At 66.3% G+C, this 55,572-nt stretch carries 55 protein-coding genes and 1 pseudogene (1 of these 56 only partly in view); 28 read left to right on the forward strand and 28 right to left on the reverse strand.

All coding sequences use genetic code 11. The annotated features are described in order from the left end of the window. Positions 1–10: 10 nt before the first annotated feature. From B7G53_RS14355 to B7G53_RS14375, 5 genes are all read left to right on the forward strand, one after another. The gene (locus B7G53_RS14355; RefSeq protein WP_096668838.1) at positions 11–1,510 is read left to right on the forward strand and encodes an AMP nucleosidase; all 1,500 of its coding nucleotides are present in this window, start codon (positions 11–13) and stop codon (positions 1,508–1,510) included. Positions 1,511–1,666: 156 nt separating this feature from the next. Then, positions 1,667–3,097, forward strand: a complete 1,431-nt coding sequence (locus B7G53_RS14360) for an efflux transporter outer membrane subunit (RefSeq protein WP_096668840.1) — start codon at positions 1,667–1,669, stop codon at positions 3,095–3,097. Positions 3,098–3,132: 35 nt separating this feature from the next. After that, complete coding sequence (locus B7G53_RS14365; protein WP_096668842.1) at positions 3,133–4,467, forward strand: efflux RND transporter periplasmic adaptor subunit; 1,335 nt, start codon at positions 3,133–3,135, stop codon at positions 4,465–4,467. Continuing rightward, entirely contained in the window at positions 4,464–5,222 is a 759-nt protein-coding gene (locus tag B7G53_RS14370; RefSeq protein WP_096668844.1) for an ABC transporter ATP-binding protein, read from the forward strand. The genes B7G53_RS14365 and B7G53_RS14370 overlap by 4 nt, the downstream gene beginning before the upstream one ends. A gap of 1 nt (position 5,223) precedes the next feature. Continuing rightward, positions 5,224–6,432 (forward strand): ABC transporter permease, encoded by a 1,209-nt coding sequence (locus tag B7G53_RS14375; protein WP_096668846.1) that lies wholly within the window; start codon positions 5,224–5,226, stop codon positions 6,430–6,432. A gap of 107 nt (positions 6,433–6,539) precedes the next feature. On the opposite strand, the gene B7G53_RS14380 is transcribed toward B7G53_RS14375, so the two are convergent. The 10 genes from B7G53_RS14380 to purT all read right to left on the reverse strand — a co-directional run bounded on the left by B7G53_RS14380 (position 6,540) and on the right by purT (position 17,705). Continuing rightward, a complete protein-coding gene (locus B7G53_RS14380; RefSeq protein WP_096668848.1) occupies positions 6,540–7,538 on the reverse strand; it encodes an NAD(P)-dependent oxidoreductase in 999 nt (332 codons plus the stop codon). 8 nt (positions 7,539–7,546) lie between these two features. After that, positions 7,547–8,584, reverse strand: coding sequence for a Bug family tripartite tricarboxylate transporter substrate binding protein (locus B7G53_RS14385; RefSeq protein WP_096668850.1), 1,038 nt, complete (start codon positions 8,582–8,584; stop codon positions 7,547–7,549). A 53-nt stretch (positions 8,585–8,637) separates the two neighbouring features. After that, positions 8,638–9,426 carry a class II aldolase/adducin family protein gene (locus tag B7G53_RS14390; protein WP_096668852.1) on the reverse strand — a complete coding sequence of 263 codons (789 nt, stop codon included), beginning with the start codon at positions 9,424–9,426 and terminating at the stop codon, positions 8,638–8,640. 27 nt (positions 9,427–9,453) lie between these two features. Further along, positions 9,454–10,614 (reverse strand): tricarballylate utilization 4Fe-4S protein TcuB, encoded by a 1,161-nt coding sequence (tcuB, locus tag B7G53_RS14395; RefSeq protein ID WP_096668987.1) that lies wholly within the window; start codon positions 10,612–10,614, stop codon positions 9,454–9,456. After that, complete coding sequence (gene tcuA / locus B7G53_RS14400; protein ID WP_141396346.1) at positions 10,601–12,127, reverse strand: FAD-dependent tricarballylate dehydrogenase TcuA; 1,527 nt, start codon at positions 12,125–12,127, stop codon at positions 10,601–10,603. Before tcuA ends, tcuB begins: the two co-directional genes overlap by 14 nt. 284 nt (positions 12,128–12,411) lie before the next feature. After that, positions 12,412–13,404 carry a Bug family tripartite tricarboxylate transporter substrate binding protein gene (locus B7G53_RS14405; protein ID WP_096668856.1) on the reverse strand — a complete coding sequence of 331 codons (993 nt, stop codon included), beginning with the start codon at positions 13,402–13,404 and terminating at the stop codon, positions 12,412–12,414. 49 nt (positions 13,405–13,453) lie between these two features. Then, positions 13,454–14,209 carry an SDR family NAD(P)-dependent oxidoreductase gene (locus B7G53_RS14410; RefSeq protein WP_096668858.1) on the reverse strand — a complete coding sequence of 252 codons (756 nt, stop codon included), beginning with the start codon at positions 14,207–14,209 and terminating at the stop codon, positions 13,454–13,456. A 117-nt stretch (positions 14,210–14,326) separates the two neighbouring features. Beyond that, positions 14,327–15,259 (reverse strand): LysR family transcriptional regulator, encoded by a 933-nt coding sequence (locus tag B7G53_RS14415; RefSeq protein ID WP_096668860.1) that lies wholly within the window; start codon positions 15,257–15,259, stop codon positions 14,327–14,329. Positions 15,260–15,339: 80 nt separating this feature from the next. Continuing rightward, the gene (locus B7G53_RS14420; RefSeq protein ID WP_441338986.1) at positions 15,340–16,443 is read right to left on the reverse strand and encodes a mechanosensitive ion channel family protein; all 1,104 of its coding nucleotides are present in this window, start codon (positions 16,441–16,443) and stop codon (positions 15,340–15,342) included. 35 nt (positions 16,444–16,478) lie between these two features. Continuing rightward, positions 16,479–17,705 (reverse strand): formate-dependent phosphoribosylglycinamide formyltransferase, encoded by a 1,227-nt coding sequence (purT, locus tag B7G53_RS14425; RefSeq protein WP_096668864.1) that lies wholly within the window; start codon positions 17,703–17,705, stop codon positions 16,479–16,481. A gap of 209 nt (positions 17,706–17,914) precedes the next feature. Between purT and B7G53_RS14430 the strand changes: the two genes are divergently transcribed. The 3 genes from B7G53_RS14430 (at position 17,915) to B7G53_RS14440 (ending at position 20,591) form a co-directional block, all read left to right on the forward strand. Next, positions 17,915–18,742, forward strand: coding sequence for a siderophore-interacting protein (locus B7G53_RS14430; protein ID WP_255250019.1), 828 nt, complete (start codon positions 17,915–17,917; stop codon positions 18,740–18,742). Between the two features lie 71 nt (positions 18,743–18,813). Continuing rightward, the gene (locus tag B7G53_RS14435) at positions 18,814–19,767 is read left to right on the forward strand and encodes an ATP-binding cassette domain-containing protein (RefSeq protein WP_096668866.1); all 954 of its coding nucleotides are present in this window, start codon (positions 18,814–18,816) and stop codon (positions 19,765–19,767) included. After that, positions 19,767–20,591 (forward strand): ABC transporter permease, encoded by an 825-nt coding sequence (locus B7G53_RS14440; RefSeq protein ID WP_096668868.1) that lies wholly within the window; start codon positions 19,767–19,769, stop codon positions 20,589–20,591. Before B7G53_RS14435 ends, B7G53_RS14440 begins: the two co-directional genes overlap by 1 nt. 108 nt (positions 20,592–20,699) lie before the next feature. Here B7G53_RS14440 and B7G53_RS14445 read toward each other — a convergent pair whose 3' ends face one another. Continuing rightward, positions 20,700–21,641 carry a class I SAM-dependent methyltransferase gene (locus B7G53_RS14445; RefSeq protein ID WP_096668870.1) on the reverse strand — a complete coding sequence of 314 codons (942 nt, stop codon included), beginning with the start codon at positions 21,639–21,641 and terminating at the stop codon, positions 20,700–20,702. Between the two features lie 115 nt (positions 21,642–21,756). Here B7G53_RS14445 and B7G53_RS14450 point away from each other — a divergent pair, with 115 nt between their 5' ends. The 6 genes and pseudogenes from B7G53_RS14450 (at position 21,757) to B7G53_RS14475 (ending at position 26,964) form a co-directional block, all read left to right on the forward strand. Further along, on the forward strand, positions 21,757–22,206 hold the full coding sequence (locus tag B7G53_RS14450) for a MarR family winged helix-turn-helix transcriptional regulator (protein WP_096668872.1): 450 nt from the start codon (positions 21,757–21,759) through the stop codon (positions 22,204–22,206). 65 nt (positions 22,207–22,271) lie between these two features. Further along, entirely contained in the window at positions 22,272–22,691 is a 420-nt protein-coding gene (locus tag B7G53_RS14455; protein WP_096668874.1) for an organic hydroperoxide resistance protein, read from the forward strand. A 67-nt stretch (positions 22,692–22,758) separates the two neighbouring features. Continuing rightward, positions 22,759–23,844, forward strand: a complete 1,086-nt coding sequence (locus B7G53_RS14460; protein WP_096668876.1) for a DUF2855 family protein — start codon at positions 22,759–22,761, stop codon at positions 23,842–23,844. 112 nt (positions 23,845–23,956) lie between these two features. After that, the gene (locus tag B7G53_RS14465) at positions 23,957–25,006 is read left to right on the forward strand and encodes a serine/threonine protein kinase (protein ID WP_096668878.1); all 1,050 of its coding nucleotides are present in this window, start codon (positions 23,957–23,959) and stop codon (positions 25,004–25,006) included. 33 nt (positions 25,007–25,039) lie between these two features. Beyond that, entirely contained in the window at positions 25,040–25,573 is a 534-nt protein-coding gene (locus tag B7G53_RS14470) for a GNAT family N-acetyltransferase (RefSeq protein WP_096668880.1), read from the forward strand. Between the two features lie 19 nt (positions 25,574–25,592). After that, positions 25,593–26,964 (forward strand): annotated as a pseudogene (locus B7G53_RS14475) (MATE family efflux transporter). Positions 26,965–26,981: 17 nt separating this feature from the next. On the opposite strand, the gene B7G53_RS14480 reads toward B7G53_RS14475, so the two are convergent. The 8 genes from B7G53_RS14480 to ubiU are packed head-to-tail and all read right to left on the reverse strand — an operon-like array spanning position 26,982 to position 33,979. Next, entirely contained in the window at positions 26,982–28,277 is a 1,296-nt protein-coding gene (locus tag B7G53_RS14480) for an acyl-CoA dehydrogenase family protein (RefSeq protein ID WP_096668882.1), read from the reverse strand. 56 nt (positions 28,278–28,333) lie between these two features. After that, positions 28,334–29,818: a 4-hydroxy-3-polyprenylbenzoate decarboxylase gene (gene ubiD / locus B7G53_RS14485; protein WP_096668885.1), complete on the reverse strand. Its 1,485-nt coding sequence runs from the start codon at positions 29,816–29,818 to the stop codon at positions 28,334–28,336. A gap of 3 nt (positions 29,819–29,821) precedes the next feature. Then, positions 29,822–30,430 (reverse strand): UbiX family flavin prenyltransferase, encoded by a 609-nt coding sequence (locus tag B7G53_RS14490; protein WP_096668887.1) that lies wholly within the window; start codon positions 30,428–30,430, stop codon positions 29,822–29,824. Beyond that, positions 30,417–30,851, reverse strand: a complete 435-nt coding sequence (locus B7G53_RS14495; RefSeq protein ID WP_096668889.1) for a putative zinc-binding protein — start codon at positions 30,849–30,851, stop codon at positions 30,417–30,419. Before B7G53_RS14495 ends, B7G53_RS14490 begins: the two co-directional genes overlap by 14 nt. After that, a complete protein-coding gene (gene ubiT / locus B7G53_RS14500) occupies positions 30,844–31,368 on the reverse strand; it encodes a ubiquinone anaerobic biosynthesis accessory factor UbiT (RefSeq protein ID WP_096668891.1) in 525 nt (174 codons plus the stop codon). Before ubiT ends, B7G53_RS14495 begins: the two co-directional genes overlap by 8 nt. 14 nt (positions 31,369–31,382) lie before the next feature. Further along, the gene (trhA, locus tag B7G53_RS14505) at positions 31,383–32,000 is read right to left on the reverse strand and encodes a PAQR family membrane homeostasis protein TrhA (protein ID WP_096668892.1); all 618 of its coding nucleotides are present in this window, start codon (positions 31,998–32,000) and stop codon (positions 31,383–31,385) included. Positions 32,001–32,012: 12 nt separating this feature from the next. After that, positions 32,013–32,915, reverse strand: a complete 903-nt coding sequence (locus tag B7G53_RS14510; RefSeq protein WP_096668991.1) for a U32 family peptidase — start codon at positions 32,913–32,915, stop codon at positions 32,013–32,015. A gap of 14 nt (positions 32,916–32,929) precedes the next feature. Further along, positions 32,930–33,979 (reverse strand): ubiquinone anaerobic biosynthesis protein UbiU, encoded by a 1,050-nt coding sequence (gene ubiU, locus B7G53_RS14515; protein WP_096668894.1) that lies wholly within the window; start codon positions 33,977–33,979, stop codon positions 32,930–32,932. A 293-nt stretch (positions 33,980–34,272) separates the two neighbouring features. Between ubiU and B7G53_RS14520 the strand changes: the two genes are divergently transcribed. The 9 genes from B7G53_RS14520 to B7G53_RS14560 all read left to right on the forward strand — a co-directional run bounded on the left by B7G53_RS14520 (position 34,273) and on the right by B7G53_RS14560 (position 41,997). Beyond that, positions 34,273–34,569 carry a DUF2249 domain-containing protein gene (locus tag B7G53_RS14520; RefSeq protein WP_096668896.1) on the forward strand — a complete coding sequence of 99 codons (297 nt, stop codon included), beginning with the start codon at positions 34,273–34,275 and terminating at the stop codon, positions 34,567–34,569. 31 nt (positions 34,570–34,600) lie between these two features. After that, positions 34,601–36,877: a nitric-oxide reductase large subunit gene (locus B7G53_RS14525; protein ID WP_096668898.1), complete on the forward strand. Its 2,277-nt coding sequence runs from the start codon at positions 34,601–34,603 to the stop codon at positions 36,875–36,877. A gap of 67 nt (positions 36,878–36,944) precedes the next feature. After that, entirely contained in the window at positions 36,945–37,196 is a 252-nt protein-coding gene (locus tag B7G53_RS14530) for a DUF2249 domain-containing protein (protein WP_096668900.1), read from the forward strand. A 17-nt stretch (positions 37,197–37,213) separates the two neighbouring features. Continuing rightward, on the forward strand, positions 37,214–37,684 hold the full coding sequence (locus B7G53_RS14535; protein ID WP_096668902.1) for an Rrf2 family transcriptional regulator: 471 nt from the start codon (positions 37,214–37,216) through the stop codon (positions 37,682–37,684). A gap of 20 nt (positions 37,685–37,704) precedes the next feature. After that, on the forward strand, positions 37,705–38,043 hold the full coding sequence (locus B7G53_RS14540; protein ID WP_096668904.1) for a metal-sulfur cluster assembly factor: 339 nt from the start codon (positions 37,705–37,707) through the stop codon (positions 38,041–38,043). Continuing rightward, a complete protein-coding gene (locus tag B7G53_RS14545; protein ID WP_369680285.1) occupies positions 38,040–39,206 on the forward strand; it encodes a hypothetical protein in 1,167 nt (388 codons plus the stop codon). The genes B7G53_RS14540 and B7G53_RS14545 overlap by 4 nt, the downstream gene beginning before the upstream one ends. Next, positions 39,203–40,393 (forward strand): NnrS family protein, encoded by a 1,191-nt coding sequence (locus B7G53_RS14550; RefSeq protein WP_096668906.1) that lies wholly within the window; start codon positions 39,203–39,205, stop codon positions 40,391–40,393. The genes B7G53_RS14545 and B7G53_RS14550 overlap by 4 nt, the downstream gene beginning before the upstream one ends. A gap of 37 nt (positions 40,394–40,430) precedes the next feature. Further along, positions 40,431–41,276: a PA4780 family RIO1-like protein kinase gene (locus B7G53_RS14555; protein ID WP_096668908.1), complete on the forward strand. Its 846-nt coding sequence runs from the start codon at positions 40,431–40,433 to the stop codon at positions 41,274–41,276. Positions 41,277–41,367: 91 nt separating this feature from the next. Beyond that, positions 41,368–41,997, forward strand: coding sequence for an alternative oxidase (locus B7G53_RS14560; protein WP_096668910.1), 630 nt, complete (start codon positions 41,368–41,370; stop codon positions 41,995–41,997). A 19-nt stretch (positions 41,998–42,016) separates the two neighbouring features. On the opposite strand, the gene B7G53_RS14565 is transcribed toward B7G53_RS14560, so the two are convergent. Continuing rightward, on the reverse strand, positions 42,017–42,889 hold the full coding sequence (locus B7G53_RS14565; RefSeq protein WP_096668912.1) for a fumarylacetoacetate hydrolase family protein: 873 nt from the start codon (positions 42,887–42,889) through the stop codon (positions 42,017–42,019). Positions 42,890–43,071: 182 nt separating this feature from the next. Here B7G53_RS14565 and B7G53_RS14570 point away from each other — a divergent pair, with 182 nt between their 5' ends. The 5 genes from B7G53_RS14570 (at position 43,072) to B7G53_RS14590 (ending at position 47,581) form a co-directional block, all read left to right on the forward strand. Beyond that, positions 43,072–44,040: a Bug family tripartite tricarboxylate transporter substrate binding protein gene (locus B7G53_RS14570; RefSeq protein ID WP_096668913.1), complete on the forward strand. Its 969-nt coding sequence runs from the start codon at positions 43,072–43,074 to the stop codon at positions 44,038–44,040. Positions 44,041–44,078: 38 nt separating this feature from the next. Further along, positions 44,079–45,050, forward strand: a complete 972-nt coding sequence (locus B7G53_RS14575; protein ID WP_096668914.1) for a tripartite tricarboxylate transporter substrate binding protein — start codon at positions 44,079–44,081, stop codon at positions 45,048–45,050. A 21-nt stretch (positions 45,051–45,071) separates the two neighbouring features. Next, complete coding sequence (locus tag B7G53_RS14580) at positions 45,072–45,779, forward strand: molybdate ABC transporter substrate-binding protein (RefSeq protein ID WP_096668916.1); 708 nt, start codon at positions 45,072–45,074, stop codon at positions 45,777–45,779. A 130-nt stretch (positions 45,780–45,909) separates the two neighbouring features. Continuing rightward, positions 45,910–46,941: a L,D-transpeptidase family protein gene (locus tag B7G53_RS14585; RefSeq protein WP_176491372.1), complete on the forward strand. Its 1,032-nt coding sequence runs from the start codon at positions 45,910–45,912 to the stop codon at positions 46,939–46,941. After that, a complete protein-coding gene (locus B7G53_RS14590) occupies positions 46,934–47,581 on the forward strand; it encodes a M23 family metallopeptidase (RefSeq protein ID WP_096668922.1) in 648 nt (215 codons plus the stop codon). The genes B7G53_RS14585 and B7G53_RS14590 overlap by 8 nt, the downstream gene beginning before the upstream one ends. Before the next feature lie 112 nt (positions 47,582–47,693). Here the strand turns inward: B7G53_RS14590 and htpG are convergent, their stop codons facing one another. From htpG to B7G53_RS14630, 8 genes are all read right to left on the reverse strand, one after another. Continuing rightward, entirely contained in the window at positions 47,694–49,574 is a 1,881-nt protein-coding gene (htpG, locus tag B7G53_RS14595; RefSeq protein WP_096668924.1) for a molecular chaperone HtpG, read from the reverse strand. 126 nt (positions 49,575–49,700) lie between these two features. After that, on the reverse strand, positions 49,701–50,006 hold the full coding sequence (locus B7G53_RS14600; RefSeq protein ID WP_096668926.1) for a DUF4148 domain-containing protein: 306 nt from the start codon (positions 50,004–50,006) through the stop codon (positions 49,701–49,703). Between the two features lie 145 nt (positions 50,007–50,151). Continuing rightward, positions 50,152–51,510, reverse strand: coding sequence for an ATP-binding protein (locus tag B7G53_RS14605; RefSeq protein WP_096668928.1), 1,359 nt, complete (start codon positions 51,508–51,510; stop codon positions 50,152–50,154). Next, complete coding sequence (locus B7G53_RS14610; RefSeq protein ID WP_096668995.1) at positions 51,507–52,235, reverse strand: response regulator; 729 nt, start codon at positions 52,233–52,235, stop codon at positions 51,507–51,509. Before B7G53_RS14610 ends, B7G53_RS14605 begins: the two co-directional genes overlap by 4 nt. After that, the gene (locus tag B7G53_RS22880) at positions 52,235–52,624 is read right to left on the reverse strand and encodes a hypothetical protein (RefSeq protein WP_096668930.1); all 390 of its coding nucleotides are present in this window, start codon (positions 52,622–52,624) and stop codon (positions 52,235–52,237) included. The genes B7G53_RS14610 and B7G53_RS22880 overlap by 1 nt, the downstream gene beginning before the upstream one ends. Positions 52,625–52,735: 111 nt before the next feature. Continuing rightward, positions 52,736–54,064, reverse strand: a complete 1,329-nt coding sequence (locus B7G53_RS14620; RefSeq protein WP_096668997.1) for an esterase/lipase family protein — start codon at positions 54,062–54,064, stop codon at positions 52,736–52,738. Positions 54,065–54,192: 128 nt separating this feature from the next. Further along, entirely contained in the window at positions 54,193–55,026 is an 834-nt protein-coding gene (locus B7G53_RS14625) for a pseudouridine synthase (protein ID WP_096668932.1), read from the reverse strand. A gap of 65 nt (positions 55,027–55,091) precedes the next feature. Beyond that, a protein-coding gene (locus B7G53_RS14630; protein WP_255250020.1) for a c-type cytochrome crosses the window boundary here: on the reverse strand, positions 55,092–55,572 show its 3' portion. The gene runs 44 nt beyond the window's last position; the window shows 481 of its 525 coding nt (coding positions 45–525); the start codon falls outside the window, past its right edge — the gene reads right to left on this strand; the stop codon is at positions 55,092–55,094.

A 55,572-nucleotide genomic window follows, 5' to 3' on the forward strand; every position in this document is an offset into this window, starting at 1 on the left:
CAATAAGCCCATGCCCCACCTGCCCGCTTTTATCGCCCCCACCCGCCACGCCGACCCGGCCGCCGCACTGGCCCAGGTACAGCGGATTTATGACCAGCAGATTGCCCACCTGCGCGATGCCATGCAACGCTACGTGGCGGGCGAAACCCTGCCCGGCCATGTGCGCGCCTGTTACCCCTTTGTGCGCATCCATACCGAGACGGTGGCCCGCGCCATCATGGAGACACCCGACATTTCCCAGCTCAGTTATGGGTTTGTGGCCGGGCCGGGCCGCTACGAAACCACGCTGACGCGGCCCGACCTCTATGGCAACTACTACCTGGAGCAGTTCCGCCTGCTGATGCAAAACCATTCGGTCGGGCTGGAAGTGGGCACCAGCACCCAGCCCATTCCCGTGCACTTTTCGTTTGCCGAGCACGACCACATCGAAGGCAACCTGAGCGCCGACCGGCGCATGCTGATGCGTGACGTGTTCGACCTGCCCGATCTGGCGGCCATGGACGACGGCATCGCCAACGGCACCCACGAAACCCGGCCGGGCGAGCCGCAGCCGCTGTCGCTGTTCACCGCCGCCCGGGTGGACTACTCCCTGCAGCGCCTGCGCCACTACACCGGCACCTCGCCCCAGTGGTTCCAGAACTTTGTGCTGTTTACCAACTACCAGTTCTACATCGACGAATTTGTGCGGCTGGGCCATGAAGAAATGGCCCGTCCGGACAGCGACTACATCGCCTTTGTCGAGCCCGGCAATGTGGTCACGCGCCGTACGGGCCTGCCGGCCAGCACCGGCGATGAGCTGGGCATGCCGCCGCCGCGCCTGCCGCAGATGCCGGCCTACCACCTGATGCGCGCCGACCGCACCGGCATCACCATGGTCAACATCGGCGTCGGGCCGGCCAACGCCAAAAACATCACCGACCACATTGCCGTGCTGCGGCCGCATGCCTGGATCATGCTGGGCCACTGCGCGGGGCTGCGCAACAGCCAGCAGCTCGGCGACTACGTGCTGGCGCACGGTTATGTGCGCGAAGACCACGTGCTGGATGAAGAGTTGCCGCTGTGGGTGCCGATTCCGGCGCTGGCGGAGATCCAGGTCGCGCTGGAACGCGCGGTGAAAGACGTGACCCATCTGGAGGGCCCGGACCTCAAGCGCATCATGCGCACCGGTACCGTGGCGTCCACCGACAACCGCAACTGGGAACTGCTGCCCGGCAACCAGCCCCAGCGCCGCTTCAGCCAGAGCCGCGCCGTCGCGCTGGACATGGAAAGCGCCACCATCGCCGCCAACGGCTTCAGGTTCCGCGTGCCTTACGGCACGCTGCTGTGTGTCAGCGACAAGCCGCTGCACGGCGAGATCAAGCTGCCCGGCATGGCCAACCACTTCTACCGCGAGCGCGTCGACCAGCACCTGCGCATCGGCATGCGGGCGATTGAACTGCTGCGTGCCCAGGGCAGCAGCCAGCTGCACAGCCGCAAGCTGCGCAGTTTTTCGGAAGTGGCCTTCCAGTAGCCCCACTGCACTGTTTCAGTGCCGTGGGCCGCCCCGTGCCCCCACGGTTCCCCCCAGGCCGCCAGCTTTACATGGCCCGAGTTGACAAGGGGCAAGTCCGGTCCGCGGCAAAGTGCAAATAATGCGCCTCATGCAGAAGTCTGGTGTTGTCGCCCCATGAATGCCTTCCCGCCCTGGCTTGCCCTGATGCGGCCCACCGGGGGCCCGGCGCTGGCGCTGGCCGCGCTGCTGTCCGGCTGTGCCTCGCTGGCGCCCCAGGGCGGCGCGCTGCCACAGACGCCGCTTCCTGCGGCCTGGTCTGGCAGCGCCAGCACGCCGGGCCCCGCGACCTCGCTGGCGCAGTGGTGGCAACGTTTCAACGACCCCCTGCTCGCCCGGCTGGTCAGCCAGGCCCTGCAGGCCAACACCACGGTGCGCTCGGCGCAGGCCGCACTGCTGCAGGCCAGGGCACTGCGCGATGTCAGCGCGGCCAGGCTGGCGCCCACCCTGAACGCCGCCGGGTCGGCCCAGCGCAGCAAGTCGGGTGATAACGAGGCGGGCAAGCTGTTCAAGGCCGGTTTTGATGCCAGCTGGGAACCCGATGTGTTTGGCGCCAGGCGCAGCGCGCTGAACGCCAGCGAGGCCGACGCCCAGGCCGCGCAGGCCAGCCTGGCCGAGACGCAGGTCTCGATCGCCGCCGAGGTGGCCGTCACCTACATCGACCTGCGGGGCTTGCAGGCGCGCCTGGCGATTGCCCGCAACAACCTGGCCAGCCAGACCGAGACGCAGCAGATCACCGACTGGCGGGTCCAGGCGGGCCTGGCGTCCTCGCTCGATCTGGAGCAGGCGCGCGCCGCCAGCGCGCAGACCAGCGCGCAAATCCCGGCGCTGGAAACCAGTGCCGCGCAGGCCCAGCACAGCCTGGCGGTGCTGACCGGCCAGGCGCCCGGCGCGCTGCAGGCCCAGTTGACCGCCGCCGGTCCCGTGCCGCAGGCGCCCGGCGCGCTGGCACTCAGCCTTCCCGCCGACACCCTGCGCCAGCGCCCCGACCTGCGCGCCGCCGAGCAACGCATCAGCGCTGCCCTGGCGCGTGTCTCGCAGGCGGACGCCGCGCGTTATCCGGGCTTCCAGATCAGCGGCTCGCTCGGCCTGAACGCCCTGAGTCTGGGTTCGCTCGCGTCCGGCGGCACGGTGGCGAGCGCCCTGCTGGCCAGCATCTCGGTTCCCCTGCTGGACGGTGGCGCAGCCAGGGCGCAGGTGCGGGCGCAGGAGGCGGCGCTGGAGCAGACCCGCGTGGCCTATGAAGCCACCGTGCTGACCGCGCTGCAGGAGGTGGAAGATGCCCTGATGGCCCTGCAGGGCGACCGCGAGCGGCTGACCCGGCTGCAGGTCGCCGCCGATGCGGCAGGCAACGCCGAACTGCTGGCGCGTCAACGCTACGCCAGTGGCCTGATCGACTTTCGTACCGTGCTGGAGACGCAGCGCACCCTGCTGTCCACCCAGGACAGCGTGGAAAACACGCGCGCCAGCCTGAGCGCCGACCATGTGCGCCTGTACAAGGCGCTGGGCGGCGGCTGGACGCCCGGGCCTGAAGCCCCCGCCCCCTGAACTGCAGGCCGCCCCCAAATGGAGCAGATAGGCCCATGAACCCTCCAGACACCGCCGCGGACGCCCCAGCCGCCACCCGCCCCTCGGCCGCTGACCTGCAAACCCTGCTGGGCGCCGGGCAGCAGCGCGCCTGGTGGCAGCGGCCTGCCCTGTGGGGCGTCGCCGTCCTCGTCCTCCTGCTGGCGACAGGGCTGGTTTACTGGCTGGCGCAGAAAAAAAACAGCAGCGCACCGAGCTATGTCACCGAGGTGGTGCGCCGCGGCGATCTGACCCTCCATGTCCTGGCCAATGGCACCCTGCAGCCCACGCGCTCGGTCAACATCGGCAGCGAACTGTCGGGAACGGTCAAGCGTGTGCTGGTGGACGTGAACGACCGCGTGAAAAAAGGCCAGGTGCTGGTGGAGCTGGACAACGCCAAGCTGTCCGACCAGGTGCTGCGCTCGCGTGCCGCGCTGGCAGCCGCGCAGGCCCAGCTGGCGCAGGGCACGGCCACGCTCAAGGAGTTGCGGGCCAGCCTGGCCCGCTTCGAGGAGGTGGCGCGCCTGTCGGGCGGCAAGGTGCCCTCGGCGGCCGAGCTCGACAGCGCGCGTGCCAGTGTGGACCGCGCCGTGGCCGCCGAGGCCAGCGCGCGCGCCAATGTGGCCGAAGCCCGGGCCGCGCTGTCCACCGATGAAACCAACCTGTCCAAGGCCGCGATCCGCTCCTCGATCGACGGCGTGGTGCTGACGCGCACGGTGGAGCCCGGCAACGCGGTGGCCGCCTCGCTGCAGGCGGTGACCCTGTTTTCGATTGCCGAGGACCTGCAGCAACTCCGGCTCGAAGTCAGTGTGGACGAGGCCGATGTGGGCGCCGTGCAGGTCGGCCAGAAGGCCAGCTTCACCGTCAGCGCCTACCCCGCGCGCCGCTACCCGGCGACGATCACGCGGGTGGCCTACGGCGCCACCAAGACCGACAACGTGATCACCTACACCACCTGGCTCAATGTGGACAACAGCGACCTGAGCCTGCGTCCGGGCATGACGGCAGCGGCCACCATCGTCGCGACCGAGCGCCAGAACGTGCTGCTGGTGCCCAACACCGCGCTGCGTTTCACGCCCGCGCCCAGCGCTGCCAGCCCCGCGACGGCGGCGTCCAGCAGCAGTTTCGTCTCCAAACTCATGCCGCGCATGCCGCGCACGGCCACGCGCCGGGCCACCGATGGCGTCACGGCCGGGCTGCGCCAGGTCTGGGTGCTCAGGGAGGGTCAGGCGGTGGCGGTGACGCTCAAGACCGGCATCAGCGATGGCCGCATGACCGAGGTCAGCGGCGAGGGCTTGCAGGAAGGCATGGCGGTGATCACCGACCAGCGCTCGGCCGGAGCGGTCCCATGACCGGCCCCACCGGCCCGCCCCCCCTGATCCGCCTGCGCGGCGTGACCAAGGTCTACGGCGAAGGCGCCACGGCCCTGGCCGCGCTCAGGGGCGTGGACCTCGACATCGAGGCCGGCGATTTTGTCGCCATCATGGGGCCGAGCGGCTCGGGCAAGTCCACCGCGATGAACGCCATGGGTTGCCTGGACACGCCGACCGCCGGCGCCTACCTGTTTCAGGGGGTGCATGTGGAGTCGCTGACGCGTGACCAGCGCGCCCGCCTGCGCCGGCGCTACTTCGGCTTTGTGTTCCAGGGCTTTAACCTGCTGGCACGCACCTCGGCGCAGGAAAACGTGGAGTTGCCGCTGCTGTACCGCGGCGAACCGGCGGCGGCGCGCCATGCGGCGGCGGCCAAAGCGCTGGCATCGGTCGGGCTCGCGGGCTGGGAACAGCACACGCCGGCCGAACTTTCGGGCGGGCAGCAGCAACGCGTGGCGATTGCGCGCGCCATCGTGACCGAGCCGGCCGTGCTGCTGGCCGACGAACCCACCGGCAACCTCGACACCCAGCGCAGCCGCGAGATCATGGCGCTGCTGTGGCGCCTCAATGTGGACCGGGGCATCACGGTGCTGATGGTCACGCACGAGGCCGACATGGCAGCCTATGCCAGGCGCATCGTGCGTTTTGTCGATGGCGTGGTGGCCAGCGACACGCTCAACCCGCAGCCGGCCGGCCTGCAGACGCAGGCCGTCGCCGCGGAGACGGAGACACCCTGAGATGTGGCTCAACACCCTGCTGCTCGCGCTGCGCTCGATCCGGCGCAACCTGCTGCGCTCGTTTCTGACCATCCTGGGCATCGTGATCGGCGTGAGCGCCGTGATCACCATGGTGACGCTGGGTAACGGTGCCACCCTGGCGGTGCAGAACCAGATCTCCAGCCTGGGCACCAACCTGCTGCAGGTGCGCCCCGGCCAGCGCATGGGACCGGGCAGCGGCGGCGCCACCGCGCCCGCCTTCAAGGAGATTGACGCCGAGGCGATTGCGTCGCAGATAGGCGGCATTTCGGCCGTGGCGCCCGAGGCGCGCACCAGCAGCACGGTGGTGGCGAGCGGCCGCAACTGGACCAGCAGCATCATCGGCAGCACCAATACCTGGCTGGACACCGGCAACTGGAAGCTCAGTGACGGACGCATGTTTTCCGATGACGAGCTGCGCGCCGGCGCGGCGGTGTGCCTGATCGGCGAGACCGTGCGGCGCGAGCTCTATGGCGCGCGCAGCGCCGTCGGCGAGCAGTTGCGCGTCAAGCAGATTTCCTGCGAGGTGGTGGGCGTGCTCGCCTCCAAGGGCCAGGGCGCTTTCGGCAACGACCAGGACGACCTGGTGCTGCTGCCGATCAGGACGCTGCAGCGCCGCATCACCGGCAACACCCGGGTCAACACCCTGCTGGTGTCCATGCGGGAGGGCAGCGACCCCGGCCGTGTCAAGGCCAGCCTGACCCAGTTGCTGCGCGAGCGCCGCAAGCTGGCCGGCGGCGACGAGGACAACTTCAACGTGCTCGACACCAGGCAGCTGGCCGACACGTTGTCGGGCACGACCAGGGTCATGACCATGCTGCTCGGCGCGGTGGCGGCGGTCAGCCTGCTGGTGGGCGGCATCGGCATCATGAACATCATGCTGGTCAGCGTGACCGAACGCACACGCGAGATCGGCCTGCGGCTGGCCATCGGTGCGCTGGAGCGCGAGGTGCTGCTGCAGTTTTTGATAGAGGCGGTGGTGCTGGCGGCGCTGGGCGGCCTGATCGGCATCGTGCTGGCCACAGTCGCCTCGCTGGCGCTGGCCGCCGTGATGCATGTGCCCTACCTCTTCAACCCGGCCGTGAACCTGCTGTCCTTCCTGTTCTCGGCCGGCATCGGGGTGCTGTTCGGCTATTTTCCGGCCCGCCGTGCGGCGCGCATGGATCCCATCGACGCGTTGCGGCACGAATAGGCTAGAACCGCCTTGCACCTGGGTAATTCAGGGTCTTTTGTGCTTCCAGCCCAGGTGAATCGGGCGTCTGCAGCTATCAAATAAATAGCAACCCAAAATACTGGCGTTCAGGCAATGCCGTGCTGCAGGGGTTGCCCCGCATGCCAGCGCGCCAGGTTGGCCAGGAACAGTTCGCAGACGCGGCGGTGGTTGCCGTCCGAGTGCCCCGCCGAATGCGGCGTGACGATGACATTGGCAAGCCCCCAGAGGGGGGAGTCGCGCCCCAGCGGCTCGTGCTCAAACACATCCAGGTAGGCGCCACCGAGGCGCCCGTCCTGCAGGGCTTCGATCAGATCGCTCTCGACCACCACCTCCCCGCGCGCCACGTTGACCAGACAGGCACCGGCCGGCAAGGCGGCCAGCGCCGCCCGGTTCACCAGGCCCCGGGTCTGCGCTGTCAGCGGGCAGGCCAGCAGCAGCCAGTCGGCGCGCGGCAGCACCGCGGACAGGCCCGCGAAACTCACTGTCTCGACGCCTTCTGCTTCGACCGGGGCCGGGGACTGGCGCACCACGACGAGCCGCAGGCCCAGCAGGCGCAAAAACGCACCGAGGCGCTGCCCGATCGGCCCCCAGCCCACCACAACCGCGGTCTGCCCGGCCAGGTCGCGCGGAGCCCGGGCTTCGCCCACCAGCGGCGCCCAGAGGCGTGCCTGCTGCGCCGCCATGAGTTGCGGAAAGCGCCGCGCCAGCGCCAGCAGCCCGGCCAGCGCGGTTTGGGCCACCACCTCGGCATTGGCGCCGGAGGACGTGGTGACCTGCACGCCCCGCGCGCGCAACTCGGGGTAGATCGGGCGGTCGGCGCCGGCCGAATGGATGTGCACCCACTGCGGCGCAGCGGATCGGCGCAGCACGGCATAAAAAGCCTGCAGGCCGTCGGTCAGCACATGTTTGGTCGACAGGCCGGTCACGTCGCGCGAGATGAAGGCCAGGTCCACATCGGCCTGCGCCGCCTCCGCTTCGGCCGCCGTGAGCAGTTCAAAGGCACGCGGTCCCAGCACGCCAGCGATGGCAGGCGCCAGCGCCTGCCGGACTTCCGCCGACAGCAGAATGCGAAGCGGTCGTGTCATCGGTGCGTTTATTCGGCGCGGGCGCCGGACTCCACCACGATGAGCTTCCATTTCTCGTACTCGCGCTGCACGAACTGCGCAAACTGCGCGGGGGAGCCGCCCACCGGGTCCGCCCCTTCGCGGATCATCTGCTGCTCCATCGCCGGCACCGCCACCACCTCGTTGACCGCCTTGTTCAGCGCGCTGATGACGGCCTCGGGCGTGCCCTTGGGGGCGAAAAAGCCAAACCAGGAGCCCGCCTCGAAGCCAGGGAAGCCTTTCTCGGCAATGGTCGGCACCTCGGGCATGGAACGGGACCGCTTGACGCTGCTGACCGCAATCGGACGCAGCTTGCCGGCCTGGATGTGCGGCATCACCGACGGGATCGTGGCAAACATGAACTGCAGGCGGCCGGCCAGCAGGTCGCGCACGGCGTCAGCGCCCTTGTAGGCAATATGTGTCGCCTCGAAGCCGCCACGCTTGCTCATCATGTAGCCCGACAGGTGCGAGGACGTGCCGACCCCGGTCGAGCCGTAGTTCAGCTTGCCCGGGTTGGCCTTGGCGTAGGCAATGAACTCCTCCACCGATTTGGCACTGACGGAGGGATGCACCACCAGCACGTTCGGCACGTCGGCAATCTGCACCACGGGAACCAGGTCGGTCAGCGGGTTGTAGGACAGCTTGCTGTAGAGCGTGGGATTGACCGCGATCGGGCCCACCGAATTGACGATCAGCGTGTACCCGTCGGGTGCCGACCGGACCACGGCTTCGGTGCCGATGTTGCCGCCGGCGCCGGGTTTGTTGTCGATCACGAACTGCTGCTTCAGGCGTTCGGAAAGCTGCTGCGACACCAGCCGCGTCAGGATGTCGGTGGTCCCGCCGGCGGTAAACGCCACCACCACGCGCACCGGTTTGGCCGGGTAGGTCTGGGCCAGCACGTTGCCGAGCCCCGCAACGCCCAGCAGCAAGGCGGCGGTGATGCGTGCGCCCTGGCGCTGCAGGCCTTGGCACCGGCTCCCGGATGGCGGGGGGACCAGGGGCGGTGAATGAAAAGTTGTCGTCTGCATGGTTTGTCTCCTGCTGTGGTTTGTGCGTTGCGCGGATCGCCTGGCTTGTGCCGTCAGGTCTTGTAATCGGGAGCGCTGCGGTCGAGTTTTCTGAGCAGCGCCGGCCACTCCATCAGGCCGTAAGGGCGGCGGGTGCCGGGCTGGTAGTTGCTCCAGGTCTCCTCCAGCACTGGCTGGGAAACCGGCACAAACGCGGTGTTGCAGGCCATCGCCGCGAGCTGGGAACGGCAGGCCAGTTCCAGCCGGTGCATCCAGTTGAACGCCTCGCCGATGCTGCGGCCGACGGTGAGCACGCCATGGTTGCGCAGGATCAGGGCCTCGCCGGCGCCCAGGTCCCGCACCAGCGATTCCTGTTCGTCCAGATTGAGCACCACGCCGCAGTAGTCGTGGTAACCGATCTTCAGGAAACGCATTGCCGTCTGGGTGAGGGGCAGGAGCCCGCATTCCAGCGACGACACGGCCATGGATGCCCAGCTGTGCGTGTGGATCACGCAGGCCACCTCGGGCCGGGCTTCGTGCACCGCGCTGTGAATCACATAACCGGCCTTGTTGACGCCGTAGTTGAGTGCGCCGAAATCCGGCTTGGACAGGATGTTGCCGGCATGGTCGATCTTGATCAGGCTGGACGCGGTGATCTCCTCATACATCATGCCGTAGGCATTGATGAGGAAGGCCCCGTCTTCGTCAGGCACACGCGCCGAGATGTGGTTGGCCATCATGTCGGACATGCCGTAGATGTCCACCAGCCGGTAACAGGCCGCCAGGTCCACGCGCGCCTGCCATTCGGCGGGCGAGCAGCGGCTCTTCATTGATTCGATTTTCAGGGTTGCGTCGTCTTGCATGAACTGTCTCCAGGGCTGGTTCGCATCTCAATCCCCACCAAGCTTCAGGGTGCTGGGCAGGCGCTTTTCAATGGCCCATTTGAGCAGGGCCGCGCTGCGGAAGATGCCGTGGGCGAACTTGCCATAAGGCAAGGTCAGGAACAGCGCCATCACCACGCCCAGGTGGATGGCCAGCAGCAGCGCCATGGCCGGGGTGTCGCGCCAGGCCAGCAGGGCCAGGCCGGTCAGGCTGGTGAAAAACAGCAGGGCGATGAAGCCCCGGTCCATGGGTTTCTGCGCCGCATCGCCGTGCTGGGGGTGGCGCCGCAGGTTGAGCCAGAACAGGCCGGCGGGGCCGACCAGCAGGCCGATACCGCCCACCGTTCCCAGCAGCACCGGCAGGCTGTTCAAGGCATAAGGCGCCCGCAGGCCCAGCAGGTAGTGGTAGAGCGTGGCCACGCTGGTCGCGGCAAAACACAGCATGAAGCCGTAGAAGGTGGCGTGGTGAAAACGCCGGCGCCACAGCGTGAAGGCGTCGTCCGCCTCGTTGCAGCCCTCGCCATGCCCGCCACCGAGGTATTTGAGGCGCAGGACATTGGCGCTGGCTTCGGCCACGGCAGGGCCTGTGGCTTCGCCGGGGGACACCTCGCGCCAGAACTTGCGCACACCCAGGCTCAAGGCCAGCGCAGCGAACAGAAAGACGGGCGCAAACATGGAGACCAGCAGGTTGTGCGGAAAGATGGCGTAGAAGTTGCCCGACAGCGGCGCGTGCCACAAGGTGCCCTTCATGAGCACGACCAGCACCAGGAACAGCGCCAGCCCCGCGGCCAGCGCCAGCGCCACGGTCAGGCCGTTGCGCTGGTAGAGCACGCCCAGGGCCGGCGGCCAGGCGTAGTCGGCATAGGTCTGGCCGCGCACCTGGGCCATGGCCCGCGGCACGTTGACGGCGAACTCGTGCGGTGGTGCGTACTGGCAGGCATGCAGGCAGGCCCCGCAGTTGTGGCACAGGTTGGCCAGGTAGTGGATGTCGGCCTTGCCGAACTCCAGCCGGCGCGTCATGGCGGGGAACACGGCGCAAAAACCTTCGCAATAGCGGCAGGCATTGCAGATCTGCAGTTGCCGGCCGACTTCGGTTTCGTAAGGCGTCAGCAGTATCTCGCCAAGCGCCAGCGCGCGGGCGTCGCGGGTCAGGGCTTCAAGTTGCTGCAAAATTTGCTCCATTTTTTATAGCAGATAACGCAGCCTGGGTGCCGGCAATGCGGCCAAATGCCGTACCAATCGACATGCCGACTCCGGCCGTGTAACCCTTGCCGAGCACGTTGCCGGCCATCATTTCGCCGGCGACAAACAGGTTGTCGCTGGGCTGGCCGCCAAAATGCACGGCCGCCTGGTCGTTGACCTTCAGGCCCAGGTAGGTGAAGGTGATGCCGGGCTTGAGCGCGTAGCCGTAAAACGGCGCGGTGTCCAGTGGCCGCGCCCAGTGCGTCTTGGCCGGCAGCACGCCCTCGGTGTGGCAGTCGTCCAGCGCCGTGTGGTCGAAGGTGCCGATGCGACAGGCGGCGTTGTAGTCGTTGAGGGTTTGCATGAACGTGGCTTCGTCCAGGCCGAGCTTGCGGGCGAGCTCGGGCAGGCTGTCGGCTTTGACACCCGGGAACACCGGCGGCATGAAGCGGCCTATGGCTTTGGCGTCAATGATGGAGAAGGCAGTCTGCTGCGGTTGCTGGGCCACCAGGCGGCCCCAGATGGCGTAACGCTTGGGCCAGAAATCCTCACCCTCGTCGTAAAAGCGTCTGGCGTGCCGGTTGACGACCACGCCCAGCGAGACGCAGTCGATGCGGGTGCAAATGCCGCCGTCGTACAGCGGCGCACGCGCGTCGATGGCCACCATGTGGGCCTGCGTGGGGTCGCCAATGCTGTCGGCCTGGTGCTCGTCCAGCAGGTGCTTGAGCAACACGCCCTTGTTGAACGCCGTGCCGCGAATCAGGAAGTTGTCGGCCGGCCATTCGCCATCGGCGTTCTGGCCCCAGGCCTCGCGCAGCCATTCGCGGTTGGACTCGAAGCCGCCGGCCGCCAGCACGCAGGCCTTGGCCTCAATGCGCTCATCGCCAGCGTAGGCGGCCACAAAGCGGCCATGGCGAATGTCCAGGCGGTCCACCGGCGTGTTGTAACGGATCTGCACACCCAGTTTTTCCGCGCTGCGGTAATAGGCATTGACCAGCGCCTTGCCGCCGCCCATGAAAAAGGCGTTGGTACGCGCCACATGCAATGCGCCCGACAGCGGTGGCTGGAAATGCACGCCGTGGCTGCGCATCCAGTCGCGGCAACCGGACGAGGCACGAATGGTGAGCCGGGCCAGGTGCTCGTTGGTGATGCCGCCGGTCACCTTGAGCAGGTCCTGCCAGTACTCCTCTTCCGGGTAGGCATCGATCAGCACGTCCTGCGGCGCATCGTGCATGCAGCGCAGGTTGCGGGTGTGGCTGGAATTGCCGCCGCGCCATTCGCGCGGCGCCGACTCCAGCAACAACACGGAGGCACCGGCCTCGCGCGCCATCAGCGCGGCACACAGGGCCGCATTGCCGCCGCCAATGACAAGAACATCCACCATCGCAAAACCTTCATCAGCGACACAGCCTGCGGCCGTGCCAAAACCATTTTCAAACGCGATGCCCGACTGTACGCACCGGACGCCCGCCGCATCAGTGGGTTCGCAGCATGGGGGCATCACGAATCGTGATGGACTGCCCTCTGCGGCATCTGCCTTCCGGCGCCCTCAGAACGCGACTTTTTAGCCCTGCTGAGCGGGGTGGCGCCGCTTGGCCATGTCGGACGCCAACATGCAGCGGCAAACTGCGTGTCTTCGGTCGTATGGAAACGGCTCTTCCCGGCGGCGGCGGTACGCGCCGAGCTCAAGGAAACCGTGAAACAGCTGGTCGGGTCAGGCGCCTGGGAAGGCGTCCATCTTCTGTACTGACCAGCCGGCCCGGCTGGGCCGGGCGGGCCGGGCCCTCAGTCGGCCTTGATGCCGGCGCGTTTGACGATGTCGCTCCAGATCTTCTGCTCACTCGAAATGAAGGTTGCGAATTCGGACGAAGGACCGCCGCCGCCCACGGCATTGTCGGAGGCGAAACGCTCGGTGACGGCCGAGGACTTGAGCGCCTTGAGGGATTCCTCCTGCAGGCGTTTCACGACCTCCGGCGGCGTGCCCGCCGGCGCAAGGATGCCATACCACTGGGACGTTTCAAAACCCTTGTAGCCCATTTCGGCCACTGTGGGCACATCCGGCAGGTGACTGATGCGCTGCTGGGTGCCGACGGCAATGGCACGCAGCTTGCCGCTGCGGATGTGGGCACCCAATGCGGGCATGCCGGCCGACGAGGCTTGTGTCCGTCCCGCCAGAAGATCCGTCAGCTGCGGGCCGGTGCCGCGGTAGGGGATGTGGGTAATGAACATGCCCGTGACCAGCTTGAGGTATTCCATCGCCAGGTGGCCGGCGCTGGCATTGCCAGCCGAGCCGTAGTTGAGCTGGCCGGGGTTCTTTTTGACATAGGCCACAAACTCCTGGAAGTTTTTGGCCGGCACATCGGGATGGATCACGAATACGTTGGGCACCTTGGCCAGCAGGGTGACAGGAATGAAATCCCTGTTCACGTCGTAGGGCTGGTTTTTCAGCATGTAGGGGTTGACCGCCAGCGTGCCCACATGGCCCAGGATGATGGTGTGGCCATCCGGCGCGGACTTCGCAACCTCCTGCATGGCCAGCGTGCCAGCCCCGCCCGGCTTGTTCTCGACATACACGCTTTGCCCCAGCTGCTTGCTGAGCTCGGCGGCCACGGAGCGGGCGACGATCTCGGAGGTTCCGCCGGGCGCGAACGGGACGACGAAACGAACCGCCCGGGACGGCCAGGCGGATTGCGCATGCAGCGACGGCAGGGCCACCACGGAGGCGGCAACACCTGCGGACTGCAGGACACGGCGTCGGGTCAGAAGGGTAGGAGGCATGGCTGGTGGTCTCACTGAAGCGAAGATTGTGCAGCTTAGTGTGGACGACTCAAAATTGGTATCGGCGCAAACCCCCATCCACCGGAATCACCGCACCGGTGATGTAGCTGGCCAGAGGGGACGACAGAAAACACACGAGGTTGGCCAGGTCTTCCGGCTCGCCATAGCGGCCCACCGGGATTTCGTTTTCGCACTGCCACTGACGGTACTCGGGCGTGTAGTTGCGGAAAATCTGTTCCGAGTGAATGCGGCCGGGCGGAATGCTGTTGACCGTGATGCCGTTTTTGCCGACCATGCGGCTCAAGCCCTTGGCCCAGCTGTGGATGCCAGCCTTGGCGCAGAACGCACCATTGACGTGGTCGGGTTCGCTCTTGCCGGTGATGTTGATGATGCGACCCCAGTTGCGCGCCATCATCTGGTCCAGCAGCGCCTGCGCCACCTGCCGGGGACGGTGAAAGTTCAGGGTCATGGCTTCCTGCCAGCGATCCTCGCTGACATGCAGCTCGGCGAAGGAACGCGAGCCGCCCGCATTGTTGACCAGGATGTCCACGCCACCGAGGCCCGCCATCGCGGCATCGGTCAGGGTCTTGGCGGCATCCTCGGCATACAGGTCGGACGCGATGACCACCGGCCTGTGCCCGCCGCGACTGACAATTTCGTCGGCCACCTCGTCGAGCAAGGCCACGCGGCGTGCGGAAATCGCCAGGCGCACACCTTCAGCCGCCAGCGCAAGCGCAATGCCGCGCCCGATGCCGGTGCTGGCGCCTGTCACCAGCGCTGTTTTGTCTCCAAGCTGCAAATCCATGATGTTTCCTTGCGACGAATGTTGGTGTGTGTTCTCCGCAGAACTCTAGCGTTGAAACACCTTCAGGGAAAGCCGGCCAGCGGCATACGGCCATCACAAATCGTGATGGAAGGTTGTTCAGACACCGGTCAGCCGCGCCCCGACCCAGCGTCCGGAGCGCACCGCCTCGGTTGCGCAATCGGCCAGCACCACCCGGGCCGCCAGGCCTGCAGGCGAGAGCTCGTCATCGGACAGGCTGCACAGCGAATTGACGCGCCGTGCCAGCGTGTCCGCTATTTCCGTCAGATGGAAGCGCTGCGCTGCGTCGGCAAACCGGCTCACCGCCGCCCAGGGCTGCAGCGTGTAACCGAGGCCGCTGTCCACCGCATCCATCAGCATGGCCAGCGAGTCGATTTCGGCCACCACCATCGGTTTGCATTTGGCCCGCGCAAAAGCGCTGTCCAGCGTGCTGCGCAGGCCGTGTACGCCCGTGGGCAGGATCAGCGGGAGCCCGACCAGCTGCGCCATGCGGATGCGGGCAGGGGGCTTGCCCACCAGGGTGCGGCGCGACTGGATCAAAAACAGCTTCTCCTCCAGCAGCGGCATCACGCTCCAGCGGCGTCCGGCCTGGGCGTTGAAGAGCATGGCCAGGTCCAGCTGGCGCGCATTGAGCATGCCGGTCAAATGGCCGGACAGGCTTTCCACCATGTGCAGGCGCACGTCCGGATAACGCTCGCGCATGGCGCGAATCAGCGGCAGCCCCAGCACCGCGGCGGTGGTGGGAGCCATGCCCACGCTGACACTGCCCGACAGGCGCGCATGCTGCGCCGCACGGGCCGCCTGCTCGGCGTGGCGCAGCACCAGTTGTGCCTCCCGAAAAAAGGCCAACCCGGCTTCGGTGGGCGTCACACCCTTGGGGCTGCGCTGAAGCAGCCGGGTGGAAAGCTCGCTTTCAAGCCGACTGATTTGCTGGCTCAGGGCCGATTGCACCAGGTCCAGGTCGAGCGCGGCACGGCTGATGCTGCCCAGCTCAATAACCCGAACCAGATAACGCAACTGGCGCAATTCCATCGCAGAGCTCCTTCATCAGTTTTCGTGATACCCCATCATCGCATGGGGAGGCGCACCGGACCGCGTCCGGAAGCAAGGCGTCAGGCCTGCGGATGGCTGAATGGGCCCCGACCGGCAGCACCGACGGACCCCTGGCCCAGGTCCGGCACGCGACCCAGTTCAGCGCGCATCAAGGGCAGGTGCTGCGGATACTCGCGCTGCATGAAATCGACCAGCCCCTCGCGTACCTGGCAGCGCAGGTCCCAGTTCCGGCCGGAACTGGCCGAGGTCACGAGCAGGCGTAGCTGCATGGCACCCTCGCCCGCTTCCGTGACCTGCAGCTTGCACAGGCGCCGGTCCCAGTCGGGTGACGCTTCGCAGAGACGCTGCGCCTCGGCGCGCAGGGGCGCCATCGGCATGCGGTAGTCCACCCACAGGAAAACCGTGCCGATGATGCTGGCGCTTTTGCGGGTCCAGTTCTGGAAGGGGTGCTCAATAAACCACTGCAGGGGAATGATGAGCCGGCGCTCGTCCCAGATCTTGAGCACCACGTAGGTCCCGGTGATCTCCTCCACCCGGCCCCACTCACCTTCGACGATCAGGACATCATCGAGCCGGATGGGTTGCGCCAGCGCAATCTGCAGCCCGGCCATCAGGTTGCTGAAAATCGGCCGCGCCGCAATCCCCACCACCAAACCCACCACGCCGGCCGACGCCAGCAGGCTGGTGCCGAACTGCCGCGCCCCCGGGAAGGTCATCAGCATCAGGGCCAGCCCGGTCAGCACGATGGTGAACATCGCGGTTCGGGCCAGCAGGCGGGTCTGGGTGTGAATGCGGCGCGCGTGCAGGTTGTCTTCGACATCAACCGGGTGCAGGTCGGTGACACCGTGCGCCACACCGCGAACCGCGCGCAGCCCCAGCCAGGTCAATGCCGTGAGCAGCAGCAGGGCATTGGCATGGCGCACGCCGCCTATCAGCGCAAGGTCATGGGGTGCGCCCTGCCAGACAGCCTGCAGGGCAATCAGCGGCAGCAGCAGCTGGGTCGGCACCCTGCAGTGCCGGACCACCGTCGCAGCGACCGGCATGGATCGTGTCAGCCGCAGTGCCAGGGCCAGGCCCACACGATGCACCAGCAGGGCCAGCACCACGGAAATACCGGCCACCAACAGAAGCCGCAGGGACGAATCTTCCGCCCATGCCAGCATTTCCATCAGTTCCGGGTATTTCATGGACGGTCCCGTCAGGCCACGCGGGGCTTGACCCGCGAAGCCGCCAGTTTGGCATTGGCCCGCGCAGTCTCCACATCGTCAGCAAAGGCCAGCGCGACGCCCATGCGGCGCTTGACAAAACTCTCCGGCTTGCCGAACAGCCGGATGTCGGTGTTGGGTACGCCCAATGCGTCGGCCACGCCGTCAAACACGATGCCCTGGGCATCCACGCCGCCGTAGATCACGGCGCTGGCACCCGGGGTTTTGAGCGCCGTGTTGACCGGCAAGCCAAGAATGGCGCGCGCATGCAGCTCGAATTCGTTTTGCCACTGCGTGCACATCGTCACCATGCCGGTGTCATGGGGCCGCGGGCTGACCTCGCTGAACCAGACCTCGTCGCCCTTGACGAACAGCTCCACGCCGAACAGGCCCAGGCCACCCGGCTTGCCGTCATGGCCCAGCCCCAGGTTGTCGGTCACGGCCTTGCAGATGTCACGGCTTTTCTGCAGCGCCCTGGAGGCCATGGGCTGCGGCTGCCAGCTCTCGACATAGTCCCCGCTGACCTGCACATGGCCGATGGGCTCGCAGAAATGGGTTTCGATCTGCCCATTCGCGCCCATGGCACGCACGGTGAGCTGGGTGATCTCGTAGTCAAAGTCGATGAAACCTTCGACGATGACGCGGCCGTGGCTGACGCGGCCGCCAGCCATGGCGTGGTCCCAGGCGGTCTTGACATCGGTGGGACCGGAAATCTTGCTCTGGCCCTTGCCGGATGAGCTCATGACCGGTTTCACGACGCAGGGGTAGCCGATCTTTGTGTCGATGGCGGCCTGCAGCTCGTCCAGCGAGTCGCAGAACACGTAGGGGCTGGTCGGCAGGCCCAGGGTTTCGGCGGCCAGGCGGCGAATGCCTTCGCGGTCCATGGTCAGCCGGGCGGCACGGGCCGTCGGCACCACCCGCACCACGCCCGCCGCTTCGAGTTCTTCCAGCATGGGGGTGGCGATGGCCTCGATTTCGGGGACCACCAGGTGCGGCCTTTCCTTTTCAATCAGCGCTTTCAGCTGGGCCGGGTCGCTCATGGTGATGGTGCGTGCGTGGTGCGCGACCTGCTGACCCGGGGCGTTCTCATAACGGTCGGTGGCGATGGTTTCCACGCCCAGGCGCTGCAGCGCGATCAGCACCTCCTTGCCAAGTTCGCCGGAGCCGAGCAGCATGACTTTGGTTGCGTGGGGAGACAGGGGGGTGCCGAAGGTGGTCATGGGATGTGCAGGAGGTGGGTGGGTGGGAGGACAGGTCGCCATACAAACGAGCCGGGCGCGAAGCGCCTGACCAACACTTTACTTCACCCGCAAACATGCCCGGCCCCGGCGCACGGCCCCTTGGGGCAGATGGCCCTACAGAACACGGATGGGCGGGTTCTGGATGAAAATGGTTCTCATTGACGCCTGCCTTCTTCAGAAAGCCTCTCTTGACCAACCCCATTCCGCCTCTCGCACGCCCGCCCGAAGGGTCCAGCCCGGCGCCCGCACGCAAACGCCGCCCGCCGCGCCGCGTGGAAGTCAGCCGCATCGAGGTCCTGAGCCCGGCCATGCGCCGCATCACGCTCAAGGGTGCCGAACTCGAGGGCTTCGCCCCGGCCGGACCCGCCAGCTATCTCAAACTGATCTTCCCGGAGCCGGGCCAAACCGAGCCGACCCGCCCCTTGCCGGACGGCCCACGCGCGGTGTCCATGCGCACCTACACCCCGCTGGCGGTGCGACCCGAGGCGCTGGAAGTCGATGTCGATTTTGTGCTGCATGGCGAAGGCCCGGCGTCGACCTGGGCGGCGCAGGCCACCGTCGGCCAGGTGCTGTTCCTGATGGGGCCCGGCCCCGGCTATGCCCTGGACACCGCCGCCACGCAGCACCTGCTGATCGCGGATGACAGCGCGCTGCCGGCGGTCGAGACCATTCTGGCGGCCCTGCCCGCCGGCGCCCGCGCGCAGGTGCTGCTGGAAGTCATCAGCGATGCCGAGCAGCGGCCGCTGCACAGTGCCGCGCAGCTGGACGTGGTCTGGCTGGCGCGCGGCACCGACCACCGGGCGGCCGGCCAAGCCCTGGAAAAGGCGCTGCATGCTGTTGCGCCGATAGGCCCGGAGACCCGTGTTTACCTGGCCTGCGAGGCCGCAGCGATGCGGCGCATCCGCCAGATGCTGATCACCGAATGGGGCGTGAGCCGCAGCCAGGTCGTGGCCCGGGGGTACTGGAAACTGGACGTGGTCAACCACCCCGATCACGACTACGGCGACGACGCCTGAACCCGGGTGTCCGGTTAGCCGCCGCCCCGTTCCGCGGCCATAACCCATCGCTGGTGGGCAACAATAGCCGCATGAACCCTCCCCTTCTCCAGATCCGGGGCCTGACCAAGCACTACGGCAGCGCGGTGGTCGTGGACGACCTGTCCTTCGAGATTGCCCCTGGCGAATGCCTGGGCGTGATCGGCCCGAACGGCGCCGGAAAAACCACCACCCTCCGCATGTGCCTGGGCCTGACGGCGCCGGATGCCGGCGACATCAGCTATTTTTCGGGTGGCGAGGACCGCGGTTTGCGCATGCCCGACGACGCACTGGCGATCAAGGCCAGGCTGGGCGTGGTCAGCCAGTTCGACACGCTGGACCCGGACTTCAGCTGCGCCGAGAACCTGCAGGTCTATGGCCGCTATTTCGGCATGAAGGCGGCGCAGGTGCGTGCCCGCGTGCCGGCGCTGCTGGAGTTTGCCTCGCTGTCGCACAAGGCCGGCAGCAAGCCCGGCGAACTATCGGGCGGCATGAAGCGGCGCCTGAGCCTGGCGCGCGCCCTCGTCAACGACCCGCGCCTGCTGCTGCTCGACGAACCCACGACCGGGCTGGACCCGCAGGCGCGGCATCTGATGTGGGAGCGGCTGCAACTGCTGCTGCAACAGGGCAAGTCGATTCTGCTGACCACCCACTTCATGGACGAGGCCGAGCGCCTGTGCTCGCGCCTGCTGGTGCTGGACCACGGCAAGAAGATCGCCGAAGGCAAACCGCGCGAGCTGATCGCGCAGCACCTGGAACCCGACGTGGTCGAGGTGTATGGCAACGGCGCGCTGGAACTGGCCCGGTCCGCGGACCATGCCGGGCTGCGCGCGCTGGCCGCGCGGGTGGAGGTCAGCGGCGAAACCGTGTTTTTCTACACCCAGGACGCCCGCCCGCTGCTGGACCGCCTGGCGGCCCACGGCAGTTTGCGCACCCTGCACCGGCCCGCCAACCTGGAAGACCTGTTTCTCAAGCTGACCGGTCGCCAGATCAGGGAGGATGCGTGATGAGCAGCCACAGTTCAAACAACCCGTCCATTTGGCGCGCGCCGGACCTGTCGGCGCGCTGGTGGCCCGTCTTCATGCGCAACCTGCTGGTCTGGCGCAAGCTGGCCATTCCCAGCCTGGTTGGCAACATTGCCGAGCCGCTGATGTGGCTGGTGGCTTTCGGTTACGGCATGGGCGCGCTGGTCGGCGACATCAGCGTGGGCGGCGACGGCGCGGCCAAAGTCCCCTACATCCTGTTTCTGGCCAGCGGCTCGATCTGCATGAGCGCCATGAACGCCGCCAGCTTCGAGGCGCTGTATTCCGCGTTTTCGCGCATGCATGTGCAGAAAACCTGGGACGGCATCATGAATGCCCCGATCAGCCTGGACAGCGTGCTGCTGGCCGAAATGCTCTGGGCCGCGTTCAAGGCGCTGTTCACCGTCACGGCCATCCTCGGCGTGATGCTGGCCCTGGGCATCAGCCACAGCCCCAAGCTGCTGCTGGCCTGGCCGATCCTGCTGCTGGTCGGCATGATGTTTTCATGCATTGCGCTGATCTTCAACGCGCTGGCCAAGAGCTACGATTTTTTCACCTACTACTTCACGCTGGTGCTGACGCCCATGATGTTCCTGAGCGGCATCTTCTTTCCGCGCGAGCAGTTGCCGCCGCTGGTGCGCATCATTTCCGACTTGCTGCCGCTGACCAACGCGGTGGAGATCATCCGCCCCATGTTCATGGACCAGTGGCCGGCGTCGCCCTGGCGGCACGGGCTGGTGCTGGTGGGCTACACCGTGGTTGGTTTCTGGGTGGCGCTGGCGCTGACGCGCAAGCGGTTCAAGGCCTGAGATGGCGTATTTCCCCAAAAACCTTGAACGTTTTTGGCCTTCAGCCCTTATCAATCGGGCGCAATCAGCTATTTAATTGATAGCAGATCTTTGCGCTGGCAGCGCTGTTCAGCTTGCGCTGGCTGACGCCTCGCCGCCGGCCGGCAGGGCGAAACGCGCCGTGAGTTCACCGAGGTTCAGCTCGGCCAGCACCTCCCGCAGCCGCGCCTGCGCCTGACGGGTTTTGGCAGCGTTGGGCGATGGCGGCCGGCTCGCAATGATGAGTTCGTTTTTCATCGAATGCTCCCAGCCCACCAGCTCGGTCACGGTGACATCGTAGCCATGGGCTTCGAGCTGCAGGCAGCGCAGCACATTGGTGATCTGGCTGCCGAATTCGCGCGTGTGCAATGGGTGGCGCCAAAGTTCGGCGAGCGGCGTCTTCGACAAACTGAGTGCCTTGTTTCTGCGCAGCACGCCGGCCACCTCGGCCTGGCAGCAGGGCACCAGCACCATGTGGTGCGCCTTTTTCTGCAGGCCGAAGGCAATCGCATCGTCGGTAGCGGTGTCGCAGGCATGCAGGGCGGTGACGATGTCCACCTGCGCCGGCAACTGGTCCGAGGTGGTCGCCTGCTGCACCGACAGGTTGAGAAAAGTCATGCGTTCAAAACCCAGGCGCTGCGCCAGCGCGCGCGACTTGTCAACGAGCTCGGCACGGGTTTCGATGCCGTAGATATGTCCGCCCGTTTTCTCGCCGGGATGCGCGACATTGAAAAACAGGTCGTAAAGAATGAAGCCAAGGTAGGACTTGCCGGCCCCGTGGTCGGCCAGGGTGAACGGCCGGCCCTTGGCCGAGACTTCCTCCAGCAGCGGTGCGATGAACTGGTACAGGTGGTAGACCTGCTTGAGCTTGCGCCGCGTGTCCTGGTTGAGCTTGCCCTCGCGCGTGAGGATGTGCAGCTCCTTGAGCAGCTCGATGGACTGGCCCGGCCGGAGTTCTTCAATGACCTGGACGGCTTTGGCCGGCGTATGGCGGGCGGGCTTGCCTGCGCGTGGGGTGGGGGAGTGTTGCATGGCCCTCCAGTTTAGTGGGCGGCGCCATGCGCTGCCGAAGCCGCAGCAAGGAATCAGCGGCGGCATGATCTTCAATTAACTTGCACACAATTTAATTGTGTGCAATAATTCAACCATGACAGGCAAATCCGCTCCCACCGACGCCATGCTGCTGCTGGACAACCAGCTCTGTTTTGCGCTGTATTCCACCTCGCTGGCCATGACCAAGCTGTACAAGCCCCTGCTCGACGAGCTCGGGCTGACTTACCCGCAGTACCTGGCCATGCTGGTGCTGTGGGAAAAGGACGGCCTCACGGTGAGCGAACTCGGCGAGCGCCTGTTCCTCGATTCAGGCACGCTGACGCCGCTGCTCAAGCGCCTGGAAACCTCCGGACTCGTGTCACGCCGGCGCGATGTGGAGGACGAGCGCCGCGTCCACATCACCCTGACCGCTGCGGGCCGCAAGCTCAAGAGCCGGGCCGCCGGCATCCCGGGCTGCATCCTGAGCGCCGCCCAGTGCGCCATTCCCGAACTGGTTGCGCTGACCCAGCAGGTGCAGGCCTTGCGCCAGCGGCTGGTCGCATAAACCGTCAACTCCTTCCCGTTTTTTTACCCGCTTCACGCCCGAAGCATTTTTCCAAGGAACTCACCATGAACACCCAACTCGAAAAAGTCCTCTACACCGCCCGCGCCCACACCACTGGCGGCCGTGACGGCAAGTCCCGGACCGACGACGGCCGCCTGGACGTCACGCTGAGCTCGCCCGGCACCGCCGGCACCGGCACCAACCCCGAGCAGCTGTTTGCGGCCGGTTACTCTGCCTGTTTCATCGGCGCCATGAAGGCGGTGGCCGGCATGAAAAAGATCGCGCTGCCAGACGACCTGAGCATTGACGCCAGCGTGGACCTGGGCAAGATCCCGGCCGGTTACGGCATCGCTGTCCGTCTGGACATCAGCCTTCCCGGCATGGACCGTGCCGCTGCCCAGGCGCTGGTCGACGCTGCCCACCAGGTCTGCCCCTACTCGAACGCCACCCGCGGCAACATCGACGTGACGATCACACTGGTCTGATTTCGTCCTGTCGCCAAAGCGGCCCGCCGGTGTTGAGCCGGCGGGCTTTTTCGCTTATGTTGCGTGCATGAGCACCACCACCCTTCTTGTCCGAAAGAACGATCTGGCCAGCACGCGGCTGAAAACGACTGAAGACGCCCCGCTGGCTGACGGCCAGGTTCGCGTGCGGGTCGAATCCTTTGCGCTGACGTCCAACAACATCACCTACGCCGCCTTTGGCGACGCCATGAATTACTGGCAGTTCTTCCCCACCGGCGAAGAAGGCTGGGGCACCATTCCGGTCTGGGGCTTTGGCAGTGTGGTGCAGTCGCTGCATCCAGGTGTGGCGGTGGGCGAGCGGCTGTACGGCTACTACCCCATGGCATCGGCCACCGTGCTCACGCCCGCGCGCCTGAACACCTCCGGCTTTCACGACGGCGCGCTGCATCGACGCGAACTGCATGCGGTCTACAACCAGTACCTGCGCTGCAGTGCCGACCCGTTTTACACCCCGGGCACCGAAGACATCCAGGCCCTGCTGCGGCCGCTGTTCATCACCTCCTTCCTGATCGACGACTTCCTGGCCGACAACGATTTCTTCGGCGCCAAGACCATGCTGCTGTCGAGTGCCTCGAGCAAGACCGCCTATGGCACGGCCTTCCAGCTGGCCCAGCGCCCGGGCATCGAAGTCATCGGGCTGACGTCGCCGGCGAATGTGGCTTTTTGCGAAAGCCTGGGCGGCTACAGCCGGGTGCTGACTTATGACCAGCTGGACCAGATTTCTGCCGATGCGGCGTGCATTTATGTGGACTTTGCCGGCAACGCCGGGCTGCGCCTGGCCATCCACACCCGCTTTGCGAACCTGAAGTACAGCTGCTCCATAGGCGGCACCCATGTGGCCGAACTCGGCGGCGCCCGGGATCTGCCGGGGCCGCGCGCCACGCTGTTTTTTGCCCCGGCGCAGATCAAGAAACGCAGTGCCGACTGGGGTGCGGAAGGCCTGGGCCAACGCCTGGTGCAGGCCTGGCAGGCCTTCAGCCGGCGCGCCACGCAAGCTGACTCGCCGTGGCTGCTGGTGCAGCAGCACCAAGGCCCCGAAGCCGTTGCCGCGGCCTACCAACAGGTGCTGGCCGGCAAGGGTGACCCGCGCATCGGCCATATTCTCAAGCTGTGATCTCGCACACACGCTATTGATTTAATAGCTGCTTGTGCCCACCTACAAAGGGCCAGAGGCACTTTTTATCTTCACCTTTGGGGCCTTTTCCGATTGCACCGACAATGGAGGCATGAGCGAACAACCCCTGGCGGCACCCATGCCCGATGCCGTGCATGCCTACGAAAAACTGACGCCCGACGTGGTGCTGGACGCGCTGGCCAGCGTCGGCCTGTATGGCGACGGCCGGCTCATGGCGCTCTCCAGTTATGAAAACCGCGTCTACCAGGTCCACCTGGAAGCGCCGGCGGGCGCGGGCTCTGCAGCGGGTGACATCGTGGTCGTCAAGTTCTACCGGCCCGGTCGCTGGAGCGACGCGCAGATTCTTGAAGAACATGAATTTGCCGCCGAACTGATGGCCGCGGAAATTCCGGTCGTGGGCGCCCTGGCGCTGGGTGGCAGCACCCTGCACCACTTCAACGGTTTCAGCTTCAGCGTGTCGCCGCGCCGCGGCGGGCGGCGGCCCGAGCTGGAGGACCTCAGCGTGCTCGAATGGATAGGCCGCTTTCTCGCGCGCATCCACACGGTCGGCAGCGCCAAGCCCTTCAAACACAGGCCTGCGCTGACCCTGCAGACCTTCGGTTTTGCCAGCCGCGACCTGCTGCTGGCCGGCAACCACCTGCCGCTGGACATGGCGTCGCGCTGGCTCAAGGCTTTCGAAGAAGCGATGACGGTGGCGCAGGCGGTGTTTGAAAGCGTGGGCGAGGTCCGCACACTGCGCCTGCACGGCGACTGCCACCCCGGCAACATCCTGTGGACGCCCGAGGGCCTGGAAGGCGCCGGCCCGCACTTTGTCGACCTCGACGACGCACGCAGCGGCCCGGCCGTGCAGGACCTCTGGATGCTGCTGTCCGGCGAACGCGCGCAATGCCTGCAGCAGCTCGGCGCGCTGGTGGACGGCTACGAGGAATTCCGCGAATTCGACCGCCGCGAGCTGGCGCTGATCGAACCGCTGCGCACCCTGCGCCTGGTGCACTACAGCGCCTGGCTGGCCCAGCGCTGGCATGACCCGATCTTTCCGATCAACTTCCCCTGGTTCGGCTCCAGCGACTACTGGAAAGGCCAGGTCGACATGCTGGAAGAACAGACGGAAGCCATGCAGGAAGCGCCGCTGGTGGCGTAAGCACTTGTTCTAATTCCATTTTCGGGAGAAACCATGCCCGCCGAATCCTCTGCCCACGCCATTCACCGCCTGGAAGCCGTCACCAACGACCAGTTGCAGTCGCTGGCCGGGCTGCTGATCGATTGTGTGGAAGGCGGCGCCTCCGTGAGTTTCATGCATCCCCTGCCCCTGGCCAGGGCGCTGGCCTTCTGGCGCGGTGTCGCGGACAGCGCAGCCCGGGGTGACCGGGCGCTGCTGGTGGCCGAAGATGCTGTCGGCATCGTGGGTACCGTGCAGGTGCTGCTGGACCAGCCCGAGAACCAACCGCACCGCGCCGACGTGGCGAAGATGCTGGTGCACCGCCGGGCGCGGCGCCAGGGTCTGGGTGAAGCGCTGATGCAGGCCGCCGAGCAGGTCGCGCGCGAATGCGGCAAAACCCTGCTGGTGCTGGACACCGCCAGCGACGACGCCGAGCGGCTTTATGCCCGGCTGGGCTGGCAACGCTGCGGTGTGATTCCGGGGTATGCGTTGCTGCCGCAGGGCGGGCTGTGCGACACGACCTACTTCTACCGCCTGCTCGGCGACTGAATTTCGCAGACCGCTGACCATGCCGGAAAGCCCAGCGGAATCCGCACCCGCCCGACCGCTCTGGAAGACCTTTCTGGTTTTCCTCAGCCCGCTGGTGCTGACCAACATGCTGCAGGCCCTGTCGGGCACGCTCAACAACATTTATGTGGGGCAGCTGCTGGGGGTCGGTGCACTGGCAGCCGTGGCCAGCTTTTTCCCGCTGCTGCTGTTTTTCATTTCCTTCGTGATCGGCCTGGGGGCAGGCGCGTCCGTTCTCATCGGCCAGGCCTGGGGCGCCAGGGATGTCGAAAAAGTGCGCGCCATTGCCGGCACGGTGCTTTGCGCGGGCTTCTTCATCGGCGTGGTGGTCGGGTTGTGCGGCCTGCTGCTGGCCGAGCCCATCATGCACCTGCTGGGTACGCCGGCAGATGTGCTGCCCCAGGCCATCGCCTATGCCCGGGTCATGATGGCTGTCTTGCCGCTGATGTTTGTCTCCATGCTGACAGCAGCGGCGCTGCGCGGCGTGGGCGATACCGTCACCCCTCTGTTGTCGCTGGCGGTCTCCTCGAGCATCATTCTCATGCTGACCCCAGCCCTGATCCAGGGCTGGTTCGGCCTGCCGGCGCTGGGCGTGACCGGCGGTGCCTGGGCCACGCTGGTGTCGATGGCGCTGGCCCTGCTCTGGGTGGCCTGGTACCTGAAGCGGCGCGGCCGCACGCTCTCACCCGACAGGGATTTTTGGCGGCATGTGCGTCTTCAAAAGAAATTCCTGAAACCCGTCGTCCGGCTGGGCTTTCCCACCGGCCTGTTCTTCATCACCGGCTCGGTGGCGGACCTCGCCCTGCTGCGCCTAGTCAACGGCTACGGCTCGCATGCCACGGCCGCCTGGGGGGCGGTCAGCCAGGTCATGGCCTATGTCCAGTTTCCCGCCATTTCCATTGCGATTGCGACGTCGGTGCTGGCGGCGCAGGCCATAGGCGCAGGGCGCCTGCACCAGATCGACAGCGTGACGCGCGTCGGGCTCGGCATGAACCTCGCCATCACCGGTGGGCTGGCGGTGGCGGTATTGGTGTTTGCGCGAACCATCGTCGGGCTGTTCATCACCGACCCGGCGGTCGTCACGCTGGCGGCCGGGCTGCTGCACATCACCGTGTGGGCCAGCCTGATTTTCAGGCCTGGCCAGTGTGTTCACGTCCGTCATGCGCGCCAGCGGAACGGTGCTGGTGCCCACGCTCATCTCGCTGGGCTGCCTGGGCCTGTTGCTGTTTCCACTGGGCTGGGCGTTCAGCCAGACTTTCGGGCTGCGCGGCATCTGGATGAGCTACCCGGCCACCTACGCCGTGGCTCTGCTGCTGCAGACGGCCTACTTCTTTGCGGTCTGGAAGAAAAAGCCCCTCCTCAAGATGGTGTGAGCGATCCGCCGACTGCACTACCGGATGCGCGGCGGCGCCTGCAGTTGCTCGGGCGTGGTGAAGTAGGCGGCGGTGCTGCCCGCACGCGCTTTCGCCTGCGCCAGTTCATGCCGCGCCACGGTGCGCAGGTGCACTTCGTCGGGTCCGTCCATCAGGTGCAGGGCGCGGCCCCAGGTCCAGAAATAGGCCAGCGGGGTATCGGGTGACAGGCCCATGGCACCGAAGGCCTGCATGGCACGGTCCACCACCCGCGTCTGCAGCCGCGCAGCCACCACCTTGATGGCGGCCACGCGCGCGCGCAGTTGTGCAGCATCATCTTTGCCTGCGTCAAGAGCCCAGGCTGCATGAAGAATCAGCAGACGCGCCTGGTCGATCTCGATGCGCGACTCGGCAATCCATTCCTGCACATTGGAAAAATCAGAAAGGTATTTGCCGAAGGCCTGGCGCTCCAGCGTGCGTTCCGTGGCCAGCTCCAGTGCCAACTCGCACTGGCCGATGGTGCGCATGCAGTGGTGCACCCGGCCCGGCCCGAGCCGTGCTTGCGCCATGGCAAAACCCTCGCCCCAGCCGCCCAGCAGGTGGTCCAGCGGCACGCGCACGTCACGCAGCAGGATTTCGCAATGCCCTTCGGGCGCATGGTGGTGCACCACGGCAATGTTGCGCAGCACCTGCAGCCCCGGCGTGTCCATGGGCACCAGCACCATGCTGTGCCGGTGGTGCGCCCCGGCCGGGTCACCCTCACCTGGCGCCTCGTCGTTGCGGCACATCACCACCAGCAGCCGGCAGCTTGGGTGCGCCGCTCCGGTGATGAACCACTTGCGGCCATTGAGCACCAGTTGCCCGCCCTCGCGCCGCACGGTGGTCTGCAGATTGGTCGGGTCGGACGAGGCCACGTCCGGCTCGGACATCGCAAACGCGGACCGGATGCGGCCTTCCAGCAGCGGCATCAGCCACTGCACGCGCTGCTCGGGCGTGGCAAAGCGGTGCAGCAGTTCCATGTTGCCGGTGTCGGGGGCGCTGCAGTTGAACACTTCCGCGGCCCAGGGCAGCCGGCCCATGGTTTCGGCCAGCGGCGCGTAGTCAAGGTGGCCCAGGCGGGTGCCGGGCTCGTCCTCCTGCAGGCTCGGCAGAAACAGGTTCCACAAGCCCGCCTCGCGCGCCAGCGCCTTGAGGTCTTCGAGAAAAGGCGGTGGATACACCCCGTCCTGCACCGAGCGGTGCCAGGCCGCGTTGTAGGGCAGCAGGTACTGCTGCATGAAGGCTTCGAGCTGCTGGCGCAGCGCCAGCGCCCTGGGGGAGTGATTGAAGTCCATGAGGCATTGTGCGATTCGGGCCGGGCCCTGTCAGAACGCAGGTGACACCCCGCCCTTCACAGCCCCAGGGACTGAAAGAGGCCATCCATGCGCGCCTGTACCGCCGCATCCATGGCGATGGGGCGGCCCCATTCGCGCTGGGTTTCGCCGGGCCATTTGTTCGTCGCGTCCAGTCCCATCTTGCTGCCCAGGCCGCTCACCGGCGAGGCAAAGTCCAGGTAGTCGATGGGGGTGTTTTCCATCAGCAGGGTGTCGCGCGCCGGGTCCATGCGGGTGGTCAGGGCCCAGATCACCTCGCGCCAGTCGCGCACGTCCACGTCATCGTCCACCACGACCACAAACTTGGTGTACATGAACTGGCGCAGGTGGCTCCACACGCCCATCATCACGCGCCGTGCATGCCCCGGGTAGGCCTTCTTGATGCGCACCAGCGCCATGCGGTAGCTGCAGCCTTCGGGCGGCAGGTAAAAGTCGGTGATTTCGGGAAACTGCCTTTGCAGCAGGGGAATGAACAGCTCGTTCAGGGCCATGCCGAGCACGGCAGGCTCGTCCGGCGGTTTGCCGGTGTAGGTGGAGTGGTAAATCGGGTCGCGCCGCATGGTGATGCGGTCCACCGTGAACACCGGAAACGAGGCCTGCTCGTTGTAATACCCCGTGTGGTCGCCGAACGGTCCTTCGAGCGCATGCTGGTAGCCGCTGGGGTGGCCGGCATCCGGATAGATGTGGCCCTCGAGCACGATCTCGGCGGTGGCCGGCACGCGCAAGCCGCTGCCCAGCGCGCGCACGACGTCGGTGCGCGCGCCGCGCAGCAGGCCGGCGAACTGGTACTCGGACAGGCTGTCGGGCACCGGGGTCACCGCGCCGAGGATGGTGGCCGGATCGGCGCCCAGCGCGACGGCCACGGGATAGGGTTGGCCCGGATTCGCCGCAGCATGGTCGCGAAAATCGAGCGCGCCGCCGCGGTGTGCCAGCCAGCGCATGATGAGCTGGTTGCGTGAGAGCACCTGCTGGCGGTAAATGCCCAGGTTTTGCCGTGGCTTGTGCGGCCCCTGGGTGATGACCAGGCCCCAGGTGACCAGGGGCGCGACGTCGCCGGGCCAGCAGTGCTGCACCGGCAGGCGCGCCAGGTCCACATCCTGGCCCTCCCAGACCACCTCCTGGCAGGGCGCCGAACGCAATTCACGCGGCGCCATGTGCCACAAGGTCTTGAGCAACCCGCCCAGACCGAGCATGTCTTTCAGGCCCTTGGGTGCTTCGGGTTCCTTGAGGGCGGCGAGCACCTCGCCAAAGGAACGCAGCGCGCGCAGGTCGGTGACACCCATGGCGCGCGCCACACGTGCCGGTGTGCCGAACAGGTTGGCCAGCACCGGCATGTTGTGTCCGGTGGGGTGTTCGAACAAGAGGGCCGGGCCCCCGGCACGCAGGACGCGGTCGCACAGTGCCGTCATTTCCAGATGCGGCGACACCGGCTCGGCCACGCGGCGCAGGTCGCCGGTCAGCTCGAGCTGGGCCATGAAATCGCGCAGGTCGCGGTAGCGCATGGCTCAGGACCCGGCCGTGGCGAGAGCCCGCCCGTCCCAGCGCGGGGCCAGGTCGTGCGGCAGGTCCAGCAGGTCCAGCACACGCGCCACGCTGCCGTCCACCAGCTCGGCCACCGACTGCGGGCGCTGGTAGAAGGCCGGCATGGGCGGGCAGATGATGGCGCCCATTTCGGTCGCGCTGACCATGTTGCGCAGATGGCCCAGGTGCAGCGGCGACTCGCGCACCATCAGCACCAGGCGCCGGCGCTCCTTGAGCACCACGTCGGCGGCGCGCGTGATGAGGTTGTCCGCCAGCCCGTGCGCCACGGCAGCCAGCGTGCGCATCGAACAGGGCGCCACCACCATGGCACTGCATAAAAAGGAGCCGCTCGCAATGGAGGCGCCCACATCGCGCGCGTCATGCACCTGGTCGGCCAGGGCTTCGACGGCGACGCGGCTCATGCCCTGCTCCTGGTCGAGGTTGCGCCAGCCCGCGTCGGACACCACCAGGTGGGTCTCGATCCCCGCCAGGGCATGAAGCACCTGCAACAGGCGCGTGCCATACACCGCGCCACTGGCCCCGGAGATCGCCACAATGATGCGTCGGGATAGCGCGCTGTCACCGGGGGGCATGGGCGTCCACTCCTTTGGCGGCAACCCCGCCAGCGGGAGTGGATGCACGCAGCGGCACCGCCAGCAGGTCGGCCGCCACACGCTCGAGCACCAGCGCTGCCTGCGCGGGATCGAAGTCCTCATGCGTGCGCTTTTTGACACCGTATTGCTGGAGCGGGTAATGCCGGTCGGCCGTGATGCCATGGCGCGCCAGCACGCTTTTCACGCAGGCCAGCGGGCAGCCGTCGAGCGCGATGACGGGCCGTCCGGAGCGCACGATTTTCATCAGATGGGGCACGTCGCCACCCACCCCGGCAATGCAGGACATCTCGGCGACGCCGCGCCGGTCCAGCTGCAGCGCCACCTGGTTGGCCAGCTGCGCGGCGCTGGAGCATCCCGAACAGGAATAGACCAGCGGCAAACTGCGCCTATCCTCAGTCATGGCGGTTGCCTGCAGGCTGACGCGGGCCAACACCGGCCGACCGCTGCCGTGGCCCCAGGTGCGCCAGCAACTGGAGCGGCCCCCACTGCTGCAGGTCGAGCACCGGCAGCTCCAGGGCATCGAGCGCGTTCTTGACGACCAGGCCCAGTTCGGTGTCGCCCTCCATCGCGAGGCGGCGGCTGAAAAAAAGCGTGTCCGGATCTTCCTGGCGCTGCGCCAGGCGCATGAAGTCGTGGGCGCTGGCACTGATGGCCAGGTCGGTGGCCTGCTGCCGGGGGCAGGCGGCGAAGCGCTGCCCGGTCCAGGAAAAGTCAAAGGTCAGACGCGCGTCACGCACGTGGATGCGCAGCTTTTTGTGCAGCAACAGGCGGCCCACGTCGGCCGGCAACTGGCGCGCCAGGCCCAGGTTGAGCGCACTCACCAGCAGCACCGAGCCGGGGTAAGCCGGCAGGCGCTCCAGCAGCGATCCGAGGGCCGGCGGCAACGCCAGGGAAGGAGATGAGGAAAGGGGTTTCATGGGGATCCGGACAGTCAGGCCACATACAGCAGCACGGTGAAGAAGTGGCAGATGCTGCCGCCCAGCACACACAGGTGCCACCAGCCGTGGCCGTGGCGCAGCTTGTGGTCGGTGGCATAAAAACCAATGCCCAGGGTGTAGCAGGCGCCGCCCGCGGCCAGCCAGGCAAAACCCGCAGGCGTCAGGGCGGTCCACAAGGGCGACACCGCCACCAGCGCCAGCCAGCCCATCAGCACATAAATGACCAGTGACAGCACCCGCGCGCCCTTGGCCAGCCAGATTTCCTGCACGATGCCCAGCAAGGCCAGGCTCCACACCACGCCCAGCAAGGACCAGCCCCAGGCGCCGCGCAGCGACACGAGCGCGAAGGGCGTGTAGCTGCCGGCGATCAGCAGGTAGATCGAACAATGGTCGAACTTGCGCAGCACGTTTTTGGCGCGGCCGCGTACGCTGTGGTACAGCGTGGAAAAGACGTACAGCGCCACCAGCATGGCGCCGTAGATGCTGAAGCTCACAATTTTCCAGGGATCGCCCACGAAGCCGGCGGGCACGATCAGTGCGACCGCACCCGCCACCGCCAGCCCGGCGCCGACGAGGTGGCTGATGCTGTTGAAACGTTCACCGTGGTACATCGTTGTCAGCCCTCAGCCCGCCACCGCGGATGCCACCTGCTCCAGGCCGGGGCGGCCGTGCCAGTAGCCATTGCAGCCCTTCTCCGGCATGAGGGGCTGCATGCGCGCCAGCGCCTCCTGCGGCGTCAGCACCTGCCTGCGTGCTGCATCGAACAGGGCGATCACCTCTGCCATGTGCTGCGCCTGCGGACTCAGGCGAATCACGTCCACGCCCGCGGCACGCATGTCCTCCAGCGCATCGACCAGGTTGTAGACGCGGGCCGACTGGGTCTGTGTGCCGTTGAGCACCAGGAACTCCTCGCTCTCGCGGGTCCTGAGCATCAGACCGTCCGGGTGGTCGAGGCAACTGAAGCGGCAGTCGTCCTTGGGCAGGTTGCGCTGCCGCGCGGTAAAGCAGCGCGCCGAGTAGGCCAGCGGCATGCGCCCGTAGGCAAACACCTCGGTCTCCAGACCTGGCGGGCGGTCCTGCTGCAGCAGCGCCAGATCACCCTGCTTCATCTCCAGCGGCATGACCCAGCGGCTGGCGCCCAGCGAGGCCATCCATTGCAGCGAAGCCGGGTTGTACAGGTTGAGGTGCGGGCCGGCCACAAACGGCAGCTTGCCGGCCAGGCGGTGGACGGCGCCCATGTCGTTGGCCTCGACCCGGAAATCGCCATTGGCCGTGATCCTGTGCATGGTGCCGACGTCGCTGCCCGACTCCAGCAGCACCTGGGTCGACAGCACCACCTCCTTGCCGGCAGCACGCAGGCGGGCCGCGATGTCCAGCCAGTCGGCCAGGCGCAACTCATGACGCCGCGAACACACGGTCTCGCCGAGGTAGACCACGTCCACCGGCGTGACAGCGACCGTGTCGTAAAAATTGAAGACAGTCTCCCTCTGCCAGTAATACAGCAGCGGGCCCAGGGCGATTTTCATGGTGCGGTTTTCCATCATTTCCAGGGCCGGTGGTAAGCGCCCAGCGTGTGCTGCTGGCCTTCGGCCACCTGGTCGAGGCTGGCCATCCAGCTGGTTTTCGGTGCGTAGCGATGCGGGTTGGCAACGCAATGGTCGATGGCCTCGCGCCAGACACGCGTCACCTGCGCCACATAAGCAAGGCTGCGCTGGCGGCCCTCGATCTTGATGGCGCGTACACCCATCTTCATGAGCTGGGGCAGAAGTTCGAGCGTGTTCAGGCTGGCGGGCTCCTCGATGGCGTAATAACTCTCGTCATCACCCACGTCGAAGCGCCCCTTGCACAGCGTGGGGTAGCCGGCGTTTTCCCCGCTGGCATAACGGTCGATCAACACACCGCCCAGCCGCGATTCCAGGCCCTGCGGCGTTTCCTGCCAGCGCACGGACTTGGCCGGCGAACACACGCCGTGCGTGTTGGGTGACTCGCCCGTCACATAGGACGACAGCGCGCAGCGCCCCTCCACCATCACACACAGGCTGCCAAAACCGAACACCTCGATCTCCACCGGCGTCTTGTCAATCACCTGCCGCACCTGCTCGAGCGACAACACACGCGGCAACACCGCGCGAACGACGCCGAACTGCTCACGGTAGAAGTTGATCGCCTCGTAATTGGTGGCCGAGCCTTGCACCGACAGGTGCAGGCGCAGCGCCGGATAACGCGAGGCGGCATATTGCATGAGGCCGGGGTCGGCCAGGATCACGGCATCCACCCCCAAGTCCACCGCCTGGTCCAGCGCCGCGCGCCAGGGACCGGGGTTGGCGGCCTGCGGATAGGTGTTGAGCGCCATGAAAACCTTGCAGCCGCGCTCGTGGGCATAACGAATGCCCGCGGCAATCGCGGCCTCGTCGAAATTGAGGCCGGCAAAGTTGCGTGCATTGGTTGCATCGCGCAAACCCAGGTACACGCAATTGGCCCCGTTGTCCACCGCGGCTTTCAGGGCCGGAAGGCTGCCAGCTGGACAAACCAGCTCTGGCGGGGCTGATGGCGGTTGCAGGGTCTCAGGAAGGGAAGCAGAAGAAGTCATGCATTTGGAATCAGGCAGGCCCCGGAACAGAGCCATTGCAAGCTGCGACCTTACGCCGAACGGACGCAAAACTTTCTGATCCCCGTCAACAGTTGGTCCAAACGCCGGACCGCAAAACAGACCCGTTGCATGAAATTTCTTGAACAACCTGCCTCCTTGCGGCTCACAAGGCAGCTACCAAAAGTGCAATTGACCTGGATCAATAGGGGAATGAACTTTTTCAATCTCAATAGATGTATTATTTATGCATCTTATAAATTTTACTGATTTCTGTTTTACTGAATGGAGTCCCCATGAACCACTCTTCCACGTCTTCCGCAGCGTTCACGCTCGATATCCGGACGATTCTTCCCCGCGAACGGCACCCGGCCATCTTCCGGACATTTGGCCAGCTTGGCGCCGGTCAGACCCTGGAATTGATCAACGACCACGATCCACAACCGCTGCGTCACCAGTTCCAGGCAGAAATGCCGGGCAAATTCGGCTGGACCTACCTGGAACAGGGCCCTGATACCTGGCGCGTGGCCATTACCCGGCTGAAGCCGGCTCACAGCGACGGGCAGTGCTGCGGCTCCTGCGGCGGCGCCTGATCCCCTTTACAGAAACCAGAAGGAATACGCGATGAAAAACAACAACATGCTGTGGCGCTGGCTCGGCTTCATCTTTGTCCTGTCGTTTGGGGCCCTGGGTTACCTCGGCGTGCAGATCTACCTGACAGCCCCGCCCATCCCCAAGGCCGTCGTCACCACCTCGGGCGAGCTTCTTTTCACCGGCGAGCAGGTCCAGAAAGGCCAGCAGGTCTGGCTGGCCAGCGGCGGCCAGCAACAAGGCAGCGTCTGGGGCCACGGCGCCTATCTGGCGCCGGACTGGTCGGCCGACTGGCTGCACCGGGAAGCAACGGCGCTCCAGACCATCCATACGCAGGCCTTGCGCAAGGATCCGTCAGCCATCACAGCGTCCGACCGCGGCGCGGTCGATGCTGCGCTGAAGGAGGAAATGCGGCGCAACACCTACGACCCCACCAGCGAAACTGTCACCGTGTCACGCGACCGTGCACAGGCGATCCGCGAAGTGGCGGGTCACTACAACGCCCTGTTCGGCAGCGACGTGCTGCTGGACAAGCTGCGTGACCAGTACGCGATGACGGGCAACCTGCTGCCGGATGCGGCAGATCGCCAGGCCCTCGCAGCCTTCTTCTTCTGGACGTCCTGGGCCGCGACCACCGACCGGCCCGGCGAGGAAAACCTGTCTTACACCAGCAACTGGCCGCATGAGCCCCTGGTGGGCAACAAGATGACCGACTCGGCCGCGATCTGGTCGATGGTCAGCATCGTCCTGCTGCTCGGTGCCATTGCCGCCATGTTGTGGCTGCACGGCAGCCAGCGCCATGAGCCGGAGGCCCTGCCGCCCAAGGCCGATCCTCTGCTGGGCGCGGTCGCCACCCCCTCGATGAAGGCCACGCGCAAGTACTTCTTTGCCGTGGTCGGCCTCATGCTGCTGCAGATCGCCATGGGTGTGGTCACAGCGCACTACGCCGTCGAAGGCCAGTCCTTCTTTGGCCTGCCGCTGGCCCAGGTGTTGCCTTATGTCGTGAGCCGCACGGTGCACACCCAGGTCGGCATCTTCTGGATCGCCACCGCCTGGCTGGCCACCGGTCTCTACATCGCCCCCCTGCTGTCGGGGCGGGAACCCAAGCTGCAAAAGCTCGGCGTGGACGTTCTGTTCTGGGCGCTGATAGCCATCGTGGTCGGCTCGACCGTGACCGGCTGGCTGGGCACGCTGCAGCACCGCGGCGTGGACTTCAGCTTCTGGGTCGGCAACCAGGGGCTGGAATTCACCAGCATGGGCCGTGTCTGGCAAATCCTGCTGTTCGTGGGTCTGCTGTTCTGGGTGTTTCTGCTCGGCCGCGCCCTCTGGCCGGCACTGAAAAAACCGTCGGAAACCCGCGGCCTGATCGCCATGGTCTTCCTGTCGGCCACCTGCATAGGCGGCTTCTACGCGACCTCGCTGACCTGGGGCCAGAACACGCACTACTCGATGGTCGAGTACTGGCGCTGGTGGCTGGTCCACCTGTGGGTGGAGGGGTTCTTCGAGGTGTTCGCCACCGCCGTGGTTGCGCTGATCTTCACCAAGCTGGGACTGGTTCGCACCGAAAGCGCCAACCGCGCCATCATCGCCGAGACCATCGTGTTCCTGTTCGGCGGCATCCTGGGCACGCTGCATCACCTGTATTTCACCGGCACGCCCACCTCGGTGATCGCCGTCGGTGCGGTGTTCTCCGCGCTGGAAGTCGTGCCCCTGACGCTGATCGGCCTGGAAGCCCTGCAGACCTACCGGCGCTCCCAGGCCCTGCCCTGGCTGGCTGCCTACAAATGGCCTGTCATGTGTTTTGTCGCGGTCGGCTTCTGGAACACCGTCGGCGCCGGCCTGCTCGGCTTTGCCATCAACCCGCCGGCCTCGCTTTACTATGTGCAGGGCCTGAACATGACCGCAGCCCATGGCCACGCCGCCCTGTTTGGTGTCTACGGCATGCTCGGCATCGGCCTGATGCTGTTCTGCCTGCGCGGCCTGTATGCGCGCCACCTGCATGCCGACAACATCCTCAAGCCGGCCTTCTGGAGCCTGAACATCGGCCTGGCGATGATGGTCTTCCTGTCGCTGTTGCCGGCCGGCATCTACCAGGCCTGGGCCAGCGTGAGCAAAGGACTGTGGTACGCCCGCTCGCCGGAAATCATCCACTCCCCCGTGATGGAAACCCTGGTCTGGATGCGGGTACCCGGCGACATCCTGTTCGCCATCGGCGCGGTCCTGCTGGCCTGGTATGCCGTGCGCCTGTTGCGGCGCCCCGCGGTTCAGCCCGCCAGCGCCATCACAGCCAAGGCGGTGGCCGGTCTCTGAGCTCTCTCGCAAGGCCGGCCGTGCCGGCCTTGCGTCCTTTCCCGATTTTTTCATTGGAGTTTTCATCATGAGCGAGATCCAGCCCCTCCCCAACGTCCACCCCTTCGACGCCCGCGGTGTTGCCAAACGTTTCCGCCACGCGGCCATCTTCGGCGCCCTGGAAAGCCTGCACCCCGGGGAAACCATGCGTTTCGTCAACGACCACGACCCCCTGCCGCTGCTGGGCCAACTGCAGCAGGCCTTCGGCGAAAAACTGGGCATCGCCTATGTCCGGCGCGAACCGGGGGAAATCGTGATCGACTTCCAGGTACGCGGCTGAGGCCTTACATTCACCCCATGAAACTCACCGCCTTTACCGACTACAGCTTGCGTGTGCTGATCTACCTGGCCGCGCAGCCCCAGAAACGCGCCACGATTGCCGAAATCGCGGCCTCTTTCGACGTGTCGGAAAACCATCTGACCAAGGTGGTGCACCTGCTCGGTAAAAGCGGCTGGCTGGCCAATGTGCGCGGCAAGGGCGGCGGGCTCGAACTGGCCATGCCGCCCGAACTGGTCGGTGTCGGCGCGGTGGTGCGCCAGACCGAGGGCGCGGCGGTGGTGGCCGAATGTTTTTCTGATGAGGCCAACCACTGCGCGATCACACGCATCTGCCGGCTGCGGGGTGTGCTCGGTGAAGCGGTCGAGGCCTTCTATGCCGTGCTGGACCGCTACACCCTGGCCGACCTGGTCCAGAACCGCCAGGCGCTGGCCAAGGTGCTGTTTATCGACAGGACCGCGCCCACGCCGGCGGCAAAACGCGCCGTCTGAGCGCTGATACCTAAGCTGCCATGACTGAGCCCAAAGCGCCCTTTCCCTACGAAGGCCCTGAGGCACTGCGCCAGCCCCTGGTGGCGGCACTGACGCGGGTGGTCGACCCGGAGGTCGCCATGAGCATCGTTGATGTCGGGCTCATCTATGGCGTCACCGTAACCGACGAGAAACTGCATGTCCGGCTGACCATGACATCCGCCGCATGCCCGGTCGCCGATCTCATCATCGACGAGGTCGAGACCGAACTGGACCGCGTGGCGCCGCCGGACTTGCTGATTGAAGTTGAACTGGTGTGGGAGCCGCCCTGGTCCGCCGACCGGATGAGCGAGCGCGCCAGGCGCTTCATGCAGTGGTGAACACATCGCGCCGACCCAGGCAAGCGCAACGCCAGACGACGCCGCGGTGGATCACCCTGGCCGTGCGGCCGCTGCTGCTGGCAGGGGTCGCGCTGTCGCTGCTGGCCGGCATTGCAGGCGGCCTGCTGCGCGTGGGCGTCGTCCTTCCCGCCCTGCCGGATGCCCTCTGGCCTGGCCAGGCCGCGCTGGCCCATGCGGCGCTGATGATCTGCGGTTTTCTCGGCACCGTGATCGGCATCGAACGGGCCGTGGCCGTCAAGCTGCGCGCCGCTTTCCTGGCACCGCTGGCCTCGGGTGCAGGGGGCGCGCTCCTGCTGCTGGGTCAGCCCGGGCCGGGCGCGTGGCTGGGCGTGGCCGCTGCGGCCATCTTCACCGCGGTCAACATTGTGATCGTGCGGCGCCAGCGCGCCGCCCACACCTGGCTGCTGCTGGTCGCCGCGGGCGCGTGGCTGGCCGGCAACCTGCTGTTCGCCACGGGCCAAGGCAGCATTGCGACGCTGCCCTGGTGGTTCGCCTTTCTCGTGATGACCATCGCCGCCGAGCGCCTGGAAATGACGCGGCTGATGCGCCGGCGCCCCGCCGCGGAGCTGTCGCTGCAGGCCGTGCTGGTGGCGCTGCTCGCGGGCGCGGCCTGGTCGGCCCTGGCGCCGGTTGCCGGCGGGCTGCTGTACGGCGCAGCGCTGACCCTGCTGGCGCTGTGGCTGGCGGTCTTCGACATCGCCCGCCACACCGTCCGGGCGCACGGCCTCAGCCGTTATATGGCGGTTTGCCTGCTCGGCGGCTACGCCTGGCTGGCGGTGGCCGGGGTTGCGTGGGCGGGCACCGCCCTGGGCCTGCCGCTGCGCGACGCCGCACTGCATGCCCTCGGCCTGGGCTTCATCGTCAGCATGATGATGGGCCATGCACCGGTGATCCTGCCGGCCATTGCGCGCATCAAGCTGCAGTTCGGCGCCTTTTTCTACGTGCCGCTTACCGTGTTGCACCTCTCCCTGCTGCTGCGCCTGGTCGCCGGGATGGCAGGTGACCCGCTGCGCAGCACCGGCGCCGCCCTCAATGCTGCCGCGATAGCGCTGTTTGCGGCCACCATCGCCGGCGCCGCGATAGCCTGGCGTATCCATCATGGCGGGCCCGACGCCCTGCCCCACCAAAAGACCGACCCATGACTCCCCTCATCGCAGAACCTCCCCGCCCTTCGCCGGCCCCCGCCGGCTGGGCGCTCTGGGACCTCGGCTTTCGTCCGTTTTACCTGCTGGCCAGCACCTTCGCCGCCCTGTCAATTGGGCTGTGGGCGTTGCAATTTTCCGGCTGGCTGGGCCTGCCCTACCTGCAGGGGCCGATGTGGCACGCCCACGAGATGCTGTTCGGCTTTGCACTGGCCGTGGTCGTCGGTTTCCTGTTCACGGCCGGGCGCAACTGGTCGAACCGGCCGACCCCCACCGGCTGGCCCCTGGCCGCGCTGGCCGCCCTGTGGGTCGCGGGCCGGGTCCTGGTACTCACGCCTTTCGGCTGGGCCGCGCTACTGGCCAATGTCGCATTCCCGCTCGCGGCCGCCATCGCGCTGGCGATTCCCTTCATCGCCGCGCGCAATCGCCGCAACTACTTTTTTGTCGGTCTGTTGCTGCTGATGTCGGTAGCCGTGCTCGGCATTCACCTGGCCCAACTCGGCGTCATGCAGCTTCCAGGCTGGGTCGGCATCCAGCTTGCCCTCGATATCATGCTGTTCATCATGGCCGTGATGGGCGGCCGGGTGATTCCCATGTTCACCAACAACGGTGTCCCGGGCGCCAATGCCACGCGCCTGCCCCTGCTGGAGAAAGCCGCGCTGGGCAGCGTGCTGGTGCTGCTGCTGGCCGACGCCGTGCAACTGCACGGCGTGTGGCTGGCCGCCGTGGCTGGCGCATGCGCGCTTGCCCACCTTGCCCGCTGGAGCCTGTGGCGCCCCTGGAAGACAGGGCGCGCGCCGCTGGTCTGGGTATTGCAGGTCGCCTACTTCTGGATCCCGGTGCATCTCGTGCTGCGCGCCCTGGCAGCGGCGGGATGGGTGGCCCCTTCGCTGGCCACGCATGCGCTGACGGTGGGTGCCATCGGCGGCCTCATCATCGGCATGATGACGCGTACCGCACGCGGCCACACTGGCCGGCCCTTGCGGGCCGACCGCAGCGATGTGGCCTGTTATGTCCTTGTCCTGCTCGCGGCGCTGGTCCGCGTGTTCGTGCCGCTCGCTGCCCCGGCCTGGATCATCGAGGCCACGTTGGGATCGGCCGCACTGTGGTCTGCCGGCTTCGCGCTCTATGCCGTGCGCTACTGGCCGGTGCTGACACGGCCGCGTATTGACGGACAGGCCGGCTGACCGCGGGCACTTTACCCGCCGGGCGCAAAATGGGGCCATGAAACCACCCAAGCGACTGCAGTCATTGATCGAAGAAGGCCTGATCGACACCGTGGTGCGGCAGTTGATGAGCGGCAAGGAAGCCATGGTCTACGTCGTGCGCTGTGGTGACGACACGCGCTGCGCCAAGATTTACAAGGAAGCCGACCAGCGCAGCTTCCGGCAGGCGGTGGACTACACCGAAAACCGCAAGGTCAAGAACACGCGCCAGGCGCGTGCGATGGCCAAGGGGACCCGCTTTGGCCGGCAGGCAGCCGAGGCGGCCTGGCAAAGCGCCGAAGTCGACGCACTGTACCGCCTGGCCGCCGCCGGTGTGCGCGTGCCCACACCGCACAACTTCTGCGACGGCGTGCTGCTGATGGAGCTGGTGACCGACGAACATGGCGACGCGGCGCCGCGCCTGAACGATGTGGAGTTCACGCCGGAGCAGGCACGCCTGCACCATGCCACGCTGCTCACGGAGGTGGTGCGCATGTTGTGTGCCGGCGTCGTGCACGGCGACCTGTCCGAGTTCAATGTGCTGCTGGCCGCGGACGGGCCCGTCATCATCGACCTGCCGCAGGCCGTCGATGCTGCCGGCAACAACCACGCCAGCCGCATGCTGCTGCGCGATGTCGCCAACCTGCGCGGCTTTTTCGGCCGTTTCGCGCCCGACCTGCTGGCCACCGCCTACGGCCATGAGATCTGGGACCTGTACCAGCGCGGCGTGTTGCGGCCCGATACGGTGCTCACCGGGCGTTTCGCGCACCAGCTCGGACCGGTGGACATGCGCGCCGTGATGGGCGAGATCGACGATGCGCGGGCCGAGGAAGCGGCACGCCGCCTGCGCATGCAGGCCCTGTAGGCACACGCGGCCTGCTGCCCGACAGACAGGCGCACGCCTTTGGTGTACGGTGGTCCGCAAGGCTGCACATCCCGTGCATGCGAAGGCCCCCATGAACAATCCTCACTACACACCCCGCACCTTTGGCGACCGCTTTGCCTACGCCTTTGTCCGCTTCCTGCGCTTTTTTGCCGACCTGTTTTTTGCCAAGCGCTACGGCCACCGCGCCATCGTGCTGGAAACCGTCGCCGCAGTTCCCGGCATGGTGGGGGCCACGCTGACGCACCTGCGCTGCCTGCGCCGCATCGAGGACGACAAGGGCTGGATACGCACGCTGATGGACGAGGCCGAGAACGAGCGCATGCACCTGATGACCTTCATCAAAATCGCGCAGCCCAACTGGTTTGAGCGCGGGCTGGTCATCCTGGTACAGGGGTTCTTCTACAACGCCTACTTCCTGCTGTACCTGATCGCCCCGGGCGTGGCGCACCGGGTGGTCGGGTACTTTGAGGAAGAGGCCTACACCAGCTACACCCACTACCTGGCGCTGATCGACTCGGGCGCCCATGCCAATGTGGCGGCCCCGCAGATTGCCAAGGACTACTGGAAGCTGCCCGCCGACGCAACCTTGCGGGACGTGGTGCTGGCCGTGCGGGAAGACGAGGCGGGGCACCGCGACGTGAACCACGGTTTTGCCAATGCGCTGCATGGCGGCGGTGCGCAGCAGCGCGCCGCCGGCTGAGAAGGGTTCTCCGGGCGTGTCAGCGCACCGGGTTTTCCAGGCTGCCGATCCCGTCGATTTCCACCCGCACCACATCACCGGCCTGGAGGTACTTCGGCGGCTTGAAGCCAATACCGACACCGACCGGCGTGCCGGTGGCGATCACGTCACCGGGGTAGAGCGTGATGCCGGCCGAGAGGGTTTCGATCAGTTTGGGAATGTCAAAGATCAGGTCCGCGGTTGAGGCGTTCTGGCGTTCCTCGCCATTGACATAGCAGCGCACCCCGGTTTTGGTACCGTCCAGTTCGTCGGCACTCACCAGCCACGGACCCATGGGGCAGAAGGTGTCGAACGATTTGCCCATGTGCCATTGCTGGTGACGGCCTTGCCAGTCGCGCGCAGTGATGTCGTTGAGGATGGTGTAGCCCCAGACATGGGCCATCGCGTCTTTCGCGGCAATGCCCTTGCCGCCGCGTCCGATGATGACGGCCAGTTCGGCCTCGTAATCGATCGCCATGGAAACCGCCGGCATCTCGATGGCGGCGCCGGGACCGACCACGGATTCCGGCACCTTGGTGAAGATGATGGGGTCGGCAGGAATGTCACCGCCCGATTTGGCGCTGCTGTCAAAGCCGCTGCCGGCAAACTCTTTCGCGTGCGCAAAGTAGTTTTTCCCGACACAGAAAATATTCCGGCGCGGCCTGGGCAGCGGGGCGACGATCTGCACCTCATGGAGGGCGAGGGCGGGCAACAGGGCCGGCAGGGTGTCGCCACGCGCCTGCATCTCGATCAGCGCCTGCGCCCCCAGGTCGCTCTGCGCTTCGGGCAGATCAAAGGGCTGGACGTGCTGGAGGTCGGCGGACACCAGACCCACACCGGACCGGCCATTGAGGCGGTAGGCAACAATTTTCATGGCGCTGTCTCTCTTTGTTTTTGCCCGGCAGGAAGGTGCCGCGGCGGTTGCGGAAGCAGGAGCCTGGGGACAGACTCCTAGGGATTGCGATTACCCAAAAATTTCAGGCGGATGTTAGCATGCAAACCATAAAAAGTGCGCGGGTTGTCGACCCGCCGCAGATCAACCCTCAGGAGACAAACATGAAACGCAGATCCGTATTGTTGGGTGCCTTGCTCATTTCGGCCACCACCTGGGTGGCCGCACAAAACGCGTGGCCCGTACGCCCCATCACCATGATCGTGCCTTTCCCGCCTGGTGGCCTGGCCGACCTCGTGGCACGCCCTGTGGCCGAAGCCATGTCACGCGACCTGGGTCAGCCGGTGGTGATTGAAAACAAGGCCGGCGCCGGCGGCGGCATCGGCATGGGCGTGGCCGCCAAAGCCAAGCCCGATGGTTACACCGTGCTCCTGGCCTTGTCCTCGCTGACCGTCATTCCCGAGGCGGACACCCTGCGCGGGCGCCCGCCCATGTTTGCGCTCAACGACCTGCGCCCGATCGCGCGGTTTACCGCCGACCCGACCGTGCTGGCGGTGCGCGCCGAGTCGCCATGGAAAACCGTGAAGGATTTTGTCGAGGATGCCAGGAAGCGCCCGGGCGCGATCAACTACGGCTCATCGGGCAACTACGGCACCATGCATGTGCCCATGGAAATCCTCTCGCAGAACGCTGGCGTAAAGATGACGCACATCCCTTTCACCGGCGCAGGCCCCGCAGTGGTGGCGCTGCTGGGCGGGCAAATCGACGCGGTCTCCTCCGGGCCCGCAACCGTGCTGCAGCACGTCAAGGCCGGCAAACTGCGGGTACTGGCCCATTGGGGCAATGGCAAGCTCGCTGCCCTGCCAGAGGCGCCCAGCCTGAAAGACGCGGGTTACAACGCCGAGTACGCGCAGTGGTCCGGCCTGTTCATCCCCAAAGACACCCCTGAACCCATTGCCCAGCGACTGCGCGCCGCCGCCAACGCGGCCGCGCAGGACAGCAAGGTCAAGGAAGTCATCCTCAGCGCCGGCAGCCCGGTGTTGTACCAGGACGCCGCCGACTTCGAGAAATACGTGCAGGCCGACGCCAAACGCATGGCCGAGGTCGTCAAGCGCATCGGCAAGCTCGACTAGGGCCTGTTCCCAACGCCAGGTCTTCAACGGAGAACCTCATGGGCCTCAGAAAAACTTTTCTTCTTGCGCTGGGCCTGGCCGCGACAGCCCTGGCCACCAACGCCGCCGCGCAGGCTTACCCCGGCAAGCCGGTGAAAATCATCGTGCCCTTCGCCGCGGGCGGTCCGGCCGACAACTACGCCCGCTTCATCGCGCAGCGCCTGCAGGATGCACTGGGCCAGTCCTTTGTGGTCGACAACCGGCCCGGCGCCGGCTCCATCATCGGCACCGACATGGTGGCCAAAGCGGCGCCCGATGGCTACACGCTGCTGATGATGTCCAACACCCACACGGTCAACGAAACGCTGATTCCGGCCAAGCCCTTCCAGCTCATGCGCGACTTTGTGGCGGTGGCGCCGGTCAATTACTCGGACCTGGTGCTGGTCGCCAACCCGGCACTGCCGGCTTCGTCCCTGAAGGACCTGGTCCAGCAGGCCAAGGCCAGGCCCGGCAAGTTCAATTACGCGTCCTCCGGTCCCGGCACGCCCTACCACATGGCCGGTGAACTGTTCAAGAGCATGGCCGGCGTCTACCTCGTGCATATCCCTTACCGCGGCAGTTCCGGCGCGCGCACCGACGTGATCGGTGGCCAGGTCGACGTGATGTTTGATGCTGTCACCACCATGGCCGAGCAGATCAAGGCCGGCAAGGTCAAGGCCATCGCCACCACCGGCCGAACCCGTTCCGACGTGCTGCCGGATGTGCCGACCATGAACGAAGCCGGCGTGCCCGGTTATGAAGCCACGATCTGGTTGGGCCTGATGGCGCCGCGCGGCACGCCCAAGGCCGTCGTCGACCGGCTCAATGAAGCGGTCTCGAAAATCGCCAGCCAGCCGGAAGTCAAACAACTCTGGGTCAAGCAGGGGGCCGTGCCGCTGCTGATGACACCGGAGGTATTCGACAAATACATGCGCGACGACATCGCCAAATGGTCGCGTGTGATCAAAACCGCCGGCATCAAGGTCGACTGAGACTGGCAAACCGGAACCTCCATGACCCGACTTCATCTGCTCAGCGGCGGCGCCGCCAATGGCCTGGTCTCCGCGCTGCAGGCCCGCTTTCTCGCACAAACCGGCCTGGCCATCGAAGGCAGCTTCAATGCCGTCGGCATGATGCGGGATCAGCTGCTGGCCGGGGCCCCTTGCGATGTCGTGATCCTGACCGATGCACTGATCAGGCAGCTGACCGACAGCGGCCATGTGGTGGCCGGCAGTGCCCGGCCGCTGGGCGTCGTGAAAACCGGCATCGCGGTGAAAGACGGCGCTGTCACCCCCCCGCTGGAAAACAAGGCCCAGCTCAGGCAGGCCCTGCTGTCGGCAAGCGCGGTCTATTTTCCCGACCCGGTCAAGGCCACGGCCGGCATTCACTTCATGAACGTGCTCAAACAGCTGGGCATTGATGTCGAACTGGGCGATCGCCTGTGCCCCTGTCCCAATGGCGCAGCGGCCATGCAGGCCCTGTCGCAGGCCGGCGAGCCCGACGCCATCGGCTGCACCCAGGTGACTGAAATCATCTTCGCCCCGGGCGTGCAACTGGTGGCCCCCCTGCCGAAAGAATTCGAGCTGGCGACGGTCTACACCGCCGCTGTCTGCAGCCGGGCCACGCAGCCGCAAGCCGCCGCCACCCTGATCGAGCTGCTCACCAGTGAAGATGCTGCCGGGCTTCGCAGCGCCGGCGGCTTCGAACCCGCGGCGCGTTGATCCAGCTCAGTCTGGGTCAGGGCGTCGCAGCGCCTTCCATGACCTGACAACACGCTGTTTGCTGACACGATCCGTTTTCCGGCGGTCCTACCATGGGCTGGCCCCATACCGGGCCTACGGAATCTTCACCATGCAAACAAGCTCTCTTCTTGCCCGCCGCCATCTGCTCTGCTGGCTGGCCGCCAGCGCCGCATTTCCCGCAGCCGCCGTCCCCCAGTCCCAGCGAAAAAAAGCCGTCGCTGCCGCCGGCCAGACCGGCACGGCCATGATGGCACGCGTGAACGCGGCCACCGATATGCCTGTCCTGGGCTCGGGCGCCCGCGGCGAAGCCGTCTTGCGTGCGCAGATCCTGCTCGATCGCGCATGGTTTTCTCCCGGCGAGATTGACGGCGCCTTCGGCACCAACATGCGCCGCATGGTGGCCGCGTTCCAGACGGCCAACGGCCTCAAGTCCACCGGTCGCATCGACAGCGAAACCTGGAAAACCCTGGCAGGCCCGTCGCCTGCGCCCCTGCTGGCCGAATACACCATCAGCAAGGAAGACGCGGCAGGCCCCTTCACCAAAACACCTGCGGACATGATGGAGCGGGCCCGGCTCAAGTCGCTGGACTATGAAACCGTCCAGGAGGCGCTGGCAGAAAAATTCCATTGCAGCTCGAAGTGGCTGCGTGACGCCAACCGCGGCAGCCGCTTTGAGGCCGGCGACAAGATTGTTGCACCGACGTCCGGCAGCGACAGTCCGCCGAGCAAGGCGGCATCCATTCGCATCGACAAGTCGGAGCGCGTGCTCTACCTGCTCGACAAGGCGGATTTGCCGGTGGCAGCCTTTCCGGCCAGCATCGGCGGCGCGTCGGACCCGCTGCCCCTGGGACGCATGGAAGTCAAGAATGCCGCCAAGGACCCGGTGTTCACCTACGATCCCGTGCTGCTCAAGAACGCGAAAAAAACCAACGCCAAAACCGATATTGCCGCAGGCCCGAACAACCCGGTGGGCGTGTACTGGCTCGGGCTCAGCAAGCCGCACTGGGGCATCCACGGCACGCCCGACCCTTCACGCGTCGGCACGGCAGAAACCAATGGCTGCATCCACCTGACCAACTGGGACGTGTTGCGCCTGGCCCAGGTGGTGAAGACCGGTTTTGCGGTGGACGTCCATGCCTGATCGGCCCGCCAGGCGCTGGGGCGTCTGGGTAGGCGCGGCAGCCTTTGCCGTGGGTGTGCTCTGGGTGCTGTTCAGCCCGAGGACGGAACCGGCAGCCACAACGCCAACGGTGCCTGCGCCAGCCGTGGCGACGCCAGAACCACCCTCCTCACCCCTGCCTGCACCCGTATCAGCAACGGCACCAACGCTTGCGGCGCAGGTGCCGGCGCTGCTGCTTCCGGTGCAGGGCGTGTTGGCCAGCGACCTGCGCGATACCTTTGCCGACGGCCGGGACAACAACCAGCGCGGCCACGAAGCCATCGACATCCACGCCCCCCGCGGCACGCCCGTGCTCGCGGTGGACGACGGACCGATTGCCAAGCTGTTTTTGAGCAAGCCCGGCGGGATCACGATTTACCAGTTCGACGCGAAGGGGCAGTTGGCCTACTACTACGCGCACCTGGACGCTTATGCGGCAGGCTTGAAGGAAGGCCAGCACATACGCCGCGGCAGCGTGATCGGGTATGTCGGCGCCAGCGGCAATGCCAATCCCGACGCGCCCCATCTGCACTTCGCCATCTTCCAGCTTGGCCCGGAAAAACAGTGGTGGAAAGGCACGCCCCTCAATCCGTTCGAGCCCCTGGGTGGAAAAACCCCTTGAAGTCTTCAGGCACAACGGCGCGTCGCCGAGGTGGCTCAGTCACCCACTTGGACCCTCTCAAATAAAAATGGCCCCGCGGGGCCATTTTTTCTGTCGCCGGTTCCGGCAAAAGTCACACCAGCAAGGCGTTCACCCGTTTCACGTAGGCCGACGGATCATCCGGCAACCCGCCTTCGGCCAGCAAGGCCTGGTCGAACAGGATGTGGGCAAGGTCGTCGAAGTGTTCGCTGCCCTCGAGCTTTTTGACCAGCGGGTGCTGGGCATTGATTTCGAGAATCGGCTTGACCTCGGGCGCGGCCTGGCCGGCCTGCTTGAGCATGCGCGCCAGCTGCGTGGACATGTCACCTTCCTGCACCACCAGGCAGGCCGGTGAATCCACCAGCCGTGTGGTGGCGCGTACGTCGGAGGCCTTGTCCTTCAAGGTTTCCTTGAGCTTGTCGAGCACGGGCTTGAACTGGGTCTGCGCTTCCTCGGCGGCCTTTTTCTCGTCCTCGTCCTGCAGCTTGCCCAAGTCCACCGCACCCTTGGCGACCGACTGCAACGGCGTGTCGTCGAACTCGTGCAGGTAGTTCAGCGCCCACTCGTCAACACGGTCGGTCATGAGCAGCACCTCGATGCCCTTCTTGCGGAAGATCTCGAGCTGCGGGCTGTTTTTGCCGGCGGCCTGGGTGTCGGCCGTGATGTAGTAAATCGCGTCCTGGCCTTCCTTCATGCGCGCCTTGTAGTCGGCGAAACCGACCGTGACGGTATCTGTCGTCGAACTCGCGAAACGCAGCAGCTTGGCCAGGCGCTCGCGGTTGGCGAAGTCTTCGCCCAGGCCTTCCTTGAGCACCGCGCCGAATTCGGCGTAAAAAGCGGCGAATTTTTCCGGCTCGTTGGCGGCGAGGTCCTCGATCATGGACAACACGCGTTTGGTGCAGCCCTCACGGATGGCCTTGACGGCCCGGCTCTCCTGCAACAGCTCGCGCGAGACGTTCAGCGGCAGGTCGGCCGAATCGACCACACCCTTGACGAAACGCAGATAGACCGGCAGCAGCGCCTGCGCATCGTCCATGATGAAAACGCGCTTGACGTACAGCTTGACGCCGGCGGCCTTGTCGCGGTTGAACAAGTCCATCGGCGCCTTGGCCGGGATGTAGAGCAGCTGGGTGTATTCGGTCGCGCCTTCGACGCGGTTGTGTGTGGTCGCCAGCGGGCTCTGGCTGTCGTAGCTGATCTGTTTGTAGAACTCGTCGTACTGCTCGGGCGTGATGTCCTTCTTGGCGCGCGTCCACAGGGCGGCGGCCTGGTTCACGGTTTCCCATTCGTCGCTGGTCACCATTTCGCCGGGCTGGCCGTTCTCACCCTCCTTCCACGCCTCTTTCTTCATCAGGATGGGCAGCGAGATGTGGTCGGAGTACTTGCTGATGATGCTTTTGAGTTTCCAGGTGTTGAGGTACTCGCTGGCGTCGTCTTTCAGGTGCAGGATGACGCTGGTGCCGCGCTCCTTGCGCTCAATCGTCTCGACCTCGAAGTCGCCGGTGCCGGCGCTGCTCCAGCGCACGCCTTCTGCGGTCGGCAGGCCGGCGCGACGGCTCTCGACGGTGATCTTGTCGGCAACGATGAAGCCCGAGTAGAAACCGACGCCGAACTGGCCGATCAGCTGCGCGTCGTTTTTCTGGTCGCCCGAAAGTTTGGCCATGAAGTCGCGTGTGCCGCTCTTGGCAATGGTGCCCAGGTGCTCCACCGCTTCGATCTGCGACAGGCCGATGCCGTTGTCGGTGATGGTGATGGTTTTCGCCGCCTTGTCGAAGCTCACGCGCACATCGAGATCGGGCGCGTCCTCGTACAGTTCCGGATGGTTCAGGCCTTCAAAACGCAGTTTGTCGCAGGCATCCGACGCGTTGGAGACCAGCTCGCGAAGAAAAATGTCGGGGTTGGAATACAGCGAATGGGTGACCAGGTTCAGCAGCTGGGCCACTTCGGCCTGGAAGGAGAGGGTTTGCTTGCTCATGGGGTGGGTTCTTGAAAAACAGGGGGAAGAAGACAAACGCCCCTGGAGTTAGGGGCGTCGTCGCATATTTCAAGACCTGATTATCGCGGGTCCGGATGCGCCCCGGGCCCGCGACCGATGGCCGGCTCAGCCTTCCAGGCCGGTCAGCTCGCCGCTGCGGATCTTGCCCAGACGCAGGGCCTGCGCGGCCTCCCCACGCACGATGGCAGCGGGTACAACGGACTGCACGGTGGCAGCCACACGCGAGCCTGCGGGCTCCTGGCTGTGGGTTTTCACTTTGGCGCCGGCCTCGGCCATGACTTCGGCGCGACTGCGGCTGCCTTCGGACTGCAGCGCAAACTGCGAGGCCGGATCGGGCGTTTCCGCGCGCACACCGGTGGAAGCGATGGCCGCAAAAGCGGCAAGGGCGATAAGGAGGGAAGACTTGTTCATGATGATGACCTTTCAGTGAATGTTGAGAACCGGGTTGTCGGTTGTGCCGGCCCTTTCGGGCTCCAACTTCAACCGTGATCTCACTGTAGGTGGCGCCCATTAGGCGGCCATGAGCGAAGTCTTAGCTGGCAATGAGCGCGCCGTCTCAAAGCGTCTCGACACGCGCCACCAGGCCGCTGCGGCCGTCGCGGTTGCGCAACGTGATGCGCAGGCCGCAACGTTTCGCCGCCGCCTGCGCAATGGCCAGCCCCAGACCGCTGCCACCCGCATCGCTGCCCGGCACCCGGAAGAAACGGTCAAACACGCGGGCCTGCAGCTCGGGCGGAATGCCGGGGCCGGCATCCTCCACTTCGATGAGCAGGCGTCCCTGCGCACTGCCGATGCGCACATCCACCACGCTGCCTTCCGGGGCGTAGCGCAAGGCGTTTTCGATCAGGTTGTCCACGACGCTGCGCAGGTCACTGCCGGGGCAGTGCAGCATGGCGGCCTCGGCAGGCAGGCGCGAGGCGTCCAGACCCAGGTCAATGTTGCGCTGGTCGGCCAGCGTGATCAGCTGGTTGATGCTTTGGTGCAGCACCTCGTGCACATTGACCGGCCCCAAGGCCGGTTCGGCGCCTGCCGACTCCTGGCGCGAGAGCTTGAGCAACTGGTCCACCAGCCGTTGCGCCCGCTGTATGCCTGCCTCAAGCTGCGCAAAGCGCTGCGCTGGCGCGCCGCTGCACAGGTCGCCGCGCAGGTTTTCCAGCTGCAGGCCGACGGCGGTGATCGGCGTGCGCAATTCATGGGCCGCATCCTGCACAAACCGGCGCTGCGTGGCAAACGCATCACGCAGCCGCGTCAGCAGGCTGTTGAAGGAAATGACCAGCGGCGCAATTTCACGCGGCACCCGGTCCAGCGGCAGCTCGGCAATGCTGTGCTCGTCCTGCGCCGAGGCCTGGCGGGCGATCGTGCCCACCTCGCGCGAGACCATGGCCACCACGCACCAGAGGATCAGCATCGACAGCGGCAGCAGCAGGATCACGGGCGCGATGGCCGCACCCGCCTGCCCAACGGCCACGTGACGGCGAAACTCGCCGCTTTGCAGCACCTGGATGCGACGCGATGCATCGGTCTTGCCCGGTCCCGTGGTGTAGACGCGCCAGCGCTCGCCACCCATCCTGACGTCCTGAAAGCCCGGCGTTTCCCGCAGCGCCATGGCCGATTCCGGCCACGAGCTGAAGCGCGGTTTGCCGTCGGCATCAAACACCTGCACCACGTAGGTTCCCAGCTTGTGCACCCGCTCGCGCGTGAGCGGGGGCAGCGCGATGTCCTGCTCCTGCGCCGCCATGGATTCGGCCAGCAACTCCATCTGGTTGTCCATGAAGGCGCTGGCCATGCGCAGGTAGCTCCAGTACGCAAACCCCGCCGAAGCCGCGCCCACCAGCAAAAACACCGGCACCAGCCAGAGCAGCAGCGCGCGGCGCAACGAACACATCCGGCCTGCAGGAAAAACGTGGAACATCATGCCGGGTCTCCGGAGGCTGGCAAAGGGGCGTGTGACGCCGGCGCCAGCGCCGGGGAGGCCGCCGGCACGGCGGCTGCAATGCGCCAGCCCAGGCCGCGCACGTTGCGGATGGTGTCCGCGCCCAGCTTCTTGCGCATGCCGTGGATCAGCACGTCCACCGCATTGCTCATGACTTCCTCGCCCCAGCCGTAAATCCGGTTTTCAAGCTGGTCGCGCGACAGGATGGCGCCCGGCCTTTCCAGCAGCGCGTGAAGCAGCGCGTACTCGCGCGCGGACAGCGCCGAGGCTTCGCCGTTGACCAGCACCTCGCGCGTGGTCAGGTCCAACTGCACCGCGGCGTTTCCGATCACCGAATGCGCGCTGCCGTCACGCCGCCGGATGACCGCACGCATGCGGGCCAGCAGCTCGCGAAATTCGTAAGGCTTGATGAGGTAGTCGTCGGCCCCCAGGTCCAGCCCGGCAATGCGGTCGTCCAGGCCGTCGCGCGCGGTGAGCACCAGCACCGGCGTGGCATCCCCGCGGACACGGGCCTGGCGCAACACCTCGACACCGTCGCGCTTGGGCAGGCCCAGGTCCAGCAACACGCAGGCGTAAGCGCCGTCGGCCAGCGCGCTTTGCGCCAGCAGGCCGTCGCGCACCCAGTCCACCGACCAGCCGTTGGTCTCCAGCGCCTGTTGCAGGCTGCGGCCAATCATGTCATCGTCTTCCACCAGCAGGATCCGCATCATGCCTCCCTGTGCCGCGGCGACAGGCCTTCCCAGCGCGCCTGCTGCCGGGCAGCCTGCAGCAACAGGGCGCCGGCGCACAGCAAGGCGGCCATGCCGGCAAGGTTCAGGTAGAAAGCGGTGGTCGCGCTGAAGCCGGGCGTGGCCAGCGCAATGCCGACAAAACCGGCCTGGCTGAGCAGGCCCGCCGCCACCACGGCCGGCCGGAGGCCCCGCACCAGCACGGCCCCCAGCAGCGCGGCCGCCAGCAAGCCGATCAGGAACTGGTGGTGCAAGAGCAGCGGCAGCGCCGCGCCGTCGGCTGGCGGCAGGGCCAGCAGGACAAACACGGCGCTCACACCGGCGGCGAGCAGGATGGCGCGGGCAACACGTTCGGCAAAGGTGTCCATGGCGGGCAAGGTGTGGTGGTGGAGAGGGTATCTTCGCCGGACTGAATTAGCCTTGAATTAGGGGCGGATGCGGGTGCGGCTGCGGGTGGCGACCTGAATGGACCTGAACGCTCACGCCAGCCAGCGCCTGAGCTGCTGGTAGACCGGCAGGCTGTGCAGCAGGGCGATGTGGCCGGTCCCGCTCGCCACCCATTGCCGGTCCGTCGGGAAAGCCAGGCAGCGCGCGACTTCGGCATGCTGGCCCAGCGCACTGGCCAGGGGCACCAGGCCATCGCCGAGCGCAGCATCGAACTGGCGTCCGGCCGCTGCCGCCGCCGGGACCCTGCCCAGCGTGGCGGCCACCGCCAAACAGGCGACGCCGGCCGGCAGCGGCACAGGCGGCCGCCTGTCCGGACCACCGGAAAACCGATCGGCGCCCTGCCAGTCGGCCGGCAGCACATTGCCATACCGCAGGTCAGTGATGCCTGCGCTGCGGATCTGGCCGATTTTGGCAAACGGCCGGGTCAGCGGGTTGCTGCCGAGCACGGTGTCCACCCAGCTCCCGACTTTTTCCAGCGGCGCGCCATGGTGCGGTGTGCCCAGAAACACCAGGTGCCGGAGCCGGCTTGGCCAGTGCATGCCCCGGGCCGCCGCGCTGTGCCAGGCACTGCGTGCCACCAGGCCGCCCATGCTGTGGGTCAGCAGGGTCAAGGCCTCGACCTTCCGCGGCCAGGCCTGCAGCAGCTGCTCGAGCAACGCCGCCAGCTGCCCGCCATTGACCGAGGTGTGCAGGCCGGTGTTGTAGTGCAGATACACCGGGGTGTAGCCGAGCTCCTGTGCGAGGCCCTCCCCGTAGTCCTGGCCGTGGCCCGGCAGCGCATCCGCCGGGCTGTCAGCGCGCCACTGCAGGTCGTTCATGCACAGGCCATGCACCAGCAGCAGAATCTTGCCTGTCGCATGGGGCAGGCGCTGCGCCAGCGCGGCTTGGTCCATGGGCAGGGACTGGCCGTCATGGCGCAGGCTCATGCGGATGGCCAGCGGATTGGCGGTGTCCAGCAGCTGGTCGCCGAGCACGCCGTTAAGCGCCGCCAGCAGGGCTTCGCGCTGCGGCGACGAGGCTTGCGGCCCCGGCCTGGGCGCCACGCGCGCCAGCAGGGCATCGACGCCGCCGCCGGCCAGGCGCGTCACGCCCTTGACGCTGCCGTAAACCAGGCCGGTGATACCCTTTTTGCGGACGCCCGAGGCGCCCGCCGTGCGGTCCACAAACTTCTGCCCGGCCGCGCCTAACGGTGCGGCGACCGCCTTGTAGACATTGCCCTGCACCTTCTCGACCAGCTCGGTGATGCCCAGCGTGCCCTGGGTGGCGAGTTGGGCCAGGCCACGAATGTCGGACAGGTGCAGGTGGCGGCGCCAGTCAGCCAGGGGGGCTCGCCCGGGGCGGCGCGACGAAGGGGTGGTCATGCGGCCATTGTCGCGGTCGCCGCTGGCGGCGTCCACCCGCATCATTTCCGGGTGATTTGACGAACAAAACAGGCTTCAGCCCAATGAATACGGGCACCAGCAGCTCCTAAAACAGGAGCAGTCCGGGATTAAAACCGTTCGTGCGGCGCCAGGTAGCGCCACTGGCCGACCGGCAGATGGCCGAGGTTGACCATACCGATGCGCACCCGTTTGAGGCCGGTGACAAACAGCCCGACCTGCTCGCACATGCGGCGGATCTGGCGCTTCTTGCCCTCCTTGAGCACGAAGCGCAACTGCTCCGGGTTTTGCCATTCGACGCGCGCCGGCTTCAAAGGCTCGCCGTCCAGGCTCAGGCCGTGGCGCAACAAGGCGAGTTTTTCCGGTGGGAACACGGCCTGCACATTGACGGTCTCGTCGCCATAACTGACGCGCACCAGGTACTCTTTTTCAATCTCCGAGTCCTCGCCGATCAGTTGCCGCGCGACGCGGCCGTCCTGCGTCAGCACCAGCAGCCCGATCGAATCGATGTCGAGCCGGCCTGCCGGCGCCAGGCCGCGCAGCTGCTCGTGGCCCCAACGCATGCGGCTGTTGCACTCGCGCCAGCGGTTTTGCGGCTGCACCAGCACCACGGCGGGTTCGTGGCCGTCCTCGGCCTGGCCGCTGACATAACCGACCGGCTTGTTGATCAGGATGGTGACCTGCTGGCGCTGGTACTGCTCGGCCTCGCGCGCCACCTCGATGCGCGCATGGGCGGCCACCGGCTGGCCCATGACCGCCGGCTGGCCGTCCACGCGGACCCAGCCGCGCGCAATCCAGTCGTCGGCCTCGCGGCGCGAACACAGGCCGAGTTCGGCCATGCGTTTGTTCAGCCGGATGGTGGCCGGGCCGCCGTCCGCAGAAGTGCTGGCCAGCGCGGGCTTGGGAATGCGGCGAGCGCCGGAAGGGGGGGTAGGAACAGTCATGACGGACTGATTTTGCTACAAACGCTGGCCGGCCCGCTTGCCGCGTCTGCCGCGCATGCCGGCGCCTATTTGAAGTGGGTCAGAAAATGCGCCAGATCGGTCAGGTCGCTGTCCTTGAGCCCATACAGGGAGGCCGACATGATGGTGTCACGTCCGGGCCCAGCGTGGTCGCGAAACTGCTTCATCGCGTACAACAGAAAGTCTTCCTGCTGGCCAGCCAGTCTCGGAATTTGCTCGCGTCCGGCGTAATCCGGCAAATGGCAGGTTCCACAAAGCATCTTGCGGGCGGTGTCCTTGCCGCGCAGGTAGGTTTCGCTGTTCACGGGACCGGCCGCCGCGCGAAGCGGCGCCTGCGCTGAAAAATAGCTGGCCAGAATGGTGAGATCGGCGTCCTTGACGCCATCGAGCAGTCCCTTCATCTGCGGGATGTCGCGCAGGCCTTCCCGAATCAGGACCAGCTGGTTTTCAAGGAACACCTTGGGCTGGCCGGCCAGCGAGGGAATCTGGGGGTTTTGCGAGTTGCCCTGCGGGCCGTGGCAGGCGATG

The sequence above is a fragment of the Polaromonas sp. AET17H-212 genome (assembly GCF_002379085.1).
Taxonomy (GTDB): Bacteria; Pseudomonadota; Gammaproteobacteria; order Burkholderiales; family Burkholderiaceae_C; genus Polaromonas.

Excerpts from the sequence above, each read along its gene's own strand:
- B7G53_RS14355 (WP_096668838.1), top strand. The coding sequence starts at position 11 with ATGCCCCACCTGCCCGCTTTTATCGCCCCCACCCGCCACGCCGACCCG.
- B7G53_RS14360 (WP_096668840.1), top strand. The coding sequence starts at position 1,667 with ATGAATGCCTTCCCGCCCTGGCTTGCCCTGATGCGGCCCACCGGGGGC.
- B7G53_RS14365 (WP_096668842.1), top strand. The coding sequence starts at position 3,133 with ATGAACCCTCCAGACACCGCCGCGGACGCCCCAGCCGCCACCCGCCCC.
- B7G53_RS14370 (WP_096668844.1), top strand. The coding sequence starts at position 4,464 with ATGACCGGCCCCACCGGCCCGCCCCCCCTGATCCGCCTGCGCGGCGTG.
- B7G53_RS14375 (WP_096668846.1), top strand. The coding sequence starts at position 5,224 with ATGTGGCTCAACACCCTGCTGCTCGCGCTGCGCTCGATCCGGCGCAAC.
- B7G53_RS14380 (WP_096668848.1), bottom strand. The coding sequence starts at position 7,538 with ATGACACGACCGCTTCGCATTCTGCTGTCGGCGGAAGTCCGGCAGGCG.
- B7G53_RS14385 (WP_096668850.1), bottom strand. The coding sequence starts at position 8,584 with ATGCAGACGACAACTTTTCATTCACCGCCCCTGGTCCCCCCGCCATCC.
- B7G53_RS14390 (WP_096668852.1), bottom strand. The coding sequence starts at position 9,426 with ATGCAAGACGACGCAACCCTGAAAATCGAATCAATGAAGAGCCGCTGC.
- tcuA (WP_141396346.1), bottom strand. The coding sequence starts at position 12,127 with ATGCCCCCATGCTGCGAACCCACTGATGCGGCGGGCGTCCGGTGCGTA.
- B7G53_RS14405 (WP_096668856.1), bottom strand. The coding sequence starts at position 13,404 with ATGCCTCCTACCCTTCTGACCCGACGCCGTGTCCTGCAGTCCGCAGGT.
- B7G53_RS14410 (WP_096668858.1), bottom strand. The coding sequence starts at position 14,209 with ATGGATTTGCAGCTTGGAGACAAAACAGCGCTGGTGACAGGCGCCAGC.
- B7G53_RS14415 (WP_096668860.1), bottom strand. The coding sequence starts at position 15,259 with ATGGAATTGCGCCAGTTGCGTTATCTGGTTCGGGTTATTGAGCTGGGC.
- B7G53_RS14420 (WP_441338986.1), bottom strand. The coding sequence starts at position 16,443 with ATGCTGGCATGGGCGGAAGATTCGTCCCTGCGGCTTCTGTTGGTGGCC.
- purT (WP_096668864.1), bottom strand. The coding sequence starts at position 17,705 with ATGACCACCTTCGGCACCCCCCTGTCTCCCCACGCAACCAAAGTCATG.
- B7G53_RS14435 (WP_096668866.1), top strand. The coding sequence starts at position 18,814 with ATGAACCCTCCCCTTCTCCAGATCCGGGGCCTGACCAAGCACTACGGC.
- B7G53_RS14440 (WP_096668868.1), top strand. The coding sequence starts at position 19,767 with ATGAGCAGCCACAGTTCAAACAACCCGTCCATTTGGCGCGCGCCGGAC.
- B7G53_RS14445 (WP_096668870.1), bottom strand. The coding sequence starts at position 21,641 with ATGCAACACTCCCCCACCCCACGCGCAGGCAAGCCCGCCCGCCATACG.
- B7G53_RS14450 (WP_096668872.1), top strand. The coding sequence starts at position 21,757 with ATGACAGGCAAATCCGCTCCCACCGACGCCATGCTGCTGCTGGACAAC.
- B7G53_RS14455 (WP_096668874.1), top strand. The coding sequence starts at position 22,272 with ATGAACACCCAACTCGAAAAAGTCCTCTACACCGCCCGCGCCCACACC.
- B7G53_RS14460 (WP_096668876.1), top strand. The coding sequence starts at position 22,759 with ATGAGCACCACCACCCTTCTTGTCCGAAAGAACGATCTGGCCAGCACG.
- B7G53_RS14465 (WP_096668878.1), top strand. The coding sequence starts at position 23,957 with ATGAGCGAACAACCCCTGGCGGCACCCATGCCCGATGCCGTGCATGCC.
- B7G53_RS14470 (WP_096668880.1), top strand. The coding sequence starts at position 25,040 with ATGCCCGCCGAATCCTCTGCCCACGCCATTCACCGCCTGGAAGCCGTC.
- B7G53_RS14480 (WP_096668882.1), bottom strand. The coding sequence starts at position 28,277 with ATGGACTTCAATCACTCCCCCAGGGCGCTGGCGCTGCGCCAGCAGCTC.
- ubiD (WP_096668885.1), bottom strand. The coding sequence starts at position 29,818 with ATGCGCTACCGCGACCTGCGCGATTTCATGGCCCAGCTCGAGCTGACC.
- B7G53_RS14490 (WP_096668887.1), bottom strand. The coding sequence starts at position 30,430 with ATGCCCCCCGGTGACAGCGCGCTATCCCGACGCATCATTGTGGCGATC.
- B7G53_RS14495 (WP_096668889.1), bottom strand. The coding sequence starts at position 30,851 with ATGACTGAGGATAGGCGCAGTTTGCCGCTGGTCTATTCCTGTTCGGGA.
- ubiT (WP_096668891.1), bottom strand. The coding sequence starts at position 31,368 with ATGAAACCCCTTTCCTCATCTCCTTCCCTGGCGTTGCCGCCGGCCCTC.
- trhA (WP_096668892.1), bottom strand. The coding sequence starts at position 32,000 with ATGTACCACGGTGAACGTTTCAACAGCATCAGCCACCTCGTCGGCGCC.
- B7G53_RS14510 (WP_096668991.1), bottom strand. The coding sequence starts at position 32,915 with ATGAAAATCGCCCTGGGCCCGCTGCTGTATTACTGGCAGAGGGAGACT.
- ubiU (WP_096668894.1), bottom strand. The coding sequence starts at position 33,979 with ATGACTTCTTCTGCTTCCCTTCCTGAGACCCTGCAACCGCCATCAGCC.
- B7G53_RS14520 (WP_096668896.1), top strand. The coding sequence starts at position 34,273 with ATGAACCACTCTTCCACGTCTTCCGCAGCGTTCACGCTCGATATCCGG.
- B7G53_RS14525 (WP_096668898.1), top strand. The coding sequence starts at position 34,601 with ATGAAAAACAACAACATGCTGTGGCGCTGGCTCGGCTTCATCTTTGTC.
- B7G53_RS14530 (WP_096668900.1), top strand. The coding sequence starts at position 36,945 with ATGAGCGAGATCCAGCCCCTCCCCAACGTCCACCCCTTCGACGCCCGC.
- B7G53_RS14535 (WP_096668902.1), top strand. The coding sequence starts at position 37,214 with ATGAAACTCACCGCCTTTACCGACTACAGCTTGCGTGTGCTGATCTAC.
- B7G53_RS14540 (WP_096668904.1), top strand. The coding sequence starts at position 37,705 with ATGACTGAGCCCAAAGCGCCCTTTCCCTACGAAGGCCCTGAGGCACTG.
- B7G53_RS14550 (WP_096668906.1), top strand. The coding sequence starts at position 39,203 with ATGACTCCCCTCATCGCAGAACCTCCCCGCCCTTCGCCGGCCCCCGCC.
- B7G53_RS14555 (WP_096668908.1), top strand. The coding sequence starts at position 40,431 with ATGAAACCACCCAAGCGACTGCAGTCATTGATCGAAGAAGGCCTGATC.
- B7G53_RS14560 (WP_096668910.1), top strand. The coding sequence starts at position 41,368 with ATGAACAATCCTCACTACACACCCCGCACCTTTGGCGACCGCTTTGCC.
- B7G53_RS14565 (WP_096668912.1), bottom strand. The coding sequence starts at position 42,889 with ATGAAAATTGTTGCCTACCGCCTCAATGGCCGGTCCGGTGTGGGTCTG.
- B7G53_RS14570 (WP_096668913.1), top strand. The coding sequence starts at position 43,072 with ATGAAACGCAGATCCGTATTGTTGGGTGCCTTGCTCATTTCGGCCACC.
- B7G53_RS14575 (WP_096668914.1), top strand. The coding sequence starts at position 44,079 with ATGGGCCTCAGAAAAACTTTTCTTCTTGCGCTGGGCCTGGCCGCGACA.
- B7G53_RS14580 (WP_096668916.1), top strand. The coding sequence starts at position 45,072 with ATGACCCGACTTCATCTGCTCAGCGGCGGCGCCGCCAATGGCCTGGTC.
- B7G53_RS14585 (WP_176491372.1), top strand. The coding sequence starts at position 45,910 with ATGCAAACAAGCTCTCTTCTTGCCCGCCGCCATCTGCTCTGCTGGCTG.
- B7G53_RS14590 (WP_096668922.1), top strand. The coding sequence starts at position 46,934 with ATGCCTGATCGGCCCGCCAGGCGCTGGGGCGTCTGGGTAGGCGCGGCA.
- htpG (WP_096668924.1), bottom strand. The coding sequence starts at position 49,574 with ATGAGCAAGCAAACCCTCTCCTTCCAGGCCGAAGTGGCCCAGCTGCTG.
- B7G53_RS14600 (WP_096668926.1), bottom strand. The coding sequence starts at position 50,006 with ATGAACAAGTCTTCCCTCCTTATCGCCCTTGCCGCTTTTGCGGCCATC.
- B7G53_RS14605 (WP_096668928.1), bottom strand. The coding sequence starts at position 51,510 with ATGATGTTCCACGTTTTTCCTGCAGGCCGGATGTGTTCGTTGCGCCGC.
- B7G53_RS14610 (WP_096668995.1), bottom strand. The coding sequence starts at position 52,235 with ATGCGGATCCTGCTGGTGGAAGACGATGACATGATTGGCCGCAGCCTG.
- B7G53_RS22880 (WP_096668930.1), bottom strand. The coding sequence starts at position 52,624 with ATGGACACCTTTGCCGAACGTGTTGCCCGCGCCATCCTGCTCGCCGCC.
- B7G53_RS14620 (WP_096668997.1), bottom strand. The coding sequence starts at position 54,064 with ATGACCACCCCTTCGTCGCGCCGCCCCGGGCGAGCCCCCCTGGCTGAC.
- B7G53_RS14625 (WP_096668932.1), bottom strand. The coding sequence starts at position 55,026 with ATGACTGTTCCTACCCCCCCTTCCGGCGCTCGCCGCATTCCCAAGCCC.